Raw genomic sequence first — 56,797 nt, 5'->3', positions numbered from 1 at the left:
CCTAGTGGCAATCGCCGGTGGTCGCGCTGGCGCAGCAGTCGCTGGCATTTTTCCGCGTAGCCAACAGATTGACATTCACCCGGCTCCGCGCCCGACGCAGAAGACCCAGGACCACAACGTTAAACAGGACCACGGCCAGGATGCAGACCAGACTGTAGCGCGGGTGCTCGCTGTAGCTGGCAACCTGATAGAACACGGTCGACAGCGAGTAGGCGATGTTCAGGCCCCACAGAATGGAGAAACCCATCCAGCCACGGCTGGATTCACGGGCAATTGCCCCCATTACCGAGATGCACGGAACGTACAGCAGGACGAAAATCAGGTAGCTATAGGCCGCTGCCGCGCTGCCAAATTTCGCATCCATTACGCCCATTGCGCCGGTCGCCATTTCGCCGTCGCCTTTGCTGGCTTCGATAGGGTTCGCCAGCACGCTCAGGCTAAAGGTATCTTTCAGACTCTGCCAGGTTTCATCCAGCGCGCTCAGCAGTTCATTACCCAGATTAAATTCAGCCGGATTAAACGCCTCATCCTGAATATTTTCTGCGGTATAGAGCGTATTGAGCGTACCGACCACCACTTCTTTTGCCATCGCGCCCGTGAACAGCCCGACCGTTGCCTGCCAGTTGTCTTCGTGAACGCCAATAGGCTTGAAGATGGGCGTGATGACGCGGCTAACGGAGGCCAGCGCTGAATCGTTGATGTTATCGACAATCTTGCCGCTCAGCGAGAAGCTGTTAAACGCGCTCAGGAAGATGCTGACGATGACGATCACTTTACCCGCGCGCAGCACAAATCCTTTCAGGCGCTGCCAGGTCTGGATAATCAGACTCTTGATATGCGGGACGTGATAAACCGGAAGCTCCATGACAAACGGAGAGGCTTCGCCACGCATGATGGTGTGTTTGAGCATCAGACCGGTGAGTACCGCCATCACAATGCCCAGCACGTATAGCGAGAATACCGCCAGCGCGCCATTTTGCCCGAAGAAAGCCGCAGCAAACACGGCGAAAATCGCCAGTCGCGCACCACAGGACATAAACGGTGCCATCATGATTGTCATCAGACGCTCGCGTGGCGCATCCAGGGTGCGGGCACCCATCACCGACGGTACGTTGCAGCCAAAGCCGACAATCAGCGGGACGAACGATTTACCCGGCAGCCCCAACGCCTGCATCAGACGGTCCATCACAAACGCCGCCCGCGCCATGTAGCCGGAGTCTTCGAGGAACGAGAGGAACAGGTACATCATGCCGATCTGCGGGACCAGCGGCAGAACGGTATTAATCCCGCCGCCAAGCCCTTGTGCGAGGAAGATGGTCAGCCAGTCCGGGAAGTGAAGGGTATAGCCGATCCACTGAATGCCGTGAATAAAGATCGCCACAGAGCCGGCATCAAAAATCGGGGCTAACGCGCCGCCAATGTTAATGGCGAGCAGGAACATCAGGTACATCACAAACAGGAAGATCGGCAGACCCAGAAAACGGTTGAGGATGATTTTGTCCACTGCCGTCGTAAAGCGGCTGGGCTCTGCCGTCAGGGTGTTGCTCACCACGTCGCAGATCGCCGCAATGCATTGGTAACGCGCATCGGCGATGTGCAGCGCCGGGTCGTCCATCTCATCGCTCAGATGCGCCAGAGAAATCTCCAGCTGCGCCGCAGCGTCACCGGCGTATGCCCGGCTGTAGATATCCCCTTCCAGCATTTGCAGACCGAGCCAGCGACGCTGTTGTGCTGGCATCTCTTTTGCCATTGCGTTCGCCAGTTTATCGGCCTCACGCAACAGCGGCCGGGCGTAATGCACCAGTTCGACGTTTTCATTTTCACTGTGGCGGTCAATCGCTAGCTTCAGCGCTTCGATACCGCGTCCGCGAGTGGAAACCAGCGGGACGACCGGGCAGCCAAGACGGGCTGAAAGGGCGTCGATATCAATCCGGATTTGTTGTTTTTCCGCGATGTCGAGCATGTTGAGTGCGACAATGCAGGGAATGCCCAATTCAAGCAGTTGCAGCGTCAGATAAAGGTTACGCTCAAGGTTTGAGGCATCCACCACGTTAATTAACAGGTCAGCATCGCCGCTCAGAATGTAGTGGCAGGCAATCTGTTCATCCAGAGAGGTTTGCGAAGAGATGGTGGTGAGCGAATACGTGCCGGGCAGATCGACCAGCGTGACCTGATGATCCGTGGTTGAGAATTGTCCCTCTTTACGTTCCACGGTGACCCCGGCCCAGTTGCCTACGCGTTGTCGGGCGCCGGTCAGTTGGTTAAACAGAGTCGTCTTACCGGAATTTGGATTACCAATTAAACCAATGGTTAATTTTTTCATCGTTATAGACTCACTGTATTAACAGGAAACCGCTTCCACTTCTAATAATGCCAGGTCTTTTTTACGCAATACCAGGCTGACGCGACGCGTTTCAATATGAACAGGATCGCCTAAGGGGGCGACGCGGACCACGTTAAATGAGGAACCCGGAAGCATGCCGAGGGAAAGCAGTTTCTGACGGTATGCAGGACTTATTTCACGGGCAAAGCCGGTAATTTTCCACGCAGTATCTGGAGTAAATTGCATAAGAACCTACTTGTTTCTTGCTAACTGGATGTTTACCTCATGGGGCAAAGTGGTGCGGCATGAGACCAGATGATTAGTCAACGAAGGAAAGACTAAATATTCTACAATACAATGATAATGAGAATGGTTTTTATCTTCAACCGATTAAATGTGACGGAATGTTGGTTTGAATAATAATCTGCGCCATTTTTGATATGGCTCAAAAATAATAACCGCCAGGTGAAATGATTTGAATTCTTAATAAATTAACGTTGTTAATGTTTAATTAAGGTTTCATCTGTTAATGAGGTGAAAAATAGAGTGAGGTGGTGAGAGGGAACCGTGTAAATATGCCGGATACGGTGTTGCCACCGCCATCCGGCGCACAATTCAGACTTAACGTTTCTTACCCATTGCTGCCGCCAGCGCATCCATCATCGCGCTGTTGCCTGCGGGTTGCGCTTCACGACCACGCGGTTTTGCTGCTTTCGCTGCCGGACGGTCGTTTCCGCCGCCGCCACGACGGGCATTGGTTTCACCCGGCTGTTCGTCCAGGCGCATCGTCAGGGCAATACGCTTGCGCTGCAGGTCAACTTCCAGCACTTTCACCTTCACAATATCGCCTGCTTTCACCACGGTGTGCGGATCGTCGACGAACTTGTTCGACAGCGATGAGATGTGGACCAGACCATCCTGGTGAACGCCGATATCCACAAACGCGCCAAAGTTGGTGACGTTGGTGACTGCGCCTTCGAGAATCATCCCCGGCTGCAGATCGTTCATGGTTTCCACTCCATCGGCAAACTGCGCAGTTTTGAACTCCGGACGCGGATCGCGCCCCGGTTTCTCCAGCTCTTTGATGATGTCGCTGACGGTCGGGACGCCAAACTTGTCGTCAGTAAAATCGACGGCTTTCAGATTGCGCAGTTCGCTGCTGTTGCCCATCAGGTCTTTCAGGGCCTGTTGAGTTGCCGCCAGAATACGCTCCACGACCGGATACGCTTCCGGGTGAACCGTGGAAGCATCCAGCGGATTATCACCGTGGTTAATGCGCAAGAAGCCCGCACACTGTTCGAAGGCTTTCGGCCCCAGACGGCTGACTTTCAGCAGTTGCTGACGATTCTGGAACTGACCGTTCTCATCGCGCCAGGCCACAATATTCTGTGCCATCATGCGGGTCAGACCGGCCACGCGGGTTAACAGCGGAACCGATGCCGTGTTCAGGTCGACGCCGACGGCGTTTACACAGTCTTCCACCACCGCATCCAGCTTACGGGCTAGCTGCGTCTGGCTGACATCATGCTGATACTGACCAACCCCGATCGATTTCGGATCGATTTTCACCAGCTCGGCGAGTGGATCCTGCAGGCGACGCGCAATGGAAACCGCGCCGCGCAGCGAGACGTCGAGATCCGGGAACTCCTGGGCTGCCAGTTCAGACGCGGAATAGACTGACGCCCCGGCTTCGCTGACGATCACTTTCTGCGCCGTCACTTTCGGGAACTGTTTCTGTACGTCGAGGAAGAAGCGTTCGGTTTCGCGCGAGGCGGTGCCGTTACCAATCGCCACCAGTTCCACGTTGTATTTTTCGCATAGCGCCGCTACCACCACGGCCGCTTTCGCCGCCTGACCGGTATGGGGATAGATGGTATCGGTGGCGACCAGCTTACCGGTGCCATCCACCACCGCGACTTTCACGCCGGTTCGCAGACCCGGATCGAGGCCCATGGTGGCGCGCAGACCCGCCGGTGCCGCCATCAGCAGGTCGTGCAGATTACGGGCGAATACGTTGATCGCTTCGTCTTCCGCGCGTTCGCGGACGGTTCCCATCAGCTCAGTTTCGAGGTGCATTAACACCTTGATGCGCCACGTCCAGCTCACCACGCCTTTACGCCAGCTGTCTGCCGGCGCGTTGTTCAGACGCAGGCCGAGGTGATCCATAATGATCTGTTCGCAGTGGCTCTCTTTCGGCGGCTCATCAAACTGCGGATCGGCATTCAGCGAAAGCTGCAACACGCCTTCATTACGACCCCGGAACATCGCCAGCGCGCGGTGAGAAGGCACGGATGCGATCGGCTCGTGATGATCGAAGTAGTCGCGGAATTTCGCGCCTTCTTCTTCCTTGCCGCCGATCACGCTGGCAACCAGATGGGCATTTTTCCACAGATAGTCACGTACCTTCGCCAGCAACGCGGCGTCTTCGGCAAAGCGCTCCATCAGGATATAGCGCGCGCCATCGAGCGCGGCTTTGCTGTCAGCGACACCTTTTCCGGCATCGATATACTTCGCCGCTTCGGTTTCCGGATCGTGTGAGGGGTCGTTCCACAGCAGGTCGGCCAGCGGTTCCAGACCGGCTTCAATCGCTATCTGCCCACGGGTACGGCGTTTGGGTTTATACGGGAGATAAAGGTCTTCGAGTTCGGTCTTACTTAACGTGCCGTTGATGGCGTTGGCCAGCTCATCGGTCAGTTTGCCTTGCTCGGAAATGGACTTGAGAATAGCCTGACGGCGTTCTTCCAGTTCACGCAAATAGCCCAGTCGGGTCTCCAGATTACGCAGTTGCGTATCGTCCAGGCCGCCGGTGATTTCCTTACGGTAACGTGCGATAAACGGCACGGTGTTCCCTTCGTCAAGCAGGCGAACGGCTGCGGTGACCTGGTCGGCCCGGGCCTGAATTTCACCCGCAATAATGCGGCAGAAAGAATCATTCATCATGGATTGGCTTCATCTACTGAGTAAAAAATCAGGGAACAGTTATACGGATTGACGGGCAAAAACGCCAGTCATAGAGCGGGGCTTCGGATTGTTCCTGCTCATTTTACGTATTCGATCGCATTCACATACCAGCTCGCTTCCCCACCAGGCGTGTTGACCACCGCGAGATCGCCGACCTCTTTTTTCAGTAGCGCGCGCGCCATAGGTGAATCGATGGAGATATAATCTTTGCGACCGAAAATTTCATCGTAGCCGACAATCCGAAAGCGGCGGATGTCGCCATCGTCATTTTCGATCTCGACCCATGCGCCGAAAAACACTTTGCCTTCCTGCTGCGGGGAGTAATCGACAATCTTCAAATTCTCCATGCATTTGGTCAGATAGCGGACGCGCCTGTCGATCTCACGTAGCCGCTTTTTATTATACTGGTAGTCAGCATTCTCGCTGCGGTCACCCAGACTTGCCGCCCAGGTCACCTTCTTAGTGACTTCCGGGCGTTCTTCACGCCAGAGGTAATTGAGCTCGCTTTTGAGTTTTTCGTACCCTTCCCGGGTGATCAGAGGCGTTTTCATCTTATTGATTACCTTTAAGTCTGTGACGATGCGCACAATTCGTATTACGTCACCCTGCTAACAGAATAAATAATGTGCCGCGCGTTTCATTGTATACTTAAGCTGCTGTTAAATATGCTTTGTAACAATTTAGCCTGGAATTCATACCAGAATTTGCTGGTGGCGAACGTAAGCTTTTTTAAGAATACATATCTTCAATTGTTGCGAACCTTTGGGAGTACAAACAATGCAAGAGAACTATAAAATTCTGGTGGTCGATGACGACATGCGCCTGCGCGCGCTGCTGGAGCGTTATCTGACCGAGCAGGGCTTCCAGGTTCGAAGCGTCGCTAACGCCGAGCAAATGGATCGTCTGCTAACCCGTGAATCTTTCCACCTTATGGTACTGGATCTGATGCTGCCGGGTGAAGATGGGCTGTCTATTTGCCGCCGTCTGCGCAGCCAGAGTAACCCGATGCCGATCATCATGGTCACGGCGAAAGGGGAAGAAGTTGACCGCATTGTCGGCCTGGAAATCGGCGCTGATGACTATATCCCGAAACCGTTTAACCCACGTGAACTGCTGGCGCGTATTCGCGCGGTGCTGCGTCGTCAGGCGAACGAACTGCCGGGCGCACCTTCTCAGGAAGAGGCCGTCATTGCTTTTGGTAAGTTCAAACTGAACCTGGGTACTCGCGAAATGTTCCGCGAAGACGAGCCGATGCCGCTCACCAGCGGTGAGTTTGCCGTGCTGAAAGCGCTGGTAAGCCACCCACGTGAGCCGCTGTCCCGTGACAAGCTGATGAACCTGGCGCGTGGCCGCGAGTATTCCGCGATGGAACGTTCCATCGACGTACAGATTTCCCGTCTGCGCCGTATGGTCGAAGAAGATCCCGCGCATCCGCGTTACATTCAGACCGTATGGGGTCTGGGCTACGTCTTCGTACCGGACGGTTCTAAAGCATGAGGCGAATGCGCTTCTCGCCACGAAGTTCATTTGCCCGCACGCTGTTGCTCATCGTCACTTTGCTGTTTGTCAGCCTGGTGACGACCTATCTGGTGGTGCTGAACTTTGCGATTCTGCCGAGTCTCCAGCAGTTTAATAAGGTCCTGGCCTACGAAGTGCGTATGCTGATGACCGATAAACTGCAACTGGAGGACGGCACGCAACTGGTGGTGCCTCCCGCTTTTCGTCGGGAAATTTACCGTGAACTGGGGATTTCTCTCTATTCCAACGAAGCCGCTGAAGAGGCAGGACTGCGTTGGGCGCAACACTATGAATTCTTAAGCCATCAGATGGCGCAGCAGTTGGGCGGCCCGACGGAAGTGCGCGTAGAGGTCAACAAAAGCTCGCCGGTCGTCTGGCTGAAAACCTGGCTGTCACCCAATATCTGGGTACGCGTTCCGTTAACGGAAATTCATCAGGGCGACTTCTCCCCGCTGTTCCGCTATACGCTGGCTATCATGCTTCTGGCGATAGGGGGGGCGTGGCTGTTTATTCGTATACAAAACCGACCCCTTGTGGATCTTGAGCATGCTGCCCTACAGGTAGGGAAAGGCATTATTCCGCCGCCGCTGCGTGAGTATGGCGCGTCTGAGGTGCGCTCGGTGACCCGTGCCTTCAACCATATGGCGGCCGGAGTGAAGCAGCTAGCGGATGACCGAACGCTGCTGATGGCGGGGGTCAGTCACGATCTCCGCACGCCGCTGACGCGTATTCGTCTGGCGACGGAGATGATGGGCGAACAGGATGGTTATCTGGCGGAGTCCATCAACAAAGATATTGAAGAGTGCAACGCGATCATTGAGCAGTTCATCGACTATCTGCGTACCGGACAGGAGATGCCGATGGAGATGGCCGATCTCAACGCTGTGCTGGGTGAAGTGGTGGCGGCAGAAAGCGGCTATGAACGTGAAATTGATACGGCGCTACAGCCGGGCAGTATTCAGGTGAAAATGCACCCGCTGTCCATCAAGCGTGCGGTAGCCAACATGGTGGTTAACGCGGCGCGTTATGGCAACGGATGGATCAAAGTCAGCAGCGGGACAGAACCTCATCGGGCCTGGTTCCAGGTGGAAGATGACGGCCCCGGCATTAAGCCTGAGCAGCGTAAACACCTGTTCCAGCCGTTTGTGCGCGGCGACAGTGCGCGCAGCACCAGCGGTACCGGTTTAGGGCTGGCGATTGTGCAGCGTATCATTGATAACCATAACGGCATGCTGGAAATTGGTACCAGTGAGCGGGGCGGGCTCTCCATTCGCGCCTGGCTACCCGTTCCTGTGATCCGCGTCCAGGGGACGACAAAAGAGGCGTAAAAAAGGGAGGCGAAATGCCTCCCTTTGTTTTTCTGAATCGCCTGATGGCGCTGCGCTTATCAGGCCTACGTTTGTGTTGTGCCAGGCCTTATGCCGCCATCCGGCTCATTCGACTTACAGCTTCGGTCCGGCGCTTACCAGCGCTTCACCTGCTGGCGTATCCGTATATTTCTCGAAGTTCTCGATGAACAGTTTCGCCAGTGCGGTGGCTTTTTCCTGCCACTGTTCAGGAGACCCGTAGGTGTTACGCGGGTCGAGGATATGGGTATCCACACCCGGCAACTCGGTCGGGATCGCCAGATCAAACATCGGCAGATTGAAGGTTTCCGCATCGTCCAGAGAACCGTTCAGGATGGCATCGATAATGGCGCGGGTATCTTTGATGGAGATACGTTTGCCCGTACCGTTCCAGCCGGTGTTGACCAGGTAAGCCTGTGCGCCTGCGGCCTGCATGCGTTTCACCAGGACTTCAGCATACTGCGTTGGGTGCAGCGACAGGAATGCCGCGCCAAAGCAGGCGGAGAAGGTTGGCGTCGGCTCGGTGACACCGCGCTCAGTACCGGCCAGTTTGGCCGTGAAGCCAGACAGGAAGTGGTACTGCGTCTGGTTGGCTGTCAGGCGAGAAACCGGCGGCAGCACGCCAAAGGCATCAGCGGTCAGGAAGATCACCTTCGTGGCATGACCGGCTTTGGAAATCGGCTTAACGATGTTTTCGATGTGGTAGATCGGATAGGAAACGCGGGTATTCTCGGTTTTCGAACCGTCGTCAAAATCGATAGTCCCATCGTCGCGAACGGTGACGTTTTCTAACAGCGCATCACGGCGGATAGCGTTGTAGATTTCCGGTTCCGCTTCTTTCGACAACTTGATCGTTTTAGCGTAGCAGCCGCCTTCAAAGTTGAACACGCCGTCATCGTCCCAACCGTGCTCGTCATCGCCGATCAGACGACGTTTCGGGTCGGTGGAGAGGGTGGTTTTTCCGGTACCGGAAAGACCGAAGAACACGGCAACGTCGCCTTTCTCACCCACGTTGGCGGAACAGTGCATCGATGCAATGCCCTTCAACGGCAGCAGATAGTTCATCACCGAGAACATGCCTTTCTTCATTTCGCCGCCGTACCAGGTACCACCAATCAACTGGATACGTTCGGTCAGGTTGAAGGCGACAAAGTTCTCAGAGTTCAGACCCTGCTCTTTCCACTGTGGGTTTGTGCATTTCGCGCCGTTCATCACGATAAAGTCAGGTTCAAAACCTTCCAGTTCGTCATCGCTCGGGCGAATAAACATGTTCTTCACGAAATGAGCCTGCCACGCCACTTCAGTAATGAAGCGGACAGAAAGGCGGGTGTCGGCGTTTGCGCCACAGAAAGCATCAACGATAAACAGACGTTTACCGGAAAGTTGTTTGGTCACTAGCCCTTTCAGGTGCTGCCAGGTTTCCTGGGACAGCGGTTTGTTGTCGTTCTTGCCTTTTCCTTTGTCGGACCACCACAGCGTGTCACGCGTGGTATCATCACGAACAATGTACTTATCCTTCGGCGAACGTCCGGTGAAAATACCGGTATCAACTGCAACGGCACCCAGGTTCGTCAACACACCGCGCTCGTAACCTTCCAGGCTTGGGTCTAGCTCTTCCTGGTAAAGGGTTTCATAGCTTGGGTTGTAAACGATATCCTGAACGTCGCTGATACCATAAGCCTTGAGATCTTGCGGGGTTAATCGTTTCACGCGCATATCACTGCTCCTTAGCCAATATGTATTACCTGAAATAATAAGGTTTTTGTTGGGGTGTTAACCGCGACAAGGCTCATAGATTTACTTATCTGGACAAAATCACGATTGACTGAAAACGCTGTGACTCCAGTCACGAAGCGGGGCTTATTATGGCAGGAATGACTTTTTAGTTGTGTAAAATGTTCTTAAAAGGTTAAAAAATAGTATTTTTCACGGAGATGTTGTGAGTGTAATCGCATTCATGTGGAAAATTAACAAAACGCTTACATGTAGAATATCGATTCACCACGAAAGAAAATTTTAGCAAAAAGTGCGGAATATAGTGCGGACGGTCGGAGACGCATCGCGTCGTCCGACCGGTTCAGTATGTCGATCAGTGAACCTGCGGATCGGCAGGGGAGGCGTTATTGCGGATCTCGGCAATATCCATGGCGTTGAACAGGTAGTGGCTCCCGCAGTAGTCGCAATGCATATCGATTTCGCCTTCTTCCGCCAGAATGCTGTCTACCTCTTCGTCCGGCAGCGTTTTTAGCGCGCCGGCACAGCGCTCGCGTGAGCAGGTGCATTTGAACTCAACGTTCTGCGGATCGTAAAGGGTGACCTCTTCTTCGTGATACAGACGCCACAGCACCTCGTTGGCCGGCAGGGTCAGCAACTCTTCAGACTTGATGGTTTCAGTCAGCGTAGCCAGATGAGTAAAGTCATCCGCCTGCGCATCCTGCGCCGGCATTACCTGCAGCAGCATCCCGCCCGCAGCGGCTTTCCCGTCGACTTCGCCAGTGCGAATAAACAGACGGGTCGGCAACTGCTCAGAGCGCATGAAGTAATTTTCCAGACATGCCGCCAGCGTATCGCCTTCCAGTCCGACAACGCCCTGATAACGTTCGCCCTCTTCCGGCGTAATGGTAATCACCAGATAACCATTACCGACCAGGGTTTTCAGGTCTGCATCTTCCGGGATATCGCCCTGGACGCGCGCTACGCCGCGCATCTGCTGATTGTTGTTGCCGTTGATCACCGCAAGGCTCAACGGACCATCGCCCTGGAGCTGAACGGTAATGTCACCGGCGAACTTCAGCGTTGCCGTGAGCAGGCTGGTGGCGACCAGCAACTCAGCCAGCACAGTTTTCACTGGCTGCGGATACGTATGGTTTTCGAGGATCTGTTGCAGGGTTTCCGATACGGTTACCAGTTCGCCACGCACGGCAAAGTTTTCAAACAGATAGCGGTGTAATTGGTCATGTTGCGGCATAATCATCTCTCTTGCGGGTGACAGTTACTCACTGTCGCCGTGTTTAAAACGTAACAGGTCGCGGCGTTCTTTTTTGTCCGGTCGTCTGTCCGGGTGCGGCATGGTCAGGGCGTTAAGCTTACGTGCCAGCGCCATTTTTTCGCGTTTTGCTACGCTTTCCGCTGTCTCTTCATACAGAGTGACGGCTTCGCTGGCCGGGCGACGCTGCTCGGCGATCGCTTTGATCACCACCGTTCGCTCGTCATTGCCCTGACGCAGCGTTAACGTGGCGTTCAGTTCGACTATCTTGCTCGGCTTACTGCGCTGTCCGTTGTAGTGAACTTTCCCGCCGTCCACCATTTCGCGGGCCAGCGCGCGGGTTTTATAAAACCGCGCAGCCCACAGCCATTTATCCAGTCTGACCTCAACAGAGGGCTTTTCTTTCATGGCGTCTCCTTCACATCAGTGAGGGGATCAGTCGACGGTAGTCATTCAGTGACGGATGGCGCACATACTGTTTTTCCGCAACGCCAGAGTCGGGGTTAGTCACGCCGAGGCAATAACGAATACCAAACTTCGCGGCAGCGTCGAGAATGGGTTCGCTATCGTCAATAAACAGCGTTTTTTCTGCACTCATTCCCGTCTCATCCGCCACGGCGCGCCATAACCGCTGATCCTCTTTGGGATATCCAAATGTGTGGGTAGAAAGTAATAAATCAAGGTGTGAAGCCAGACCGGTATGCTCCAGCTTCACGGCCAGATTATGCGGATGCGCGTTAGTCAACAAAATCCGCCGTTTACCGCAGGCTTTCAGCGCATCTAAAAAGGGGACTGTATCATCACGCAACACGGCACGCGGCCCCATTGCGGTGGTCATCGCGCAGATATCCAGGCCCAGACGGTCGCTCCAGTAATCAAGACAGTACCAGTTTAGCGTATGCTGCACGGCATGATATTCCTGACGGATGCGTTCCTGCGCTTCCTGTGGCGAGATCCCGTTCTGTGCCCCATAGGTTTCAGGCACCAGTTTTTGCCAGAAGTAGTTATCAAACGCCAGGTCGAGCAGCGTGCCGTCCATGTCTAACAGAACGGTATCCACGTTCTGCCAGGCAATATCAATATGCATGGGAACTCTCCAGAATAAAACGCGATGCGGCACAGGGTAGCACACCCGGTGCCGCAGACATGTTATCAGATGAGGCTTTCCGGAGAGCTGATGAGCTTCGGATTCAGGCAGCTTTCATAGTACTGCTGAATCTCCATCAGGCGGGTGCGATGGCGCTGATAGCGGCGGAATGCCTGTACGCCATTATAGAGTGCGCAGGCCAGCATCGTCAGCATCAGCAGTGTGGTGCCGAGGTAACGCCACAAACCGGAACGATCGGGAATGCGATGCAGGCCGATATGCTGCGTGCCATTGGCGTCAGTATAAATATTGGTGACAATCCCTTCGGCGCTAAACGGCGTGTTCATCAGCATTTGCGCCAGTCGCTGGAAGGCACTCCACTGCTCCTGCGCCGGGTAGTCATACAGCGATACGGTCGGCCAGGGTTGATCGACCAGATCGCTGCCTTCATCGCTGACGATCAGGAATCCACCGGGGGCGGGGCTGTTCAACGACTGGGCGGCGCGGGCCGTTTCGCGGGTAATAAAGGGCGCGGTCGAGGTGGTGACCAGGTTGTCGAGCGATTCTGCGCTGACAGGACGCAACAGAACGTTAACGCCGTCCAGTTTGCCTGCGTTGGCTCGTTTCACCAGCGCGCTCCAGTCTTTGCTGTTTCCCAGGTTGACCAGCGCATTTTTGAGGCGCACGCATTCATCTTCTGCTGCGCACAAATCAGCGGTTTTCAGGACGATATCGCCAAAGTCATCTAACAACACCATGCCTGACTTCTGAATGGCGGAACGCAAGGCCGCACTGACGCGGGAGTCATCTTCCGGCTTTGGATGCAACTGACGGTTAACGGCCTGCGAGAGCGCGGTGGCTTTGTTCACCAGATCGGATTCCGGCAACGGCAGCGCGGGGGCGTCATTCCAGATGATTTGCGAGCAGTCAAACGGCATAAACGGTGAGTTGGTTTGTGCGCTCCAGGTGCCCTGCGCATGAATATTACACATGCCAGTACCGCGAAGGTTCAGGGTGTCGCCGACGCGCACACCTGATTGTTCGAGCTGTTTTACGCTGGTTGCTTCGATAGTCTGCGCACCCTTCATCCATGACAGCGTGAACTTAATCGGCATATCGAGCGGGATCCAGAACAGCAGCATGACAAGCACCAGCAGTGAACCACCGGCGATAATCGTGCTGCGCACCCAGTGTTGCAGCGGGAAGTTTCTCACCTCGTCATGCAGGGATAAAAATCGCCCCTGCCGCACGACGTGGCGATCGAGATAAATATCAATATCCGTTTGCTGACCGAGATCCTGCGCAATGTAAGGCTGCCAGTGAGTTGGATAAACCAGGTCGATAATCCCCAGCGAGATATTGTTTATCTGCTCCTGGTCATTTTCACCAAACAGTCCCCAGCGGCGCGGCGTTCCACGCAGACAGTGAATTTCGCGCAGCGCCGTTTTCGACGGCGGAGCGAATAGGCCCCACAATCCTGCCGCCAGCAACAGTACGGCTCCGCCCACCATCCACGGCACAAAGACGTCCGGCGTGACCAGACAGAAAAAGAACAACAGGAAGGCGGCGACTATCAGCAGCGCTTCGCGAAAACCGGCCGGGCGGCTGAGTGCGTACTCTTCATGCGTCTCCTGACGAATATTCAGCAGTTCAATCTGCTCGCTTTCTTCACCGCGAATCGACGCCTGTGTGGACGTGGTGGGCTGCAGCGCATAGCCGCGTGCTTCCTGCATATACTCTTGCAGGGAGTGACCATTCAGCGAGATAACCAGCGGCAGCGTGTCGGTGTGGATCAGTTCAACGTTGTTTTCATCGTTAATGTACTGTTCCCAGAAAGGCGGCAGGTGAACCTCAACGGAATCGAGGTAGTAGCGCCATTTATTGGGATCGTCCGTAGTGATGCCGTAGCGGGTGATCGAGTGGGTCAGAATGATGACGCTATTGCTTTCAGCATTCAGCGTCAGGGAAACAGGCGCTGCGCTGGCACCCGTTGGACCGGGTACCCGCTGGATTTGGCTCAGGCTATCAAGATAATTTTCAACGGCACTGCGTTCTTCAGGCGTAAGCTTGCGCGTCGCCGCCTCTGAGAAGGCATTCGTCCACGGCAGTTTTCGCCGCCTGGCCCGGACGTTAAGTCGCCACCAGGCCAGCAATGCGCAGGCCAGCAACGCCGCTAAAAAAATCAGAATGGTGCTCATGCTTTCCCCATCTTACTTAATCTGTCAGGCGTGGTCAGTCGCACCCTGTCACAATAAACGTGATTCCGTGGTTGGCTATCGGCAAGCATGGAGTTGAACTTGAGCATTTTTCAGCGCATCCCAGTGAGTGCTGATGATAGCAAAATCTGCAAAAACGGAATATCAGCAAATTCCTGGACCTATTTCAACCTATTGACTTTTAATTTGAAACAGGAATTATATTTTTATTAGGTTACATAAATGTAAATAACTGGCAATTCACATTGCCGAAACCGTGTTGCGTACCGCACAATAACAACAGATTTCACGGCATAGATTCTCACGATGAGCAAATCATTACAAAAACCCACCATTCTGAACGTCGAAACGGTTGCGCAGTCGCGGCTATTTAGCGTTGAAAGCGTGGACCTCGAATTCAGCAACGGTGTGCGTCGCGTTTATGAACGAATGCGTCCTTCTACCCGTGAAGCAGTAATGATTGTCCCGATTGTAGACGATCATATGATCCTGATTCGTGAATACGCAGTGGGGACGGAGTCCTATGAGCTGGGCTTTTCCAAAGGGTTGATTGACCCCGGTGAAAGCGTGTTTGAAGCGGCGAACCGGGAACTGAAAGAGGAGGTCGGTTTTGGGGCAAACGATCTGACCTTTTTGAAAAAACTCAGCATGGCGCCATCTTACTTCTCCAGCAAGATGAACATCGTGGTGGCGGAAGACCTTTATCCCGAGTCGCTGGAAGGCGATGAGCCAGAGCCGCTGCCACAGGTGCGCTGGCCGCTGGCGCATCTGATGGATCTGTTGGAAGACCCCGATTTCACCGAAGCGCGAAACGTGAGCGCATTGTTCCTCGTGCGCGAATGGTTGAAAGGGCAGGGGCGGTTGTAGGGCAAATAGCGGTGTAGGCCGGATAAGGCGTAGCCGCCATCCGGCGATAATACCAGCAGTAAAAAAGGCGCCTTAGCGCCTTTTTTATTTAGAACAACTCGTGTGTCTCACCACCGTCAGTGATGGTCGTCCCCACCTCATGCACCGCCTGCTGTGTCGGCTGCGTGCCTTCGATGAAATATTCTGCACGGCTGTTACCGCCGTTCGCCAGTTGCCCGGTACTGCGATCGATATTGACCGTGACGATACCTGGTGGTGGCGTCAGCGGCTCTTCAGGAACCCCTTCCAGCACCGCTTTCATGTAGGCATCCCATGCGGGTTGCGCACTCTTCGCGCCACCTTCGTAACCGGAGATCTGATCTTTGATCGCGCCAGAGGCGGTGGTGCGTCCCAGATCACGGCGGTGGTCGTCAAATCCAATCCACACGGAGGTGACCACCCCCGGGCCGTAGCCGGAGAACCAGGCGTCTTTCGAGCTGTTGGTCGTCCCGGTTTTACCGCCGATATCGTGGCGATTCAGATCGCGGCCCGCACGCCAACCGGTGCCCATCCAGCCTGGTTCGCCGAAGATGTTGGTGTTCAACGCACTCTTAATCAGGAAGGCCAGCGGCGTGTTGATCACATGCGGCGCATACTCTTGCGCCCCGGTCTGCGCCACTAACGCCTGATTTGCCTGCTCCAGCTTGGGCATTGGCACGGCGGCGTTTTGCTGTTCACCAGAGATAGCGACATCTTCCACATTGCTGTTTTCCAGCACGTTGGATTTCTGCGTATCACCGTAAATCACCGGAATATCGCATTCCGGACAAGCAATTTTCGGCTTCGCTTCGAAAATCACACCGTTCTGGTCCGTTTCAATCTTGCTGATGAAATACGGGTCGACCAGGAAGCCGCCGTTCGACATCACCGCATAACCGCGCGCCACCTGCAGCGGGGTAAAGGATGCAGAGCCCAGCGCCAGGGATTCGGTATGTACAATGTTTTGTGCCGGGAAGCCGAACCGTTGCAGATATTCCGCCGCGTAGTCCACGCCCATTGCTCGCATGGCGCGTACCATCACCACGTTTTTCGATTCACCCAGCCCCTGACGTAAACGAATCGGGCCTGCGTACTGCGGTGGTGAGTTCTTCGGACGCCAGTCGGAACCGGCACCAGCATCCCAGCGGGAGATAGGCACGTCGTTCAACATGCTCGCCAGCGTCAGACCTTTATCCATCGCGGCGGTGTAGAGGAACGGCTTAATGTTAGAGCCGACCTGACGCAGTGCCTGGGTGGCTCGGTTGAACTTGCTCTGGTTAAAGTCAAAGCCACCGACCAGCGCCAGCACGGCCCCGTTTTTCGGATTGATAGAGACCAGCGCGGAGTTCACATCCGGAACCTGCGCCAGCCACCAGGCTTCGCCCATCTTCCGCACCCAGATCTGCTGACCAGTCTGCACCGCGTCGGTTACTTTACGTGGCGTCGGCCCCTGCTGGGTATCTGAGCGATAAGGACGCGCCCAACGAATGCCATCCATCCGCAGAGAGACCGAGGTGCCATCTGCCAGAGTCGCCGTCGCTTCCTGCGGGTTTGCACTGGTGATCACCGCAGGCAGCAGCGGCCCGTAGGTTGGCAACGCTTTCAGCGTGTCGGTGATTTTCTTACTGTCCCACGCGGTTTCACCTACTTTCCACAGTACGTTGGCCGGGCCGCGATAGCCGTGGCGCATGTCGTAGTCCAGTACGTTATTGCGTACCGCCTGTTGCGCAGCCTGCTGTACCTTGCGGGTAATGGTGGTGTAAATGCGATAACCGTCTTCATAGGCGTTTTCGCCGTAACGGCTGTACATCTCCTGACGCACCATTTCTGACAGATACGGGGCGGAGAAGGCGATTTCTGGCGCATGATAGTTGGCGTCGATCGGCTCATTACGTGCCTGATCGTACTGCGCCTGGGTGATGTACCCTTCGCTCAGCATACGCGATAGCACCACGTTGCGGCGCGCGGTCGCGCGGTCCATCGAATAGAGCGGGTTAAAGGTGGAAGGCGCTTTCGGCAGACCGGCAATCACGGCGATTTCACTCAGATCAAGCTGGTCGACGGATTTACCGAAATAGACCTGCGCCGCCGCACCGACGCCATAGGCGCGGTAACCGAGATAGATCTTGTTCAGATAGAGTTCGAGGATCTCATCTTTGCTCAGCAGTTGCTCAATGCGGATTGCCAGGAACACTTCCTTAATCTTACGCATCAGCGTGCGTTCGGGGCTAAGGAAGAAGTTTCTCGCAAGCTGCTGGGTGATGGTACTCGCCCCCTGAGAGGCGTGGCCGGAGAACAGCGCGACGCTGGCCGCACGGAAAATCCCCACCGGGTCAACGCCGTGGTGCTCATAGAAGCGACTGTCTTCTGTGGCGATAAAGGCTTTGACCATTTCCGGCGGGATCTGACTGAGCGTCACCGGAATACGACGTTTCTCACCATATTGCGCGATGAGCTCGCCATCTGCGCTGTAAACCTGCATCGGGATCTGCAAACGCACATCTTTAAGCGTCGCGACGTCAGGTAACTGTGGCTCAATATAGCGATAGAGGCCATAAATCGAGCCTGCTCCCAGCAGGATGCAACATACTGCAAGGATCAATAAATACTTTACGAACTTCACCGGAGATTTCCCATTTAGTTTCATTTGGGCAGTTTATAAACAACCGCGCGGTAGTATAAAGGCAAGCCAGACGCATTGATATACCCGCGAGAGCGACGGGTGATAAGGAGATCATCAGCAATGGCTTTCAGATTCTGGCAAGTCGGCCTGCACATTCAGCCACATGAAGCCCTGGCGGTTGCCGTCGTTCGCGGCGCGTCGGGCTGGTATCTACAGCGCTGGTGGCGTCTGCCGCTGGCGCAACAGACGATCAACGACGGACATTTTCACGACGCCGAACAGCTTGTGGCGGTGTTACAACCGTGGAGTCGCGAACTGCCGCAGCGCCATCATATTCACCTCTCTTTTCCCGCAGGTCGGACGCGGCAAAAGCGTTTTCCCCGTCCGTCAATGTCACTTCGCGAGCGCGAACAAACCGCCTGGCTGACAGGGTCGATGGCGCGTGAACTGGATATGGAATCGGCTGCACTGCGATTTGATTATAGTGAAGATGCGCTCGTCCCGGCCTATACGGTCACCGCCGCTCAGGACAAAGAGATTTCAGGCTTGTTGACGCTGGCGAAAACGCTCGGCGTGAATGTCACCGCGATCACGCCGGATGCCTGCGCATTGCAGCGTCTGCTACCTTTTCTTTCCCCGGAACAGTCCTGCCTGGCATGGCGTGATGACACGCAGTGGTTGTGGGCGACGCGCGACGCCTGGGGACGAAAATCGCTGACAGAAATAAGCCATATTTGCGACCTGGCCGCTGCGCTTTCCCTCCAGCCCGAAGAGGTGGCGCTCTGCGCAAAAGAGGGATTTGACCCCTGGCAGGCGGTTTCAATCCGTCAACCTCCCGTGCCCGTGGAAGGTCATGCTTTCGCCGTCGCGCTGGGGCTGGCGTTAGGGGGAATGCGCTGATGCAATCCCCTGTCAATTTTTTGCCCTGGCGACAACAGCGGCGTAGTGCCTGTCTGCGTTTGTGGGGCGGGCTGTTCAGTGCATCAGCAGCGATTGTGTTGGCGTTAATGCTGAGCGGATACGCCGTTCGCAGCATGAGTGGGCGAGTGAATGTGGTCTTACTGCGGGCAGAGCAGCAGCTTGCAGCCGCTCTGGCGACAGTGAAACCCCGACTGGAGGCGCGTCAACGTCAGGCGCAGCAGGCCATTCAACGAGACAGATTGCGGGAGCAGACCCGTCGCTGGCAGTCGGCGCTGGAAAACCTTGCGTTGAGCATACCCGCGCAGGCCTGGCTGACCAACATGGACTACCAGCAAAGCACGCTGACGCTCAGCGGAAAAGCACTGACCTTTTCTGCGCTTAGCGCGCTGGAAACCGCTCTGCGCGACTTGCCGTTGTTTGAGATAAACCACACCGGCGCCACCCAGCGTGATGCGCAGGGATACTGGCAGTTTCAGTACCGGCTGAAATGGAGAGAAGCGCATGATCGTCCTCTTTGACGTCTGGTGTGCCTTTTCTCCTCGCATCCGCGTTGTCTGCTGGGCAAGTTGGGTGGCTGTGCTAAGTGCGCTCGCTATGTTTTTTCTGCACTTTCCGGGAAGGGGGGACGATGATGCGCTTAACCTGCAACGGGCGGCGAACCGCCAGCTCAGGCCAACGTTGTACCGCCTCTCCGGCGCACTGACAGAGTCGCAGGTTTCATCGACATCGCAAACGTCGCCATTTTCACCCCTCTCGCTTCAGGTGCCGAATGTGCAGTTGCTGCACTGGCAACCGTCGGCGCAAGGGGGGGAACTTGCGGTGAAGGCCCCGTGGGAGGCGGTGGTGTCATTATTTGGTTATCTGGCGACGCGAGGGATGTCCGTGAGTGGATTCTCGCTGAAGGCAGAAAACGACGAACGGGTGCTGACGCTCACTCTGGAGTCTTTTCATGAAGGGTAGGGACGGACTGCTGGTGGCCTTTTCATTGCTAATGCTGACCGGCATGCGCGATCCGTTCCGCCAACCAGACGATCGTTGTCATGGGGCAGAGCTGGCCCAATGGCGGTATCAGGGGATGGTGAGCCGGGGTGAGCGCAACATTGGCCTGGTGCAGGACGGCCTGCACCGCTGGCGGCGTGTCGAACCCCATGAAGTTCTGGATAACGGCTGGACAATCGTGCAACTCACCGCTCTGACGCTAACCGTGAGTACTGGTAAAGAGTGTGACCCGCCACAGTGGCAGTGGCAAAGACAAGGAGAGGTTAATGAAGCAATGGATACTGGTGCTATTGGTAGCCGCCATGCAGCCGGTTCTGGCCGGAAAAACTCAGAACGTGACGCTGGTGGTGGATGACGTTCCCGTCACGCAGGTACTCCAGGCGCTGGCTGAACAGGAACGGAAAAATCTTGTGGTATCGCCGGATGTCAGCGGCGTGGTGTCGCTGCATCTGACGGACGTCCCATGGAAACTGGCGCTCCAGACGGTGGTGAAGAGCGCCGGACTGGTGTTACGTCAGGAAGGACCGATTTTGCATGTGCATTCTGAAAGCTGGCAGAGCGAAGAAGCGGTGCGGCAGGAGGCGGAGATGGCGAGACGCCAGGCGAGTTTACCGCTGGAGAATCGGCACATTGCACTGCATTACGCCGATGCCACTGAACTGGCGAAAGCGGGAGGAAAACTGCTGAGTGCCAAAGGCAGTCTCACGGTGGATAAGCGCACCAACCGACTGCTGGTCAGGGACAACCCGCCGACGCTGGCGCTGGTGGAACAGTGGGTGGCGCAAATGGATCTGCCAATAGAACAGGTCGAGCTGGCGGCGCATATTGTGACCATCAATGAAAAAAGCCTGCGTGAGCTGGGGGTGAAATGGACGCTGGCAGAAGCAACGAAGGCTGGAGCCGTGGGACAAGTGACGACGATAGCCAGCGATCTCTCTGTCGCAAATGCTACCACTCGCATCGGATTTAATATTGGTCGTATTAATGGTCGGCTGCTGGATCTGGAACTGTCCGCGCTGGAGCAACAGCAGCAGCTCGATATTATCGCCAGTCCGCGTCTGTTAGCTTCCCATCTACAGCCTGCCAGCATCAAACAGGGGAGTGAGATCCCCTATCAGGTTTCCAGCGGCGAAAGCGGCGCAACGTCGGTTGAATTTAAAGAGGCCGTTCTCGGGATGGAAGTCACCCCTACGGTCTTACCTAAGGGGCGGATCCGCCTGAAGTTGCGCATCAGCCAGAATATGCCGGGGCAGGTGCTGCAACAGGCTGACGGTGAAGTGCTGGCTATCGATAAGCAGGAAATTGAAACGCAGGTCGAGGTGAAAAGCGGAGAGACGCTGGCGCTGGGCGGCATTTTTTCAAACAAGAATAAAACCGGTAAAGACAGTATTCCGTTGCTGGGTGACATTCCCTGGTTTGGACAACTCTTTCGTCATGACGGGAAAGAAAATGAACGTCGCGAGCTGGTGGTATTTATTACGCCCAGATTGGTCTCGACAGAATGATTTATGCATGAAACACCGTTGTTTTTGCACTTAACTCGTTTCAGGGATTTGACGTACGCAGCTATTTAGCATACAAGGAGTACCGATTTGAGAGTCGGTACTTCTCATCGCCGTCCGGCAATGCCGACTCGGATTGCCTACAATCTGGTTTGATGATTTATTCAGTTGCCAAACCTGCTTGAGTATTGAGATAATTTTCAGTCTGACTCTCGCAATATCTTATGAGGTTTCAGTTCATGTCCTGCTGCGCTCAGTGTCTGCGACGCGGGTTTATCATTAACGAATAGTCTTAGTAGTACCGAAAAAATGGCAGAGAAACGCAATATCTTTCTGGTTGGGCCTATGGGTGCCGGAAAAAGCACTATTGGGCGCCAGTTAGCTCAACAACTCAATATGGAATTTTACGATTCTGATCAAGAGATTGAGAAACGAACCGGAGCTGATGTGGGCTGGGTCTTCGACGTAGAAGGTGAAGACGGCTTCCGCGATCGTGAAGAGAAAGTCATCAACGAATTGACGGAAAAACAGGGTATTGTGCTGGCTACCGGCGGTGGCTCTGTAAAATCGCGTGAAACCCGTAATCGTCTTTCCGCACGTGGCGTCGTGGTTTATCTCGAAACGACCATCGAAAAACAACTTGCGCGTACACAGCGCGATAAAAAACGTCCGCTGTTGCAGGTTGAAGCGCCGCCTCGTGAAGTTCTGGAAGCGTTGGCCGACGAACGCAATCCGCTGTATGAAGAGATTGCCGACGTAACCATTCGTACCGATGATCAGAGCGCCAAAGTCGTTGCAAACCAGATTATTCATATGCTGGAAAGCAACTGATTCTGGCTTAATACACACTCGGTAAGCGGGTATAAGTCATTAAGGTGGATGTCGCGTCATGGAGAGGATTACCGTCACTCTCGGGGAACGTAGTTACCCTATCACCATCGCGGCTGGTTTGTTTAACGAACCAGCTTCATTCTTACCGCTGAAATCGGGCGATCAGGTTATGTTGGTCACCAACGAAACCCTGGCTCCCCTTTATCTTGATAAGATTCGCAGCGTACTTGAACAAGCGGGGGTGAATGTTGATAGCGTCATCCTGCCTGACGGCGAGCAGTACAAGAGCCTGACGGTGCTGGATACGGTATTCACCGCCTTACTGCAAAAACCACACGGTCGTGATACGACGCTGGTCGCACTTGGCGGCGGTGTCATTGGCGACCTGACCGGTTTTGCCGCAGCCAGCTATCAGCGCGGTGTTCGCTTCATCCAGGTCCCGACGACGCTTCTGTCGCAGGTCGACTCCTCCGTTGGCGGTAAAACCGCTGTAAACCATCCCCTCGGCAAAAACATGATTGGCGCGTTTTATCAGCCGGCCTCCGTGGTGGTGGATCTCGACTGTCTGAAAACGCTGCCTGCTCGCGAACTGGCGTCCGGTCTGGCGGAAGTGATCAAGTACGGCATTATTCTTGATGGCGAATTCTTTAGCTGGCTGGAAGAGAATCTGGATGCGCTATTGCGTCTGGACGGACCGGCAATGGCCTGGTGTATTCGTCGTTGTTGTGAGCTGAAAGCCGAAGTTGTCGCCGCAGACGAGCGCGAAACCGGCTTACGTGCTTTACTGAATCTTGGGCATACATACGGTCATGCCATTGAAGCTGAAATGGGTTATGGCAATTGGTTACATGGTGAGGCGGTCGCAGCAGGTATGGTAATGGCTGCGCGCACGTCGGAACGTCTGGGGCAGTTTGCGCCAGAAGATACGCAGCGCATCATCACGTTACTCAACCGTGCCGGTTTGCCGGTTCACGGACCACGCGAGATGTCCGCGCAGGCTTATCTGCCGCATATGTTGCGTGATAAAAAAGTGTTAGCGGGAGAAATGCGCTTAGTCCTTCCGCTGGCAATAGGGAAAAGTGAAGTACGCGGCGGTGTGTCGCACGAAGTCGTTCTTAACGCTATTGCTGATTGCCAGCAGGCGTAACAACAAGAAAGGTCGGACTGATACGGCTCACGTATCGGCCATTTAGATTCAGGTTAGTTGCAACGTCGTAAGCATTAGCCTTTGAGTGGGGTGTTAAATGGATGAATTCAAACCAGAAGACGAGCTGAAACCCGATCCCAGCGATCGTCGTACTGGTCGTTCTCGTCAATCTTCAGAACGCGGTGAACCGCAGATCAACTTTGATGATGTTGATCTGGATGCTGACGATCGCCGTCCTGCACGCGGGCGTAAAGAACGCCTTGATGAGCAAGAGAGGGAAGAAGATTACGATTCCGATGATGAAGCGTTCGTGGATGAAGAGCGCGTAGAGCGTCGTCCGCGTAAGCGTAAAAAAGCCGCCGGTAAACCTGCTTCCCGTCAGTACATGATGATGGGCGTGGGCGTGCTGGTTCTGCTGCTGTTGATCATCGGTATTGGCTCCGCGCTGAAAGCGCCTTCCACCCCGTCTTCAAACGCACAAACGGCGTCTGGCGAGAAGAGTATCGATCTCTCCGGCAATGCCGCTGACCAGGCAAACGGTGCCCAACCGGCTCCGGGAAGTACCTCCGCTGAACAGACTGCGGGCAACACGCCGCAGGATGTTTCTCTGCCGCCAATTTCCTCCACGCCGACGCAAGGACAAGCGCCTGCGACCGCAGAAGGCCAGCAGCGTGTAGAAGTGCAGGGCGATCTGAATAATGCTCTGACGCAACCGCAGGGTCAGGAACAGGTGAATAATGTGGTGGTGAACTCCACACTGCCTACTGAACCGGCGACCGTTGCACCAGTGCGTAATGGTAATGCGTCGAGCCAGACGGCTGCGGCACCTGGCAGCGAGCGCCCGGCCACCACGCGTCCGGAACGTAAGCAGGTTGTGATTGAGCCGAAGAAACCGCAGACAACCGCGAAAGCGACGCCAGCGGAACCGAAGCCGACGACCCAGCCTAAACGAGCGGAACCCGTAGCGCCTGCTGCCACCACAGCACCGAAAGCGACGGCCAACGCCGCACCGGCACAGACGGCTGCGCCAGCACAGACGGCAGCGCCTGTACAGACCGCGCCAGCGGCAACAAGTAGCGCGGCGGGAGGCAAAAGCGCCGGTAACGTCGGATCGCTGAAGTCAGCACCGTCCAGCCATTACACCCTGCAGCTCAGCAGCTCTTCTAACTACGACAACCTGAACGGTTGGGCGAAGAAAGAGAATCTGAAAAACTATGTGGTGTATCAGACGACGCGTAACGGTCAACCGTGGTATGTTCTGGTGTCTGGCGTGTACGCCTCGAAAGAAGATGCCAAACGCGCGGTTTCCACGCTGCCAGCCGATGTGCAGGCAAAAAATCCGTGGGCCAAACCGTTGCATCAGGTACAGGCCGATCTGAAATAATGTTAAAGCGCAGGATGCTGTCGGAGCTTTCTCCACAGCCGGAGAAGGTGTAATTAGTTAGTCAGCATGAAAAAAAATCGCGCTTTTCTGAAGTGGGCAGGGGGGAAATACCCCCTGCTTGATGACATCAAACGGCATTTACCTCAGGGTGAATGCCTGGTCGAACCCTTTGTGGGTGCAGGGTCGGTGTTTCTTAACACCGACTTTTCTCGTTATATTCTTGCCGACATCAACAGCGACCTCATCAGTCTCTATAAGATCGTGAAGACCCGTACCGACGAGTACGTGCAGGCTTCCCGTGAGCTGTTTAGCCCAGAGACCAATCAGGCTGAGGTTTACTACCAGTTCCGTGAAGAGTTCAACGCCAGTCAGGATCTTTTCCGTCGTGCGGTCTTGTTCCTGTATTTGAACCGATATGGATACAACGGTCTGTGCCGGTATAATCTGCGTGGCGAATTTAACGTGCCGTTTGGACGTTACAAAAAGCCTTACTTCCCGGAAGCTGAGTTGTATCACTTTGCGGAAAAAGCGCAGAATGCGGAGTTCCATTGCCTCTCATATGATGAGTGTATGGATCGTGCGGATTCAAACTCGGTTGTCTATTGCGATCCGCCCTACGCCCCGCTGTCAGCGACGGCGAATTTCACCGCGTATCATACCAACAGCTTCAGCCCGAAAGAGCAGGCCCATCTGGCGAAGATGGCCGAAAAGCTGGTCAGTAAGCGGATCCCAGTGTTAATTTCGAACCATGACACCCCGGATACGCGCGAATGGTATAAAGCGGCGGAACATTTTCAGGTCAAAGTGCGGCGCAGTATAAGCAGCAACGGCGGCACACGTAAAAAGGTGGACGAACTGCTGGCTCTGTACAAACCAGGAGTCGTTTCACCCGCGAATAAATAATTCTCAAGGAGAAGCGGATGAAACAGTATTTGATTGCCCCCTCAATCCTGTCGGCTGATTTTGCTCGCCTGGGTGAGGACACCGCGAAAGCACTGGCTGCCGGTGGCGACGTCGTGCATTTTGACGTCATGGACAACCACTATGTACCGAATCTGACCATGGGGCCGATGGTCCTGAAATCCCTGCGTAAATACGGTATTACGGCGCCCATCGATGTGCATCTGATGGTGAAACCGGTCGACCGAATCATCCCGGATTTCGCCGCCGCAGGCGCCAGCATCATCACCTTTCACCCGGAAGCCTCCGAACACGTTGACCGCTCGCTGCAACTGATTAAAGAGCACGGCTGTAAAGCCGGGCTGGTTTTTAATCCGGCGACGCCGTTGAGCTATCTGGACTACGTGATGGACAAGCTGGATGTGATCCTGCTGATGTCCGTCAACCCGGGCTTTGGCGGTCAGTCTTTCATTGCGCAAACGCTGGACAAACTGCGCGAAGTCCGTCGTCGCATTGACGCGTCGGGTTACGACATTCGCCTCGAAGTGGATGGCGGCGTGAAAGCGAGCAACATCGGTGAAATCGCCGCAGCCGGGGCTGACATGTTTGTCGCCGGTTCCGCTGTCTTCGATCAGCCAGACTACAAAAAAGTCATTGATGACATGCGCAGCGAACTGGCAAAGGTAAGTCATGGATAAATTGCAGGATATTCGGGGCGTCGCCTTCGACCTCGACGGTACGCTGGTGGATAGCGCGCCGGGATTGAGCGCCGCAGTGGACATGGCGCTGTATGCGCTTGAGCTGCCGGTTGCCGGTGAAGAGCGCGTCATTACCTGGATTGGTAACGGTGCTGATGTCTTGATGGAGCGTGCGTTAACCTGGTCTCGTCAGGAACGCGCGACATTGCGTAAGACGATGGGCAAACCGCCGGTCGATGATGATATTCCCGCCGAGGAGCAGGTCCGTATTCTGCGTAAGCTGTTTGACCGCTACTACGGGGATGTTGCTGAAGAGGGGACGTTCCTGTTCCCTGATGTCGCCGATACGCTGGGCGCGCTGCACGCCAAAGGGCTGCCGCTCGGTCTGGTGACTAACAAGCCGACACCGTTTGTTGCGCCATTGCTCGATGCGCTGGATATTGGCAAATATTTCAGCGTGGTCATCGGCGGTGACGACGTCCAGAACAAAAAACCTCATCCGGATCCACTGCTGTTGGTGGCAAGTAAGCTCGGCATTGCGCCAGAGCAATTGCTCTTCGTTGGGGATTCGCGTAATGATATTCAGGCGGCAAAAGCCGCTGGCTGCCCGTCCGTAGGCCTCACCTACGGCTACAACTACGGCGAACCGATCGCGCTGAGCCAGCCAGACATCATGTACGACCGCATTAGTGAATTACTGCCCGCTCTCGGGCTTCCGCATAGCGAAAATCAGGAATCGAAAAATGACTAAGCCCATCGTTTTTAGTGGCGCACAGCCCTCAGGTGAATTGACCATTGGCAACTACATGGGTGCACTGCGTCAGTGGGTGAACATGCAGGATGACTACCATTGCATCTATTGCATCGTTGACCAGCATGCCATCACCGTTCGTCAGGATGCCCAGCAACTGCGTAAAGCGACGCTGGATACGCTGGCGCTCTATCTTGCGTGCGGTATCGATCCTGAAAAAAGCACCATTTTCGTTCAGTCCCACGTGCCTGAACATGCGCAACTGAGCTGGGCGCTGAACTGCTACACCTACTTTGGCGAACTGAGCCGTATGACCCAGTTCAAAGATAAGTCAGCGCGTTACGCTGAGAACATCAACGCCGGTCTGTTTGACTATCCGGTACTGATGGCGGCAGATATCCTGCTGTATCAGACCAACCTGGTGCCGGTGGGTGAAGACCAGAAACAGCATCTGGAACTGAGCCGCGATATCGCCCAGCGTTTCAACGCGCTGTATGGTGAGATCTTCAAAGTTCCTGAACCGTTTATTCCTAAGTCAGGTGCCCGCGTGATGTCTCTGCTGGAGCCGACGAAAAAGATGTCCAAGTCGGACGATAACCGCAACAATGTGATTGGTCTGCTGGAAGATCCGAAATCGGTGGTTAAAAAACTTAAGCGAGCCATGACTGACTCGGAAGAGCCGCCGGTTGTGCGTTATGACGTTAAAGAGAAACCCGGCGTGTCTAACCTGCTGGATATTCTCTCTGCCGTGACCGGCAAGAGCATTCCTGAGCTGGAACAGAGCTTCGAAGGCAAAATGTACGGTCATCTGAAAGGTGAAGTCGCCGATGCGGTTTCCGGCATGCTGACCGAGCTGCAGGAGCGTTATCATCGTTTCCGCAACGACGAAGCCTTCCTGCAGCAGGTGATGAAAGACGGCGCGGAAAAAGCCAGCGCGCGCGCATCAGCTACGCTGAAAGCGGTCTACGAAGCGATTGGTTTTGTCGCTAAGCCGTAACGGCTGCGAAAAATAAAAAAGCCGGGAAAATTTTTCCCGGCTTTTTTGTCCGTCATATCGGTTGCTGATTAATGGTTTGAATACCAGTTCAGCTTGTCGCGCAGCCCGACCACCCGGCCAACAATGATCAGCGCCGGACTTGCCACCTTCGTTGCCAGTTCACCCAGTTGCGACAGTTCGCCGTTCACGACCCGCTGTTTCACCGAGGTGCCGTTCTCAACCAGTGCAACCGGCATATCGGCCTGCATACCAAATTCGATCAGTTTTTGCTGGATAGTGGCTGCCTGATTCAGCCCCATGTAGAACACCAGCGTCTGTTTCTCTGCCGCCAGGTTTTCCCAGTCCAGTTCGCCGCCGGTTTTCAGGTGTCCGGTAACCAGACGTACGCTCTGGGCGTAGTCCCGGTGGGTCAGCGGAATACCGGAGTAGGCGGAACAACCGGAAGCTGCCGTAATCCCCGGTACCACGGAGAATGGAATACCAGCGTGACACAGCGTTTCCAGCTCTTCACCACCACGACCAAAGATAAAGGGATCACCGCCTTTCAGACGAACGACGCGTTTGCCCTGTTGTGCTTCCCGCAGCAGAATTTGGTTAATTTCTTCCTGCGGAACACAGTGATAGCCCGCGCGTTTACCCACAAATACGCGGTCGGCGTCGCGACGCACAAGGTTCATGATATCGTCAGAAACCAGGCGGTCATAGACCACCACATCGGCCTGCTGGATCTGCTGCAGCCCTTTCAGCGTCAGAAGACCGGCATCACCAGGACCCGCGCCCACCAGCACGACTTCACCGCGATGATCCAACGGCTCGCGGAGCATCTGCTCAGTGGTTTCTTCCACCGCTTTGTGGTCGGCATTCGCCAGCGACTGCGCCAGTCTGTCGTTAACAAACAGCTTTTCCCAGAAGCGGCGACGTTCGCCCATCGTGGCAAACTGTTTTTTCACCCGGGAACGAAGTTGTCCGGCGAACTGCGCGACCTGGCCCAAATGTTGAGGTAATACGGATTCCAGCTTTTCACGCAGCAGACGGGCCAACACCGGTGAGGTGCCGCCGGAGGAGACCGCTACCATCAGCGGCGAGCGGTCGATAATCGATGGCATGATGAAACTGGCAGCCTTTGGCGCATCCACGACGTTACAGAAGATGCGACGGGATTGTGCGGCATCGCTGACGCGCTGATTCACCGCGTCATCATCGGTCGCGGCAATCGCCAGCCAGCACGGGTCGAGAAGGGTTTCATCAAACGGCCCTTCCACCAGCGTTAACATGTTTTCATTTGCCCATACGGTGAACTGCGGAATAAACGTCAGCGCATTAACCGTTAAACGAGCGCCCGCTTCCAGCAGTAACCGTGCTTTGCGTTCTGCGACATCACCACCGCCGACAATAAGACAGTCACGGTCACGTAGTTGACAAAATATAGGCAAATGATCCACGACATTACCCCTTAATTATTGGCAGCAGCCTCAGTTTGGTTGATTTTTGCCGGAGCAGGTCGCTCCGATTTCGGCGTAGCATACCAATAACCTAATCCCATGAACACGACACCGGACAAAGTATTGCCGAGTGTTACCCACAACAGATTATGACCAATCCCCGCCAGGGTATAGGCTTCGCTGTGGTGACCGAACCAGGAGAGGGCAAACAGCGTCATGTTGGCAACCGAGTGTTCATAGCCGGACGCGATAAACGCCAGCAGACACCACCAGATAGCGATAAATTTCGCGGCGCCTTCAGTACGGATTGCCATCCAGATTGCCAGACAAACCAGCCAGTTACACAGCGCGCCTTTGAAGAAAAGTACGGTTGCCGGTGCCGTGGTTTTCGCCAGCGCGACCGAATGTACGATGCTGGTATCGACCGGCAGCAGGCTGCCGCCGCCCCAACTGTACAGCAGCGCGACGAACACGGAACCGACCAGGTTACCCAACCAGGTCTGCGGCAAAATTGCCCACATTTGCCCCTGGCTGATGGTGCCCGCTTTGACGCCAAGCGTCAGGAACATCGTGTGACCGGTAAACAGTTCGGAACCGGCAATAATCACCAGCGTTAAGGCGATCCCAAAAGTTGCGCCCATCACCAGCGGACGCACGGACGGGTCGAGTAAATTTCCAAGGGTGAAAATCAGGATGATACCCAGGCCAACGTAAGCTCCAGCCATCGCTGAGCTGACCCAAAAGCCGAGCGGGTTATTTGCCGACAGGCGTGCGATGCGCGCAGCGTTAGCCGCACATTTGTTAATCGTATCTGTGAACATGATTATCCTTGAAATGAAAAAATAAAAACGTAACCGTAGGCCGGATAAGGCATTTATGCCGACATCCGGCAATGCGCTGATGCAATTTGCCGGATGGCGCTACGCTTATCAGTCCTGTGAAAAAAAGGTCTACCCATTACGTCAAAAAAGGGAGGCGTTGCGCCTCCCTATAATTCATTCGCTGCGCAACTGCACAATGCCGTCTTTCACCCGCGCCTCGTAGCACGCCACGGAATGACTTTCATCCTCCATGCACAGGCCGTCGCTCAGGCGGAAGCGCTGTTTTTTCAATGGGCTGGCGACCCACAATTCACCCTGATGTTCCGCAATCAGCCCACGGGACAGTACGCTGGACTCAAAGAACGGGTCGATGTTGCTGATCGCAAACACCTGGTCGCTGTGATACGGACGAAAGATGGCGACCTGTTCCTCACCTAACAACGCGCAGACGCCGGTTGCTGGCAGGATGTCATCAATGTGGCAGATGTTTGTCCACTGGCTCATGCGTTTTCCTCCACCAGAGTAACCGGAATGCGTTCGTACGGTGTGGCCGGACGATGCTGTTCACGTTCAGGTACCACCTGGACGTTCGGATCGCGTTTATCGCTGTTGATGAAGTGTCTGAAACGCGTCTGGGCAGACGGCGTGTTGACGGTTTCCGTCCACTCACAGACCACGGCTTCGCGCAGACGGGCCATCTCTTCTTCCAGATGGGCGTTCAGACCCAGCTTGTCGTCGATGATGACGGATCTCAGATACTCGATACCACCTTCCAGATTGTCTAACCACGGAGCGGTACGGGTCAGTTTGTCCGCCGTACGGATGTAGAACATCATGAAACGGTCGAGATATTTGAGCAGGGTTTCACTGTCGATATCCGCCGCCAGCAGATCGGCATGACGAGGTTTCATCCCGCCGTTACCGCAGACGTACAGGTTCCAGCCTTTTTCGGTCGCGATAATCCCCACATCTTTCCCCTGCGCTTCCGCACATTCACGGGTACAGCCGGAGACGCCGAACTTCATTTTGTGCGGGGTACGAATACCTTTGTAGCGGTTTTCCAGCTCAACGCCGAAGCCCACGCTGTCGCCTACGCCGTAACGGCACCAGGTGCTGCCCACGCAGGTTTTTGCCATTCGCAGCGCTTTGGCATAGGCATGACCGGTTTCAAAACCTGCTTCAATCAGTTGACGCCAGATTTCCGGCAGATCGTCTTTCTGCGCACCAAACAGGCCGATACGTTGAGAACCGGTGATTTTGGTGTACAGGTTAAATTCACGGGCGATACGCCCCACGGCGACCAGGCCTTCCGGGGTGATTTCACCACCGGCAGAGCGTGGGATGACGGAGTAGGTCCCGTCTTTCTGGATATTTGCCAGGAAGTTGTCGTTGGTATCCTGTAGCGGCGTGTGCTGCGGTTTCAGGATGTACTCATTCCAGCAGGAGGCCAGCAGAGAACCTACGGTCGGTTTACACACTTCGCAGCCGTAACCTTTACCGTGTTTCGCCAGCAGTTCCTCGAAGGTTTTGATGCCTTCCACGCGAATCAGGTGGAACAGTTCCTGACGTGAGTACGCAAAGTGCTCACACAGGTTGTTATTCACTTCAATACCCTGTTTCGCCAGTTCGGCGTTCAGCACCTGGGTGACCAGCGGGATACAGCCGCCGCAGCCGGTACCGGCTTTGGTTTCGGCCTTCAGCGCGGCAACGGTGTGGCAACCTTTGTTGATGGCGGCGACCAGCATGCCCTTGGTGACGTCGAAACAGGAGCAAATCTGCGCGCTGTCCGGTAGTTTATCCACGCCGATGGACGGTTTACCGCTGCCAGCATGGGCGGGCAGGATCAGTGAGTCCGGGTTTTCCGGCAGTTCGATGGCGTTCAGCACCAGTTGCAGTAGGTTGCCGTAATCGCTGGTATCCCCTACCAGTACAGCGCCAAGCAGCGTTTTGTTATCAGAGCTTACGATAAGGCGTTTGTAGACCTCTTTGCTTTCGTCGAGGTAAACGTAGCTACGGGCACCCGGCGTGCGGCCATGCGCGTCGCCAATACCGCCGACATCAACGCCCAGCAGTTTCAGCTTAGCGCTCAGATCCGCGCCTTCGAAGGCGTTTTCGTTTTCGAGGATATGGTCAACGGCGACCTGCGCCATTTTGTAGCCCGGTGCGACCAGACCGTACACCCGGTTATTCCAGCTGGCACATTCACCGATAGCGTAGATATCCGGGTCGGACGTCTGGCAGGCATCGTTGATCACGATCCCGCCGCGTGGTGCGACCTCAAGACCACACTGCGTCGCCAGCTTGTCGCGTGGGCGAATGCCGGTGGAGAAGACGATGAAATCCACTTCCAGCTCGCTACCGTCGGCAAAACGCATGGTTTTACGCGCTTCGGTGCCTTCCTGAACGATCTCCTGGGTGTTTTTGCTGGTGTGCACACGCACGCCCATGCTTTCAATCTTGCGACGCAGCTGTTCGCCGCCCATATGGTCAAGCTGTTCAGCCATCAACATCGGGGCGAATTCGATCACGTGCGTTTCCACACCGAGGTTTTTCAGCGCGCCTGCCGCTTCCAGACCTAACAGACCACCGCCGACGACTGCACCGCGACGGCTTCGACGGGCACAGGATTCAATCGCGTTGAGGTCTTCAATGGTGCGATAAACAAAGCAGTCCTGGGTTTCGGAACCTTTAATCGGCGGGATCCACGGATAGGAACCGGTCGCCATGATCAGCTTGTCGTAGTAAACCGTACGACCTGCGCTGGAGTGAATAACCTTTTCCTGGCGATTGATGGTAATTGCGCGTTCGCCGACCAGCACGTTAACGCCGTGCTTCTCGTAAAATCCTTCGCGGACCAGAGACAGTTCTTCGGCGGTGTGATGTGAGAAGTAGGATGAAAGGTGCACACGGTCGTATGCCTTGCGGGGTTCTTCGCAGAAAACAGTAATATCGAACAGGCTGGCATCGGATTTATCAAGAAGGTCCTCAATAAAGCGATGGCCGACCATACCATTACCGATAATAGCGAGTCTGACTTTGCTCATTTTTGCCTCGATTTCTTTTCTATTACTGCTTACCTTAACGATTCAGCAACCCCACTTATTGATGCAAATCAAATTCACCTTTATATACTCCTTAAGGGGTATATTGCTGATTTGTCTGCATTTTCTTAAGTTGTGGAAATATCAGACTTTTCGCGATTGTATGAATAACATACAAATTGAGGGGTTTTTAGCGTGGGAGGACTACCACTAGAGATTGGGTGGCCTACGCCGTTCGGGGAAGGGGAGACAAACGATAAAATGCCGGATGGCGGCTGCGCCTAGTCCGGCCGGCAAAAACGATCGCCCTGCGTAGGCCGGATAAGACGCAACGCGTTGTTATCCGGCTAATCACATTACTGTGCTGCTGGTATCCCATGCTGGCGATGACGAGTGACAAAGCCGAGGATGAAGCACATAACGAAGACAATGGCGTACAGGCCATTCGCGGTAAGCAGGGCAGCCTGAGGGCCGCTGTGCGCCACGATAGGACCGGTGACGACAAACGTCAGCATGGTGCCGATGGTGCCGCAGGTCAGTACGAAGTTAACCAGTTTTGGCGAAGCCACTTTGGTCTGCTGCGAACCCAGGGTGATGATGGTGGTATAGATGGCGCTCGAGAAGAAGCCCAGTGCCAGAATAAACCACGGCATATGCTCAGGCGTACCGGTGATGAACAGGTACATCAGCACGGTAGCCAGAGCGGCCAGCACCGTCAGAATGCGCTGCAAATCGAAAAAACGCAGAATGAAGCTGAAGGCCCACATCCCGAACATGTACGACATCCAGAAATCGCTGACCAGTGTGCCGGCGTCGTTCAGACTCATCCCCAGCCCTTTTGCGTACTCAGGTACCCAGGAGATGAAGCCCAACTGGCCCAGGATGTAACACAGCGCCGCAATGGACAGGAACAGGACGCCGATGCCCCATTTTTCTTTCACTGCCGGCGTGTCGCTCTGTGGCGCGTGTTTGCCCAGCGGCGGGAATTCGCAGCCAAAGGTCAGAAGGAAAATAACGACATAGACCAGTCCGATACAGGCGTACACCCAGTACCATTCGATGCTGCGCGCCAGCAGGAACGCGGCAACCATTGGGAAGATCATCCCAGCCATGCTGAAAAAGGAGTCGGTAAACAGCAGACGAGAGCCGCGCTGACGGCCTTCATACATCTGTGTAATCAGGAACGTACCAATCGACATCGTGATCCCGCTGACCAGCCCCAGTACAAACATCGCGGCGGAGAACAGGGCCAGGCTATGACTGAACATCAGTCCTGCTACGGCCAGCACCATCAGGATGAAGCCAAAACGCAGCTGCGTTTTCAACGGGATGATTTCCATCAGCCAGGCATTGAGGAAAATGGAGATCAAAATACCGGCGTTCAGGAAGGTGAAAGTGTTACTCATACTGGAAACCGGCAGATGGAAATACTCTGCGATGTTTCCCATCACCATCCCGGTGACAATCACCAACGCACCGGTAAGGGCGTAGGAGAGAAAGCTAATCCATGTGAGCTTGATACGATTGCTGTTAGTCATGACTGGCCTGTAAATGGAAGTAAAGCGCGTTGACAGCGCTGTGGGCGGGCAGATTTTAGGCGTTTTAGTGATGTATTTAAATGTTTATTGGCAACTTCTGGCTGTGTTGCAATTTTTAGCGTGATAAACATCACAATTCTTGGCCGACCTATCAAAGTTACAGATGTTTCTGGTACGTAAAATTAGGTAAAGGGATGGCCTTGTCCCTGAAGGCTCTTTAGAATCGAACCACTGGCTTTTGTTACCGCTCTCCTAAAGGAAATCTCATGCTCAAATCGACCCTGGCGGCTGTTGCAGCTGTTTTCGCCCTTTCTGCTCTCTCTCCCGCGGCGTTGGCAGCAAAAGGGGATCCGCACGTTTTGCTGACAACCTCTGCAGGTAATATTGAACTGGAACTGAATAGCCAAAAAGCGCCTGTTTCAGTGCAAAACTTTGTCGATTATGTGAACAACGGTTTCTATAACAACACCACGTTTCACCGCGTGATTCCGGGCTTCATGGTCCAGGGCGGTGGCTTCACTGAACAGATGCAGCAGAAGAAACCCAATCCTCCGATTAAAAACGAAGCCGACAACGGCCTGCGCAACACGCGCGGCACCATCGCGATGGCGCGTACTGCCGATAAAGACAGCGCGACCAGCCAGTTCTTTATCAACGTAGCCGATAACGCCTTCCTCGATCACGGCCAGCGTGACTTCGGTTATGCCGTATTTGGTAAAGTTGTGAAAGGGATGGACGTGGCTGATAAGATCTCCCAGGTTCCGACCCATGATGTCGGCCCTTACCAGAATGTGCCGTCAAAACCGGTTGTTATCCTGTCCGCAAAAGTTCTGCCGTAATCCTTTCCTGCGCGGGCATTGCTGGCCCGCGTCGTTTCATCCTCCCTGCGTAACTGTGTTTTGCTGCTTATACTTGTGGCAAACACGGATTAATCAGGGAGGCGTAAAGTGAAAAAACTCACCGACAGGCAAAAATCCCGGCTCTGGGAACAGCAGCGAAACGTGAATTTTCAGGCCAGTCGCCGTCTTGAGGGCGTCGAACATCCGCTAATCACGCTTAACGCCGCAGAGGCGCTGACGCGTCTGGAAGAACTCCGGAGGCACTATGAGCGCTAAAATCGGCGACGACCGCGATCCGTATCTCTACCCCGGACTGAACGTGATGCGTAACCGTCTGGGGATCCACCAGGTCGAACGTCTGGAACAGGCCGCTTATGAACTCACCGCGCTGCGTGCGGCGACCATCGAACTGGGACCGGCGAAGCGCGGGTTACCTCACCTGTGTGCGATTCATCGTCAGCTTTACCAGGACGTTTTCGACTGGGCAGGCCACCTGCGTGAAGTGGATATCTATCAGGGAGATACCCGTTTCTGCCACTTCGCCTACATCGAAAAAGAAGGCAATGCCCTGATGCAGGATCTGGAAGAAGAGGGCTACCTGATGGGACTGCCGGAAGAGAAATTCGTCAATCGTCTTGCGCATTATTACTGTGAGATCAATGTGCTGCATCCATTTCGTCTTGGCAGCGGCATGGCGCAGCGGATTTTCTTCGAACAACTGGCTATTCATGCCGGTTATCTTCTTCACTGGGGGGATGTTTCGGTGGCGGAGTGGAATCGGGCGAATCAGGAAGGGGCGATGGGCGACCTTAGTGCTTTACAGGCGATATTTCGTAAAGGGGTAAGCGAAGCCGAGGAAACTGAGTAGAATAGCGCGGTTTTCCTGGACCGGAGCCGTCATGATCCTGCTTATCGATAACTACGATTCTTTCACCTGGAACCTCTACCAGTATTTTTGCGAGCTGGGCGCTGACGTGCGGGTTAAGCGTAATGACGAGTTGACGCTGTCGCAGATAGATGTGCTGAATCCGCAAAAAATCGTCATCTCGCCCGGCCCCTGCACCCCGGATGATGCCGGAATTTCGCTGGACGTGATTCGCCACTATGCCGGTCGTTTGCCGATACTGGGTGTTTGTCTGGGGCATCAGGCGATGGCACAGGCATTTGGTGCGACTATCGTGCGCGCCGCAAAAGTGATGCACGGAAAAACGTCACCCATCCGCCACACGGGACAGGGCGTGTTTCAGGGGCTAACTAACCCCCTTACCGTCACCCGTTACCATTCGCTTCTTATCGATCCCGCCACGCTTCCCGACTGCTTTGAGGTGACCGCCTGGAGCGAAACGCAGGAGATTATGGGGATCCGCCATACGACGTGGGATCTGGAAGGCGTGCAGTTTCATCCGGAAAGTATTCTCAGCGAACAGGGTCATCAGCTGCTGGCCAATTTCCTCAGTCGGTGATTTGTGGTTGCTATCTGATGATTTTTTATGCATATTTTGTGATTATATTTTCACATTCATTTTTGCATAACTGGATGGTCATGAGATGGCAATTGAACAAACGGCAGTAACCCGGGCAACTTTTGATGAAGTCATTCTGCCAATTTATGCACCGGCGGAATTTATTCCGGTAAAAGGGAAAGGCAGCCGGGTCTGGGATCAGCAGGGCAAGGACTACGTTGATTTCGCGGGCGGGATTGCGGTGACTGCGCTGGGGCACTGCCATCCGGCGCTGGTGGAGGCCCTGAAAACCCAGGGCGAAACGCTCTGGCATACCAGTAACGTTTTCACCAACGAACCCGCACTGCGTCTGGGGCGAAAAATCATCGACGCCACCTTTGCCGAGCGCGTGCTGTTCATGAACTCCGGGACAGAAGCCAACGAAACGGCGTTCAAGCTGGCGCGTCATTACGCCTGTGTGCGCCATAGCCCGTTCAAAACCAAAATCATTGCCTTTCATAATGCGTTCCACGGCCGCTCGTTGTTTACCGTTACCGTGGGTGGACAGCCGAAGTATTCTGATGGCTTCGGTCCAAAACCGGCGGATATCGTCCACGTTCCGTTTAACGATCTCCACGCCGTGAAAGCGGTGATGGACGACCATACCTGCGCTGTCGTGGTTGAACCTGTACAGGGGGAGGGCGGCGTTCTGGCCGCAACGCCGGCGTTCCTGCAAGGTTTGCGTGACCTCTGCAGTCAGCATCAGGCGCTGCTGGTGTTTGATGAAGTGCAATGCGGAATGGGGCGCACCGGCGACCTCTTTGCCTATATGCACTACGGCGTGACGCCGGATATTCTTACCAGTGCGAAAGCCCTGGGCGGCGGCTTCCCGGTGAGTGCGGTATTGACGACTCAGGAGATTGCCTCAGCGTTTCACGTCGGCTCTCATGGATCAACCTACGGCGGCAACCCGCTAGCCTGCGCGGTAGCAGAGGCGGCGTTCGACATCATCAACACCCCGGATGTGCTGGGCGGCGTGGTGGCGAAACGGCAGAAATTTGTTCAACATCTGCAACAGATTGATGAGCAGTACCACGTGTTTAGCGACATTCGCGGCATGGGCCTGTTGATTGGTGCCGAGTTGCAACCGCAGTACAAAGGACGCGCGCGCGATTTCCTCTATGCGGCGGCGGATGCCGGCGTAATGGTGTTGAATGCGGGGCCGGACGTGATGCGCTTTGCGCCATCGCTGGTGGTGGAAGAGGCGGATATCGACGAAGGGATGCTGCGTTTTGCCGACGCTGTCGCAAAAATTGTCGGTTAACAGTTTGCCTGATGGCGCTGCGCTTATCAGGCCTGTTGTCGATAACACGCTCCGTGTAGGCCGGATAAGGCGTTACGCCGCCATCCGGTAATCAGTTAACTCTCTGCCTGATGGCGCTGCGCTTGTCAGGCTTGTTGTCGATAACACGCTCCGTGTAGGCCGGATAAGGCGTTACGCCGCCATCCGGCAATCAGTGTTAACCCCGCATATCCCGCAAGCGACGGCTGAGCCAGATTCCGTGGTGCGGCCGCTGACGCCATGCCACAGACGAGATGGTATGCATAGTGTTCAGGTGGCCGATAACACGCTGCAGATGCTGTTCCAGGGTACTTAACGGTCCGTGGGAAAGCATCTCTGGCGCTTCCAGAATATTCACATCCCCTGAGCTGCCAGGCCCGTCATACTCCAGTCGCTGCTGACAGCGTTGCAGCGCAATTTCACACGATTGCAGGTATCGTTGCGCCAGATCCGGCGTGAGCATCGTATGCTCGCGCGCTAGCGTGGTCATCGCATTGATGTGTTCGACGATAAACTGGCTGTGCGTCACCCACAGCTTCATATCTTCCAGATAATGGGTGTTGAAGCCGGGTTCCTGCATCGCCTGATTGAGCGAGTTGAACAACGTGTTGTGTGCCTGGTTGACCCGCATACGTTGCCAGGCGAGCGGCGTCGGTTGCGGATCGTTGCTTAGAATCAGGCGAATGGCCTCCTGATCGGCCTCCAGCGCGTCATGGGCGTTTTTACGCAACAGACCGCTCTGCCATTGCGGCCACAGCCAGACGGTACCCCCAAATGCAATCAGGCAGCCTATGACCGTATCGACAAATCGCGGGATAATGAACTGCTCGCCGTCCAGCGTCAGGAGTTGCAAGGTATACACCGCGGTGATGGTAAATCCTACCGTCGCCCAGCCGTAGTTTTTCCGGATGGTCAGATAGCTGACCAGGGTGATCGCCAGCATCAGTGCCAGCGTATACCCCTCAGGAATATGAAAGTGCAGCGTCACGCCTGCGATAATCAGCCCCACCAGCGTTCCCGCCGAACGGTGCAGAATACGCACGCGGGTGGCTCCGTAACCATTTTGCGTCACAAACAGAACGGTCATCAGGATCCAGTAAGGTTTCGGCAGATGTAACGCGGACCCCATCAGACTGGCAATGCTGAGCATTACGCTGATACGCCCGGCGTTACGCAGCGCCGGAGATTTCAACGAGAGGTAGTTTTTCAGCGCCGGCAGCAGCGGTAACCGACGCTGTTTGTCGGCCATCAGATCGCGGGCGTAGAGTGGGCGCTGAGTGCGAAGCACGCGGGCGATACGGCTGAAATGCCAGTAACAGAACTGCCCGACGGGGTTATCCGGATGCTGATTAGCAATTTTTTCCAGCGCGCCAATCTGCTTTTGCATGGTGAACCGCGTCGGCAGTCGGTGATAGAGAATGTCATCCGCCAGTACGCGCAGGCGAGCGGCGACCGTTTGCGCATTCCAGCGAATCACCTGTTCCGCATGGCTGCGTTCGACCAGCTTTTGCACTTCTTCCGGCTGATGCAGACTGACGGAGATATGCTCCTGCAGATCCAGTGCTTCCTGAAAGGCGCGCAGCATCCGCTTGTAGTCATTGTTGCGGTGCGCCGACAGCATGTGCATCTGCTGATAGCACTGGGTGATGAGGTCGACCGCTTTCTGCTGGCGCATCAGCAGTGGCGGCAGGGCTTTTTCCGGATCAGTATGCTGGGTCAGCATACTGTATTTGGCTTCGCAGTAATCCGCCAGTTCACGGTATAACAGGCTCAGCGACTCGCGAAGCGGCTGTTCGCGCCAGAGCCAAAACCAGAACCAGTTAAACAATCCGTACCATAGCGTGCCCAATGCGTAGATCAGCAGAGGCTCCCAGACCGGCATGTTCCCCGCGAGGCTCAGTGTGAAAATCGCTGCAATCAGCGAGGCTGGAAGCAGGCGGGCGTGAAGGGAGCTCAATTCCGCAGTGACGCCGAGCGTGAGCGTTAGTCCGGTCAGGATCAGGGGTAACGGTATCGCCTGCGCCAGCAGCAGTTGCATGATCAGGCTACAGCCGGCAAACAGCGACGCCCCGATAATCAGGCGTTTGAAAAAGCGTTTGTGCGGAGTATCAAGCCCGGCAATGTTGCAGCAGGCGGGAACGAGAGAGAAGAGCAGGCCAAGATGTAACTGCCCGATGAGCAGGCCGACGGCCACGGGCAAACAGAGCACCAGTGTTTGACGTAGTGCATAGTTGATTTCTGGGTGATAAATCAGTCTGCGCCACATTGGCAAAACAAAAATGACGCGCTATCGGGTAGCGCGTCATTTTCGATGAGATTAACGAGTGCCGTAAACGACGATCGTTTTACCGTGAGCGGAGATCAGGTTCTGATCTTCCAGCATCTTCAGAATACGACCAACGGTTTCGCGAGAGCAGCCAACGATCTGGCCAATCTCCTGGCGAGTGATTTTGATCTGCATACCGTCCGGGTGAGTCATCGCATCAGGCTGTTTCGCCAGATTCAGCAGCGTCTGGGCGATACGACCGGTCACATCGAGGAAGGCCAGGTTACCGACTTTCTCCGAAGTAACTTGCAGGCGGCGAGCCATTTGGGAAGACAGGCGCATCAGAATATCTGGGTTCACCTGGATCAACTGGCGGAATTTCTTGTAGGAAATTTCAGCCACTTCACACGCTGTTTTCGCTCGAACCCATGCGCTACGTTCCTGGCCTTCTTCAAACAGGCCCAGTTCGCCAATGAAATCACCCTGATTCAGATAAGAAAGGATCATTTCTTTCCCTTCCTCATCTTTAATCAACACTGCCACTGAGCCTTTAACGATGTAGTACAACGTTTCTGCTTTTTCACCCTGGTGAATCAGCGTGCTCTTGGACGGGTACTTATGAATGTGGCAATGAGACAAGAACCATTCAAGTGTCGGGTCTGTTTGCGGTTTGCCAAGCACCATGCGCGATTATCCTCTGTTATAAGCTGTCTCCAGAGCCAAAAAAATCCGCTGTCTCTGGGGTTGCAAAAATGTGCTTCCCTCGTCCTGGGAAGAGGCCGTCAAAAACGAACTGCAGCCTTTAATGTGAAGTCCTCTGCATACATGCAGTACATCAATGTATTACTGTAGCATCCTGACTGTTTTAGCATAGCTTTAGCCGTGTGTCTCCTGGTGTCTCGCTTCAGCATGACGGAGGTCGCCTTCCGTTGCGAGAATTGTTATGTACGCGTAATCTGTCAGGAAAATTGACGCACTGGAGTTAAAAAATATGCAAGCGCGTGTTAAATGGGTTGAAGGGTTAACCTTCCTGGGTGAGTCGGCTTCCGGTCACCAGATTTTGATGGACGGTAACTCCGGTGATAAAGCGCCGAGCCCGATGGAAATGGTGTTGATGGCGGCAGGGGGGTGCAGCGCGATTGACGTGGTTTCTATCCTGCAAAAAGGTCGTCAGGATGTGACGAACTGCGAAGTGAAACTGACGTCAGAACGTCGCGAAGAGGCACCCCGCCTGTTCACCCACATCAATCTGCATTTTATTGTCACGGGTCACGACCTGAAGGATGCCGCCGTTTCGCGTGCGGTCGATCTGTCGGCAGAAAAGTATTGCTCCGTGGCGTTAATGCTGGAAAAAGCGGTCAATATTACCCATTCGTATGAAGTGATTGCTGCCTGATGATCCTTGCCTGATGGCACTGCACTTATCAGGCCTACGACAGGAGTAGGCCGGATAACGCAACGCCGCCATCCGGCAAAATCTTACCTTACTCGATTTTTTTCCCTTCCATCAGTCGTTGTACCAGCGGCAACATAATGAGTTCCATTGCCAGCCCCATTTTGCCGCCAGGCACTACCAATGTATTGATATGGGAAATGAATGAACCTTGCAGCATTGCCAGCAGCCAGGGGAAATCGATCCCTTCCAGATTGCGGAAATGAATCACCACAAAGCTCTCATCCAGCGATGGAATACCTTTGGCTGCAAACGGGTTTGACGTGTCCACGGTGGGGACGCGCTGAAAGTTAATGTGGGTGCGGGAGAACTGCGGCGTAATGTAGTTGATGTAGTCGTCCATAGAACGCACCACGGAATCCATCACCGCTTCACGAGAATGACCCCGCTCGCTGGTATCACGGATCAGTTTCTGGATCCACTCCAGGTTAACGATGGGGACAACGCCGACCAGCAGGTCAACATGGCTTGCGACCTCATGCTGCGGTGTGACGACACCGCCGTGCAGGCCTTCATAGAACAGCACGTCTGTAGGTTCTGGCAGGGGTTGCCACGGGGTGAAGGTCCCTGGTACCTGGTTCCACGGGACCGCTTCATCGTAGGTATGCAGATATTTGCGCGACTGGCCTTTACCCGTCAGACCGTACTCAACAAACGTCTGTTCCAGCAGACCGAAGTCATTGGCGTCGGGGCCAAAATAGCTGATGTGGCGTCCGGCGTCGCGCGCTTTGCGGATCGCCATATCCATTTCCGGGCGGGTATAGCGATGAAAACTGTCGCCTTCCACCTCGGCGGCGCGCAGGTTGAGCTGCGCAAAAATTTTACGAAACGCGAGGCTGGTGGTGGTGGTCCCCGCGCCGCTGGATCCTGTTACCGCTATCACCGGATGTTTGGCAGACATGTTAACTCCATCAATAAATTGATTTTTTATTATAGTCGGCCGATAGCGTGCAGGTTATTCGCGAAATGGTTTGTGCGGCATGATGTTGACGGTTTCGTGCAACTCGGACCACACCAGTATCGCTTCTCCACACTGCAACTGGCGTTTAACGTCGGCGACTTTTTGCTCAAGGGTACGTTCATGTTCACCATAATCGGTGCCTTCGCGCAACACAAAGCTTTCGATCAGATTGTCCAGCGTCTCGGGGGAAAGGTCTTGCCAGGGGATCTGCATAATTATGCCTCCAGGTACGGTGTCAGCCAGTCAGGAATGCGCGACTCGAGCCACATTTCTGGCCGACGCAATGTCCCGCCGATAAACCCGACGTGACCGCCGTGTTCCGTTAACTGATATTCCACCTGCGGCGGTAAATCTTCCGCTTTGGGGATCACATGACTGTCCATAAACGGGTCGTCTTTCGCGTGGATGATCAGCGTCGGAATGGCGATGTCACTGAGCAAGGGCATTGCGCTACACTGACGATAGTAGTCGATAGCATCGGCGAAACCGTGAATTTTGGCGGTGATGAGATCGTCAAACTCACGGATACGGCGCAAGGATTTCAATTGCGCCAGGCTTACCGGTAGCGAACCGGGATAGGCCGCCAGCTTGCGTGACGCGTTAGCCTTCAGCAGGTTGAGCAGATAGCGCTGATAAACACGGGAAAAGCCTTTATCCATATGGTAGCTGCAGGCTTCCAGCACAAAGGGCGCTGAGACAATGACCGCCGCGTCGAGCGGGATGTTTTTTCCCTCTTTTGCCAGCAGACACGCCAGCACGTTTCCGCCAAGCGAATAGCCCACGGCGGCCGTTGGCGCATTGCCAAATTCCCGCTGTAACCAGCCTAAGAACCAGGTCCCGTCTTCGGTTTCGCCCGAGTGATAAATGCGATTCAGACGATTGGGCTCGCCGCTGCAGCCGCGAAAATGCATCACCACGCCAAGCCAGCCACGATTCTTTGCCGCTTCAATCAGGCCATGCGCGTACGGACTGTTCAGACTGCCTTCCAGACCATGAAACACCACCAGGCGCGGCTTATGCTTCGCCTGATGCGGATCTTCACTCCATGCCAGATCGACAAAGTCGCCGTCGGGTAATTCCAGACGCTGCCAGTGGGCGTCGAAATTCACTTTTCGCCGGATCAAACGCGGCAGCATGGTCTGCAAATGACAGTTACTGATACCGCGCATCGGGCGAAATTCGTCACTGCTGCCGTTCGGCATTTCAGGATCGTGAAGGATTACGTGTGTCATCGCCGTTACTCGCTCAGCATCTGCTCGAGTTGCTCCTGGGCGTCCAGCCAGGCCATTTCGCACTCTTCCAGTCCGGCTTTGGCGCTGGCCTGCTGTTGCAGACATTCCGTCAGCTCGGCTTTGCGGCTCTGGTCGTAAAGTTCGCTGTCGCCCAGCTTCTCTTCCGCCTGCGCCAACTGCGCGTTCAGTTTCTCCATCTCTTTTTCCAGACGGGCTATCTCCTTACGCAGCGGTTGGGTTTGCGTGCGCAGTTCGGCTTCACGACGCTTCTGATCTTTACGCGCCTGCGCGCTGTTGACGTTCTCTTTTGGGGCGTCGTCAGCCTGGTTTTCCTGCTTCTGCACGTCGCTCAGCCACTGCTGATAATCTTCCAGATCGCCATCGAACGGCTCGACCTTGCGGTCATGCACCAGATACAGATCGTCGGTCGTGGAGCGCAGCAAATGGCGGTCGTGCGAGACCACCACCAGTGCGCCTTCAAATTCAATCAACGCTTCGGTTAACGCCTGACGCATGTCGAGATCAAGGTGGTTGGTCGGTTCATCGAGCAGCAGCAGGTTCGGCCGCTGCCAGACGATCAGCGCCAGCACCAGTCGTGCCTTTTCGCCACCGGAGAAACGGCGTGTCTCTTCGCTGACTTTATCTCCCTGGAAGCCGAAACCGCCCAGATAATCGCGTAGCTTCTGTTCCAGCTCTTGTGGCGCCAGTCGCACCAGATGCTGCAACGGCGACTCATCCGCGCGCAAATACTCGAGCTGGTGCTGAGCGAAGTAACCGAGCTTGATGCCCTTCGCCAGCCCGATTTCACCGCTGACGGGAGTCAGTTCACCTGCCAGCAGTTTGATGAGCGTGGATTTACCCGCGCCGTTACGTCCCAGCAGGCCAATGCGCGAACCCGGCACCAGGTTCAGTTTGATCGAGTCCAGGATAATGCGTTCACCATAACCGGCGCTCACTTTCTCCATTTTCAGCAGCGGGTTCGGCAGGCTCTCCGGCGCGCGGAAGCTGAAATGGAACGGGTTGTCGACATGCGCCGGGGCAATCAGCTCCATGCGTTCCAGCATCTTGATACGGCTCTGCGCCTGCTTCGCTTTCGTGGCTTTGGCGCGGAAGCGATCAATGTAGCTTTGCAGATGCGCCACGCGCTCCTGTTGGCTTTCGTACATCGCCTGCTGCTGGGCCAGACGCGTTGCACGTTGAATTTCAAACGCGCTGTAGTTGCCGGTGTACTCGAACAGGGTTTGCTGTTCGATATGAATGATTTTATCCACCACCGGATCGAGGAAGTCGCGGTCGTGGGAGATCAGAATCAGAGTGCCCTGATAGCTCTTCAGCCATTTTTCCAGCCAGATAACTGCATCCAGATCGAGGTGGTTGGTCGGTTCATCGAGCAGGAGGAGATCGGAGCGACAAATTAACGCCTGGGCCAGGTTGAGACGCATACGCCAGCCGCCGGAAAAGTCGCTCACCGGACGTTCCAGTTGTTCATTAGAGAAGCCGAGACCATGCAACAGGCTGGCCGCGCGGGAACGCACGGTCCAGGCGTCGATGGCATCCAGCTTGCCGTGGACGGTGGCAATGGCGTGTCCATCGTTACGTTCGTTGGCGTCGTGCAACTGCGCTTCCAGTTGACGGTATTCGCGGTCGCCGTCAATGACATATTCCAGCGCGGGCTGGGGCAGTGCCGGTGTTTCCTGATTTACCCATGCCAGTTGCCAGCTTCCGGGGAAGGTAAAACCGCCGGCATCTGCGCTGATTTCATTTTTCAGCAATGCCAGCAGGGTAGATTTCCCGCAGCCGTTCTTACCCACCAGACCGACTTTCTGGCCCGGATTGATGGTGGCAGTGGCATTGTCCAGTAAGACGCGCACGCCGCGACGAATTTGTAACGAGGAGAAAACAATCATAAGGCGCCGTATGTTCAGACTATGTTAATTTATCATTATGATAATGTAAGGTGTGGGCCATTTTCCGCACCGGGCCGCAATGGTAGCCCAAAACGACGACTATACACAAAAACAGAAACAAAACCGGGAGGGGGATGATGTCTCAGCCAGCAAAGGTCTTGCTGCTGTATGCCCATCCGGAATCTCAGGACTCGGTGGCAAATCGGGTACTGCTTAAGCCGGCCACGCAGCTCAGCAACGTTACGGTGCACGATCTCTACGCGCACTATCCTGATTTTTTTATCGATATCCCGCATGAGCAGGCGTTACTGCGTGAGCATGACGTGATCGTGTTTCAGCATCCGCTGTACACCTATAGCTGTCCGGCACTGCTCAAAGAGTGGCTGGATCGCGTGTTGAGCCGTGGCTTTGCCAGCGGCCCCGGGGGAAATCAGCTTGCGGGAAAGTACTGGCGCAGCGTCATCACCACCGGTGAACCGGAGAGCGCCTATCGCTATGACGCGCTGAATCGCTATCCAATGAGCGATGTATTGCGGCCATTCGAACTGACGGCAGGAATGTGCCGAATGCACTGGCTGAGTCCCATTATTATCTACTGGGCCAGACGACAAAGCGCGCAGGAGCTGGAAAGCCATGCAAAAGCGTATGGCGACTGGCTTGCTCATCCCGTTCCTGTGGGAGGCCGCTGATGGAAGGTTCCGATTTATTGACCGCGGGAGTGCTGTTTCTCTTCGCGGCGGTGGCTGCGGTGCCTCTGGCATCGCGGCTGGGTATTGGCGCCGTGTTGGGCTATTTGCTGGCGGGGATTGCCATTGGTCCGTGGGGACTGGGGTTCATCAGCGACGTGGATGAAATTCTCCACTTCTCCGAGCTGGGCGTTGTGTTCCTGATGTTTATCATCGGACTGGAGCTGAATCCGTCGAAACTCTGGCAGCTTCGACGTTCTATCTTTGGCGTCGGAGCGGCGCAGGTTTTGCTCAGCGCGGCGCTGTTGGCCGGATTGCTGATGTTGACTGATTTCTCATGGCAGGCGGCGGTCGTCGGCGGGATAGGCCTCGCGATGTCGTCAACTGCGATGGCGCTGCAGCTGATGCGCGAAAAAGGGATGAACCGCAGCGAATCCGGGCAGTTGGGCTTTTCGGTTTTACTGTTCCAGGATCTGGCTGTGATCCCGGCATTAGCGCTGGTGCCGCTGTTAGCCGGGTCGGCGGATGAAAACTTTGACTGGATGAAGATCGGCATGAAGGTGCTGGCGTTTGCCGGCATGCTGATTGGCGGACGCTATTTGCTGCGCCCGGTATTCCGGTTTATTGCGGCGTCCGGCGTGCGAGAAGTGTTTACCGCCGCCACGCTGCTGCTGGTGCTGGGATCGGCACTGTTTATGGATGCGCTGGGGCTGTCGATGGCGCTCGGCACGTTTATCGCGGGGGTGCTGTTAGCGGAAAGCGAATACCGGCATGAGCTGGAAACCGCGATCGATCCGTTCAAGGGACTGCTGCTGGGCCTCTTTTTCATTTCGGTCGGGATGTCGCTCAATCTGGGCGTGCTGTACACCCATCTGTTGTGGGTCGTGGCAAGCGTGGTGGTGCTGGTGGCGGTTAAAACGCTGGTCCTTTATCTGCTGGCGCGACTGTACGGTCTGCGCAGTTCTGAAAGAATGCAGTTTGCTGGCGTGTTGAGTCAGGGGGGAGAGTTTGCCTTTGTGCTGTTCTCGACCGCGTCATCGCAGCGGCTGTTTCAGGGCGACCAGATGGCGCTTCTGCTGGTGACCGTCACGCTGTCGATGATGACTACGCCGATGCTGATGAAGCTTATCGACAAATGGCTTTCCCGCCAGCTTAACGGTCCGGATGAAGAAGATGAAATGCCGTGGGTCGAGGATGACAAGCCGCAGGTCATCGTGGTGGGTTTTGGTCGTTTTGGTCAGGTCATCGGTCGTTTGCTGATGGCAAATAAGATGCGCATTACCGTGCTGGAGCGGGACATCAGTGCGGTGAATCTGATGCGCAAATACGGCTATAAGGTTTATTACGGTGATGCGACGCAGGTGGACCTGCTGCGTTCTGCCGGTGCCGAGGCGGCGGAATCCATCGTCATTACCTGTAATGAGCCGGAAGATACGATGAAGCTGGTGGAGATTTGCCAACAGCATTTTCCGCATTTGCATATTCTTGCGCGAGCGCGCGGACGTGTCGAAGCACATGAGTTATTACAGGCGGGGGTCGTGCAGTTTTCCCGTGAGACCTTCTCCAGTGCACTGGAGCTGGGGCGCAAAACGCTGGTGTCATTGGGAATGCATCCCCATCAGGCGCAGCGGGCGCAACTACATTTCCGCCGGCTGGATATGCGGATGCTGAGGGAGCTCATCCCGATGCATACCGATACGCTACAAATCTCTCGCGCCAGAGAAGCCAGACGCGAGCTGGAGGAGATTTTCCAGCGCGAGATGCAACAAGAGCGACGCCAACTGGATGGCTGGGATGAATTCGAATAGAGGATAAGTATGGCAATCCGTAAACGTTTTATTGCAGGGGCGAAATGCCCTTCCTGCCAGGCGCAGGATTCTCTGGCGATGTGGCGCGAGAATAATATCGATATTGTTGAATGTGTTAAGTGCGGGCATCAGATGCGGGAAGCGGATAAAGAAGTCCGCGATCACGTGCGCAAAGAAGAGCAAGTGATCGGGATCTTTCATCCAGACTAGCGATATGGCCCGAGATTTTTTAAGCTAAGGGGTACACAGGTGCAGATTTCCGCTACAATCTGCGCCAGCAATTTTCCCACGCTCAGGAGATATCATGAAAGTAGCAAAAGACCTGGTGGTCAGCCTGGCCTATCAGGTACGTACAGAAGACGGTGTGTTGGTTGATGAGTCTCCGGTGAGTGCGCCGCTGGACTATCTGCATGGTCACGGTTCCCTGATCTCTGGCCTGGAAACAGCGCTGGAAGGTCACGATGTTGGCGACAAATTTGATGTTGCTGTAGGCGCGAACGACGCTTACGGTCAGTACGACGAAAACCTGGTGCAGCGCGTTCCTAAAGACGTCTTCATGGGCGTTGATGAACTGCAGGTTGGCATGCGTTTCCTGGCTGAAACTGACCAGGGTCCGGTACCGGTAGAAATTACCGAAGTGGAAGACGACCACGTTGTGGTTGATGGCAACCACATGCTTGCAGGTCAGAATCTGAAGTTCAACGTTGAAGTTGTGGCGATCCGCGAAGCGACCGAAGAAGAGCTGGCTCATGGCCACGTTCACGGTGCGCACGGTCACGACCATGACCACGATCACGACGGCTGCTGCGGCGGTCACGGCCATGACCACGGTCACGAGCACGGCGGCGAAGGCTGCTGCGGTGGTGGCGGTAAAGGCAACGGCGGCTGCGGTTGCCACTAAAAGGTCATAATGTCTGATGGCGCTACGCTTATCAGGCCTACGGGTTCATTGGGATGAGTAGGCCGGATAAGGCGCTTGCGCCGCCATCCGGCAATGAGCCACAAAAAAGCGGGATAAACCCGCTTTTTTTATGTCTCAATAATGAGGCGGTGGCGTCTCTTCGGCCTGAGAGGCGATATTGGAAGGCTGGCTCGCCTTGAGTTTCTCCGTCAGCAGTCGCAGATGATCGCGCAATTTGGCCATTTCCATCTCGTGAGCGGTTACCGTTACGTTGAGCTCTTCAATGGTGATTTCCTGAAAAGCCAGCCGACTTTCCAGCTCGGCCAGTCGGGTTTCCATCGTTGTATCCTGCATGATTCACCTCATCGATTGTCTCTGGTCGCGGCGGATTCTACTTAACTTTATCCGAATACACAGCCCTGATTCCTTCTCATCGAAACTAATTTAAACAAAAAGAGTCTCAAAAGAAGCGATTATCAGGTATGTCTGTATGTTGATTTGTTCAACAACGCTTTATAGTACGCTTCTCACATAAAAGTTAACCATGGGGTGAGATGCCCCGGCCCTGGAGATATGGATGAAATCACTGTTTAAAGTCACTCTGCTGGCGACCACGATGGCCGTTGCTCTGCACGCCCCGATCACCTTCGCAGCCGAAGCCGCAAAACCGGCCGCCGCTGCTGACAGCAAAGCCGCGTTCAAAAATGACGACCAGAAATCGGCTTATGCACTGGGCGCATCGCTGGGCCGCTATATGGAAAACTCCCTGAAAGAGCAGGAAAAACTGGGCATCAAACTGGACAAAGACCAACTGATCGCCGGCGTTCAGGATGCGTTTGCTGATAAGAGCAAACTGTCTGACCAGGAAATCGAACAGACTCTGCAAGCATTTGAAGCACGCGTGAAAGCCTCCGCTCAGGCGAAGATGGAAAAAGACGCGGCTGACAACGAAACCAAAGGCAAAGAGTTCCGCACCAAGTTTGCGAAAGAGAAAGATGTGAAGACCTCTTCAACGGGCCTGCTCTACAAAGTGGAGAAAGCCGGTACGGGCGAAGCGCCGAAAGACAGCGACACTGTGGTGGTGAACTACAAAGGGACGCTGATCGACGGTAAAGAGTTCGATAACTCCTATACCCGTGGCGAGCCGCTCTCTTTCCGTCTGGACGGTGTGATTCCTGGCTGGACTGAAGGTCTGAAGAACATTAAGAAAGGCGGGAAGATCAAGATGGTCATCCCACCAGAGCTGGCTTACGGTAAAACCGGCGTTCCGGGGATCCCAGCTAACTCCACGCTGGTATTCGACGTAGAACTGCTGGATATCAAGCCGGCACCGAAGGCGGATGACAAGCCAGAAGCAGCAGCAGAAGCTGATGCAAAAGCAGCAGATGCCGCTAAAAAATAAAAATTGAGAACCGCCGCCGAACAGAGCGGCGGTTTTTTTATGCAGGCCGGATACATACACAAAATCATTCAAGTTGCATCAAGGCGGTAAGGGAGTGAATCCCCTGGCGCGTACATAAGTACGTAACTGGGGCGAACGAGCGAAACCAACGCTGAGGCAGCCTGAAGGATGACGTGTATAATTAATAGTGGAAAGTGGAAGCCCCTCTGTATTAATTTAACCATCCACAAAATTAATGAGCCTGCCCTGAAAACATAACGACAGGCTCCTGAAAAGGAGTGTTTTTTTTCATGTCCAGGTCGCTTTTAACCAACGAAACCAGTGAGCTCGACTTACTGGATCAACGTCCTTTCGATCAGACCGACTTTGATATTTTGAAATCCTACGAAGCGGTGGTGGACGGGTTAGCGATGCTCATTGGTTCCCACTGTGAAATCGTATTGCACTCTTTGCAGGATTTGAAATGTTCCGCCATTCGTATTGCCAATGGTGAACACACGGGACGTAAAATCGGTTCACCGATTACTGACCTTGCGTTACGAATGCTGCACGATATGACCGGTGCAGATAGCAGCGTTTCCAAATGCTATTTTACCCGTGCGAAAAGCGGCGTTTTGATGAAGTCAGTGACGATTGCCATTCGCAATCGCGAGCATCGCGTGATTGGTCTGCTGTGCATCAACATGAACCTTGATGTCCCGTTCTCGCAGATCATGAATACCTTTATTCCGCCGGAGACCCCGGAAGTCGGATCGTCTGTTAACTTCGCCTCTTCTGTAGAAGATCTGGTGACGCAGACGCTGGAGTTCACCATTGAAGAGGTGAACGCCGATCGTAATGTCTCCAATAATGCCAAGAACCGCCAGATCGTTCTGAATCTGTATGAGAAAGGCATCTTCGATATTAAGGACGCGATCAACCAGGTTGCCGATCGTCTGAATATCTCCAAGCACACCGTGTACCTCTATATTCGCCAGTTCAAGAGCGGTGACTTCCAGGGGCAAGATAAGTAATGCGTTTTGCCATTGTGGTTACCGGTCCGGCATATGGTACCCAGCAGGCGAGCAGCGCACTGCAGTTTGCTCAGGCGCTGATTGAAGAAGGCCATACGTTAAGCAGCGTCTTTTTCTATCGGGAAGGCGTGTATAACGCCAACCAACTGACCTCTCCGGCCAGTGATGAATTTGATCTGGTCCGGGCCTGGCAACAAATGAATACACAGCATGGCGTTGAACTGAACATCTGTGTGGCGGCGGCACTGCGTCGCGGTGTGGTCGATGAAACAGAAGCGGGCAGGCTGGGGCTGGCGTCCGCCAATCTGCAGCCGGGTTTTACCCTCAGCGGACTGGGCGCGCTGGCACAAGCCTCACTGACCTGCGATCGCGTGGTACAGTTCTGATGAAACGTATTGCCTTTGTCTTTTCCACAATGCCGCACGGGAGTGCATCGGGTCGCGAAGGGCTGGATGCGCTGTTGGCCACCTCGGCATTAACCGAAGAGATCGGCGTCTTCTTTATTAGTGATGGCGTCTTTCAGATCCTGCAGGGACAAAAACCGGATGTCATTCTGGCCCGCGACTATATTGCGACCTTCAAACTGCTGGGACTGTACGATATCGAACAGTGCTGGTTATGTGCCGCCTCGCTGCGCGAGAGGGGACTCGGGGAAGGCGTAAGTTTTGTCGTTGATGCGACACCGCTGGAGCCAGAAGCGCTGCGTCGCGAACTGGGCAACTACGATGTCATCCTGAGGTTTTGAGGTTCTCATGCTGCATACTTTACACCGCTCCGCGTGGCACTCTGATTTCTCTGCTATTCAGCGCCTGATCGCAGAAGGCGATGAACTTTTATTGCTCCAGGATGGCGTCGTCGCCGCAGTAGAAGGCAGCCGCTTCCTTGAAAGCCTGCAAAATACCCCCATAACTGTTTACGCACTGAAAGAAGACATTGAAGCTCGCGGTTTGGGTGGTCAAATTTCAGACAGTGTCGTCAGGGTTGACTATACTGACTTCGTCAGACTTACGGTTAAGCACGCCAGCCAGATGGCCTGGTGATTGTGTGATCGTTGTATATTTCTTGACACCTTTTCGACACCGCCCTAAAATTCGGCGTCCTCATATTGTATGAGGTCGTTTTATTACGTGTTTACGAAGCAAAAGCTAAAACCAGGAGCTATTTAATGGCAACAGTTAACCAGCTGGTACGCAAACCACGCGCTCGCAAAGTTGCAAAAAGCAACGTGCCTGCGCTGGAAGCATGCCCGCAAAAACGTGGTGTATGTACTCGTGTATATACTACCACTCCTAAAAAACCGAACTCCGCACTGCGTAAAGTATGCCGTGTTCGTCTGACTAACGGTTTCGAAGTGACTTCCTACATCGGTGGTGAAGGTCACAACCTGCAGGAGCACTCCGTGATCCTGATCCGTGGCGGTCGTGTTAAAGACCTCCCGGGTGTTCGTTACCACACCGTACGCGGTGCGCTTGACTGCTCTGGCGTTAAAGACCGTAAGCAAGCTCGCTCCAAGTATGGCGTGAAGCGTCCTAAGGCTTAATGGTTCTCCGTTAAGTAAGGCCAAACGTTTTAACTTAAATGTCAAACTAAACTCGTAGAGTTTTGGACAATCCTGAATTAACAACGGAGTATTTCCATGCCACGTCGTCGCGTCATTGGTCAGCGTAAAATTCTGCCGGATCCGAAGTTCGGATCAGAACTGCTGGCTAAATTTGTAAATATCCTGATGGTAGATGGTAAAAAATCTACTGCCGAAACAATCGTATACAGCGCGCTGGAGACCCTGGCTCAGCGCTCTGGTAAATCTGAACTGGAAGCTTTCGAAGTAGCTCTCGAAAACGTGCGCCCGACTGTCGAAGTTAAGTCTCGCCGCGTTGGTGGTTCTACTTATCAGGTACCAGTTGAAGTCCGTCCGGTTCGTCGTAATGCCCTGGCAATGCGTTGGATCGTTGAAGCTGCTCGTAAACGCGGTGATAAATCCATGGCTCTGCGCCTGGCGAACGAACTTTCTGATGCTGCAGACAACAAAGGTACTGCAGTTAAGAAACGTGAAGACGTTCACCGTATGGCAGAAGCCAACAAGGCGTTCGCACACTACCGTTGGTAATCCCTTCGGAGTTTTAGTCACCAGGCGGGCGCTTCCAGTAAGCAGCCCGCTTTGGGCTACTTAAATTGAACGCCTAAAAGATAAACGAGGAATCAAATGGCTCGTACAACACCCATCGCACGCTACCGTAACATCGGTATCAGTGCGCACATCGACGCCGGTAAAACCACTACTACCGAACGTATTCTGTTCTACACCGGTGTAAACCATAAAATCGGTGAAGTTCATGACGGCGCGGCCACCATGGACTGGATGGAGCAGGAGCAGGAACGTGGTATTACTATCACTTCCGCAGCGACTACTGCATTCTGGTCTGGTATGGCTAAGCAGTATGAACCGCATCGTGTAAACATCATCGACACCCCGGGGCACGTTGACTTCACAATCGAAGTAGAACGTTCCATGCGTGTTCTTGATGGTGCGGTAATGGTTTACTGCGCAGTTGGTGGTGTTCAGCCGCAGTCTGAAACCGTATGGCGTCAGGCAAACAAATATAAAGTTCCGCGCATTGCGTTCGTTAACAAAATGGACCGTATGGGTGCGAACTTCCTGAAAGTTGTTGGTCAGATCAAAACCCGTCTGGGCGCGAACCCTGTTCCGCTGCAGCTGGCAATTGGCGCTGAAGAAGCGTTCACCGGTGTTGTTGACCTGGTGAAAATGAAAGCCATCAACTGGAACGAAGCAGATGCAGGCGTTACCTTCACTTATGAAGATATTCCGGCTGACATGCAGGAACTGGCTGAAGAATGGCACCAGAACCTGATCGAGTCCGCTGCGGAAGCTTCTGAAGAGCTGATGGAGAAATATCTGGGTGGTGAAGAACTGACTGAAGAAGAGATCAAAAAAGCTCTGCGTCAGCGTGTTCTGAACAACGAAATCATCCTGGTAACCTGTGGTTCTGCATTTAAGAACAAAGGTGTTCAGGCGATGCTGGATGCGGTAATTGATTACCTGCCATCCCCGGTTGACGTACCTGCGATCAACGGTATCCTGGACGACGGTAAAGATACGCCTGCTGAGCGTCACGCTAGCGACGAAGAGCCTTTCTCTGCACTGGCATTCAAAATCGCTACCGACCCGTTCGTGGGTAACCTGACCTTCTTCCGTGTGTACTCCGGTGTGGTTAACTCTGGTGATACCGTACTGAACTCCGTGAAATCTGCACGTGAGCGTTTCGGCCGTATCGTTCAGATGCACGCTAACAAACGTGAAGAGATCAAAGAAGTTCGCGCGGGCGACATCGCTGCTGCGATCGGTCTGAAAGACGTAACCACTGGTGACACCCTGTGTGACCCGGATGCGCCGATCATTCTGGAGCGTATGGAATTCCCTGAGCCGGTAATTTCCATCGCCGTAGAACCGAAAACCAAAGCTGACCAGGAAAAAATGGGTCTGGCTCTGGGTCGTCTGGCTAAAGAAGACCCGTCATTCCGCGTATGGACTGACGAAGAATCTAACCAGACCATTATCGCCGGTATGGGTGAACTGCACCTCGACATCATCGTTGACCGTATGAAGCGTGAATTCAACGTTGAAGCGAACGTCGGTAAACCTCAGGTTGCTTACCGCGAAGCGATTCGTGCGAAAGTTACCGATATCGAAGGTAAACACGCCAAGCAGTCTGGTGGTCGCGGTCAGTATGGTCATGTTGTTATCGACATGTACCCACTGGAGCCGGGTTCTAACCCGAAAGGCTACGAGTTCGTCAACGACATTAAAGGTGGTGTAATCCCTGGCGAATACATCCCGGCCGTTGATAAAGGTATCCAGGAGCAGCTGAAAGCCGGCCCGCTGGCAGGTTACCCGGTTGTTGATATGGGTGTTCGTCTGCACTTCGGTTCTTACCATGACGTTGACTCCTCTGAACTGGCGTTTAAACTGGCTGCGTCTATTGCCTTTAAAGAAGGCTTTAAGAAAGCTAAACCAGTTCTGCTTGAGCCAATCATGAAGGTTGAGGTAGAAACGCCGGAAGAAAACACCGGTGATGTTATCGGTGACTTGAGCCGTCGTCGCGGTATGCTGCGCGGTCAGGAATCCGAAGTCACTGGCGTTAAGATCCACGCTGAAGTTCCGCTGTCTGAAATGTTCGGATATGCAACTCAGCTGCGTTCTCTGACCAAAGGTCGCGCATCGTACACTATGGAATTCCTGAAGTATGATGATGCACCGAACAACGTTGCTCAGGCCGTAATCGAAGCCCGTGGTAAATAATCCACAGGATTAAAACCTAAGTCCCGTGCTCTCTCCACAAGGGGAGAGCGCTATAGTAAGGAATATAGCCGTGTCTAAAGAAAAATTTGAACGTACAAAACCGCACGTTAACGTCGGCACCATCGGCCACGTTGACCACGGTAAAACTACCCTGACTGCTGCCATCACTACCGTACTGGCTAAAACCTACGGCGGTGCTGCTCGCGCATTCGATCAGATCGATAACGCGCCGGAAGAAAAAGCTCGTGGTATCACCATCAACACCTCTCACGTTGAATATGACACCCCGACTCGCCACTACGCGCACGTA

General features: G+C 54.5%; 56 protein-coding genes. 34 read left to right on the top strand and 22 right to left on the bottom strand.

The genetic code is table 11. The annotated features are described in order from the left end of the window. Position 1 precedes the first annotated feature (1 nt). From feoB to greB, 4 genes are all read right to left on the bottom strand, one after another. Positions 2-2,323, bottom strand: a complete 2,322-nt coding sequence (feoB, locus tag QQZ17_RS11740; protein ID WP_152400294.1) for a Fe(2+) transporter permease subunit FeoB — start codon at positions 2,321-2,323, stop codon at positions 2-4. Between the two features lie 18 nt (positions 2,324-2,341). Beyond that, entirely contained in the window at positions 2,342-2,569 is a 228-nt protein-coding gene (gene feoA, locus QQZ17_RS11735; protein WP_012908346.1) for a ferrous iron transporter A, read from the bottom strand. A gap of 375 nt (positions 2,570-2,944) precedes the next feature. Then, positions 2,945-5,263, bottom strand: coding sequence for a Tex family protein (locus QQZ17_RS11730; RefSeq protein ID WP_152400291.1), 2,319 nt, complete (start codon positions 5,261-5,263; stop codon positions 2,945-2,947). A 98-nt stretch (positions 5,264-5,361) separates the two neighbouring features. Then, on the bottom strand, positions 5,362-5,835 hold the full coding sequence (gene greB / locus QQZ17_RS11725; protein ID WP_152400289.1) for a transcription elongation factor GreB: 474 nt from the start codon (positions 5,833-5,835) through the stop codon (positions 5,362-5,364). Positions 5,836-6,061: 226 nt separating this feature from the next. Between greB and ompR the strand changes: the two genes are divergently transcribed. Next, positions 6,062-6,781 (top strand): osmolarity response regulator transcription factor OmpR, encoded by a 720-nt coding sequence (ompR, locus tag QQZ17_RS11720; RefSeq protein ID WP_001157751.1) that lies wholly within the window; start codon positions 6,062-6,064, stop codon positions 6,779-6,781. Beyond that, on the top strand, positions 6,778-8,130 hold the full coding sequence (gene envZ / locus QQZ17_RS11715) for a two-component system sensor histidine kinase EnvZ (protein WP_152400287.1): 1,353 nt from the start codon (positions 6,778-6,780) through the stop codon (positions 8,128-8,130). Before ompR ends, envZ begins: the two co-directional genes overlap by 4 nt. Before the next feature lie 114 nt (positions 8,131-8,244). On the opposite strand, the gene pckA is transcribed toward envZ, so the two are convergent. The 5 genes from pckA to igaA form a co-directional block, all read right to left on the bottom strand. Beyond that, positions 8,245-9,864: a phosphoenolpyruvate carboxykinase (ATP) gene (pckA, locus tag QQZ17_RS11710; protein WP_152400285.1), complete on the bottom strand. Its 1,620-nt coding sequence runs from the start codon at positions 9,862-9,864 to the stop codon at positions 8,245-8,247. A gap of 373 nt (positions 9,865-10,237) precedes the next feature. Continuing rightward, positions 10,238-11,116 (bottom strand): Hsp33 family molecular chaperone HslO, encoded by an 879-nt coding sequence (hslO, locus tag QQZ17_RS11705; RefSeq protein ID WP_152400283.1) that lies wholly within the window; start codon positions 11,114-11,116, stop codon positions 10,238-10,240. 24 nt (positions 11,117-11,140) lie between these two features. Then, a complete protein-coding gene (gene hslR, locus QQZ17_RS11700; protein ID WP_152400281.1) occupies positions 11,141-11,542 on the bottom strand; it encodes a ribosome-associated heat shock protein Hsp15 in 402 nt (133 codons plus the stop codon). Between the two features lie 10 nt (positions 11,543-11,552). Next, positions 11,553-12,221: a GMP/IMP nucleotidase gene (gene yrfG, locus QQZ17_RS11695; protein ID WP_152400279.1), complete on the bottom strand. Its 669-nt coding sequence runs from the start codon at positions 12,219-12,221 to the stop codon at positions 11,553-11,555. A 65-nt stretch (positions 12,222-12,286) separates the two neighbouring features. Next, on the bottom strand, positions 12,287-14,419 hold the full coding sequence (gene igaA, locus QQZ17_RS11690) for an intracellular growth attenuator protein IgaA (protein WP_152400277.1): 2,133 nt from the start codon (positions 14,417-14,419) through the stop codon (positions 12,287-12,289). 324 nt (positions 14,420-14,743) lie between these two features. On the opposite strand from igaA, the gene nudE reads away from it, so the two are divergent. Continuing rightward, the gene (gene nudE, locus QQZ17_RS11685) at positions 14,744-15,304 is read left to right on the top strand and encodes an ADP compounds hydrolase NudE (protein ID WP_152400275.1); all 561 of its coding nucleotides are present in this window, start codon (positions 14,744-14,746) and stop codon (positions 15,302-15,304) included. A gap of 88 nt (positions 15,305-15,392) precedes the next feature. Here nudE and mrcA read toward each other — a convergent pair whose 3' ends face one another. Next, entirely contained in the window at positions 15,393-17,945 is a 2,553-nt protein-coding gene (gene mrcA / locus QQZ17_RS11680) for a peptidoglycan glycosyltransferase/peptidoglycan DD-transpeptidase MrcA (RefSeq protein ID WP_187697495.1), read from the bottom strand. Positions 17,946-18,065: 120 nt separating this feature from the next. Between mrcA and QQZ17_RS11675 the strand changes: the two genes are divergently transcribed. From QQZ17_RS11675 to trpS, 12 genes are all read left to right on the top strand, one after another. Then, positions 18,066-18,845 (top strand): DNA utilization protein HofM, encoded by a 780-nt coding sequence (locus QQZ17_RS11675; RefSeq protein WP_152400271.1) that lies wholly within the window; start codon positions 18,066-18,068, stop codon positions 18,843-18,845. Further along, positions 18,845-19,384, top strand: a complete 540-nt coding sequence (locus QQZ17_RS11670; protein ID WP_152400268.1) for a PilN domain-containing protein — start codon at positions 18,845-18,847, stop codon at positions 19,382-19,384. The genes QQZ17_RS11675 and QQZ17_RS11670 overlap by 1 nt, the downstream gene beginning before the upstream one ends. Further along, positions 19,368-19,826: a HofO family protein gene (locus QQZ17_RS11665; RefSeq protein ID WP_152400266.1), complete on the top strand. Its 459-nt coding sequence runs from the start codon at positions 19,368-19,370 to the stop codon at positions 19,824-19,826. The genes QQZ17_RS11670 and QQZ17_RS11665 overlap by 17 nt, the downstream gene beginning before the upstream one ends. After that, a complete protein-coding gene (locus QQZ17_RS11660) occupies positions 19,816-20,220 on the top strand; it encodes a HofP DNA utilization family protein (RefSeq protein WP_152400264.1) in 405 nt (134 codons plus the stop codon). The genes QQZ17_RS11665 and QQZ17_RS11660 overlap by 11 nt, the downstream gene beginning before the upstream one ends. Then, positions 20,132-21,370 carry a DNA uptake porin HofQ gene (hofQ, locus tag QQZ17_RS11655; RefSeq protein ID WP_152400261.1) on the top strand — a complete coding sequence of 413 codons (1,239 nt, stop codon included), beginning with the start codon at positions 20,132-20,134 and terminating at the stop codon, positions 21,368-21,370. Before QQZ17_RS11660 ends, hofQ begins: the two co-directional genes overlap by 89 nt. Before the next feature lie 306 nt (positions 21,371-21,676). Beyond that, positions 21,677-22,198, top strand: a complete 522-nt coding sequence (gene aroK / locus QQZ17_RS11650; RefSeq protein ID WP_042322869.1) for a shikimate kinase AroK — start codon at positions 21,677-21,679, stop codon at positions 22,196-22,198. Between the two features lie 58 nt (positions 22,199-22,256). Then, on the top strand, positions 22,257-23,345 hold the full coding sequence (aroB, locus tag QQZ17_RS11645) for a 3-dehydroquinate synthase (protein ID WP_152400259.1): 1,089 nt from the start codon (positions 22,257-22,259) through the stop codon (positions 23,343-23,345). 97 nt (positions 23,346-23,442) lie between these two features. Continuing rightward, positions 23,443-24,729, top strand: coding sequence for a cell division protein DamX (gene damX, locus QQZ17_RS11640; RefSeq protein WP_152400257.1), 1,287 nt, complete (start codon positions 23,443-23,445; stop codon positions 24,727-24,729). Positions 24,730-24,795: 66 nt separating this feature from the next. After that, positions 24,796-25,632: an adenine-specific DNA-methyltransferase gene (gene dam / locus QQZ17_RS11635; RefSeq protein ID WP_152400255.1), complete on the top strand. Its 837-nt coding sequence runs from the start codon at positions 24,796-24,798 to the stop codon at positions 25,630-25,632. A gap of 17 nt (positions 25,633-25,649) precedes the next feature. Next, positions 25,650-26,327, top strand: a complete 678-nt coding sequence (gene rpe / locus QQZ17_RS11630) for a ribulose-phosphate 3-epimerase (protein ID WP_152400253.1) — start codon at positions 25,650-25,652, stop codon at positions 26,325-26,327. Further along, positions 26,320-27,078, top strand: coding sequence for a phosphoglycolate phosphatase (gph, locus tag QQZ17_RS11625; RefSeq protein ID WP_152400251.1), 759 nt, complete (start codon positions 26,320-26,322; stop codon positions 27,076-27,078). Before rpe ends, gph begins: the two co-directional genes overlap by 8 nt. After that, on the top strand, positions 27,071-28,075 hold the full coding sequence (gene trpS, locus QQZ17_RS11620; protein WP_042322857.1) for a tryptophan--tRNA ligase: 1,005 nt from the start codon (positions 27,071-27,073) through the stop codon (positions 28,073-28,075). Before gph ends, trpS begins: the two co-directional genes overlap by 8 nt. 68 nt (positions 28,076-28,143) lie before the next feature. On the opposite strand, the gene cysG is transcribed toward trpS, so the two are convergent. From cysG to tsgA, 5 genes are all read right to left on the bottom strand, one after another. Then, positions 28,144-29,517 carry a siroheme synthase CysG gene (gene cysG / locus QQZ17_RS11615; RefSeq protein WP_152400249.1) on the bottom strand — a complete coding sequence of 458 codons (1,374 nt, stop codon included), beginning with the start codon at positions 29,515-29,517 and terminating at the stop codon, positions 28,144-28,146. Positions 29,518-29,528: 11 nt separating this feature from the next. Continuing rightward, positions 29,529-30,338 (bottom strand): nitrite transporter NirC, encoded by an 810-nt coding sequence (gene nirC, locus QQZ17_RS11610; protein ID WP_152400247.1) that lies wholly within the window; start codon positions 30,336-30,338, stop codon positions 29,529-29,531. A 174-nt stretch (positions 30,339-30,512) separates the two neighbouring features. Then, entirely contained in the window at positions 30,513-30,842 is a 330-nt protein-coding gene (gene nirD / locus QQZ17_RS11605; protein ID WP_152400245.1) for a nitrite reductase small subunit NirD, read from the bottom strand. After that, entirely contained in the window at positions 30,839-33,382 is a 2,544-nt protein-coding gene (gene nirB, locus QQZ17_RS11600; RefSeq protein ID WP_152400243.1) for an NADPH-nitrite reductase large subunit, read from the bottom strand. The genes nirD and nirB overlap by 4 nt, the downstream gene beginning before the upstream one ends. 353 nt (positions 33,383-33,735) lie before the next feature. Then, on the bottom strand, positions 33,736-34,917 hold the full coding sequence (tsgA, locus tag QQZ17_RS11595) for an MFS transporter TsgA (RefSeq protein WP_152400240.1): 1,182 nt from the start codon (positions 34,915-34,917) through the stop codon (positions 33,736-33,738). A gap of 266 nt (positions 34,918-35,183) precedes the next feature. Between tsgA and ppiA the strand changes: the two genes are divergently transcribed. The 5 genes from ppiA (at position 35,184) to argD (ending at position 38,522) form a co-directional block, all read left to right on the top strand. Then, complete coding sequence (gene ppiA, locus QQZ17_RS11590; RefSeq protein ID WP_042322832.1) at positions 35,184-35,756, top strand: peptidylprolyl isomerase A; 573 nt, start codon at positions 35,184-35,186, stop codon at positions 35,754-35,756. A gap of 108 nt (positions 35,757-35,864) precedes the next feature. Then, positions 35,865-36,032, top strand: a complete 168-nt coding sequence (locus tag QQZ17_RS11585) for a YhfG family protein (protein ID WP_152400238.1) — start codon at positions 35,865-35,867, stop codon at positions 36,030-36,032. Then, positions 36,022-36,624 carry a putative adenosine monophosphate-protein transferase Fic gene (locus QQZ17_RS11580; RefSeq protein WP_152400236.1) on the top strand — a complete coding sequence of 201 codons (603 nt, stop codon included), beginning with the start codon at positions 36,022-36,024 and terminating at the stop codon, positions 36,622-36,624. The genes QQZ17_RS11585 and QQZ17_RS11580 overlap by 11 nt, the downstream gene beginning before the upstream one ends. A gap of 31 nt (positions 36,625-36,655) precedes the next feature. Next, positions 36,656-37,219 (top strand): aminodeoxychorismate synthase component 2, encoded by a 564-nt coding sequence (pabA, locus tag QQZ17_RS11575; protein ID WP_152400234.1) that lies wholly within the window; start codon positions 36,656-36,658, stop codon positions 37,217-37,219. 85 nt (positions 37,220-37,304) lie between these two features. Then, positions 37,305-38,522, top strand: coding sequence for a bifunctional acetylornithine/succinyldiaminopimelate transaminase (gene argD, locus QQZ17_RS11570; protein WP_152400232.1), 1,218 nt, complete (start codon positions 37,305-37,307; stop codon positions 38,520-38,522). A 196-nt stretch (positions 38,523-38,718) separates the two neighbouring features. On the opposite strand, the gene QQZ17_RS11565 is transcribed toward argD, so the two are convergent. Both QQZ17_RS11565 and crp read right to left on the bottom strand, forming a co-directional pair. Continuing rightward, positions 38,719-40,806 (bottom strand): YccS/YhfK family putative transporter, encoded by a 2,088-nt coding sequence (locus tag QQZ17_RS11565; protein ID WP_152400230.1) that lies wholly within the window; start codon positions 40,804-40,806, stop codon positions 38,719-38,721. 51 nt (positions 40,807-40,857) lie between these two features. Then, positions 40,858-41,490 carry a cAMP-activated global transcriptional regulator CRP gene (gene crp, locus QQZ17_RS11560; protein ID WP_000242758.1) on the bottom strand — a complete coding sequence of 211 codons (633 nt, stop codon included), beginning with the start codon at positions 41,488-41,490 and terminating at the stop codon, positions 40,858-40,860. Between the two features lie 307 nt (positions 41,491-41,797). Between crp and QQZ17_RS11555 the strand changes: the two genes are divergently transcribed. Further along, a complete protein-coding gene (locus tag QQZ17_RS11555) occupies positions 41,798-42,202 on the top strand; it encodes an OsmC family protein (protein ID WP_152400228.1) in 405 nt (134 codons plus the stop codon). Positions 42,203-42,290: 88 nt separating this feature from the next. On the opposite strand, the gene QQZ17_RS11550 is transcribed toward QQZ17_RS11555, so the two are convergent. The 4 genes from QQZ17_RS11550 to QQZ17_RS11535 are packed head-to-tail and all read right to left on the bottom strand — an operon-like array spanning position 42,291 to position 46,359. Beyond that, complete coding sequence (locus tag QQZ17_RS11550) at positions 42,291-43,160, bottom strand: phosphoribulokinase (RefSeq protein ID WP_152400226.1); 870 nt, start codon at positions 43,158-43,160, stop codon at positions 42,291-42,293. A 54-nt stretch (positions 43,161-43,214) separates the two neighbouring features. Next, a complete protein-coding gene (locus QQZ17_RS11545; RefSeq protein ID WP_152400224.1) occupies positions 43,215-43,433 on the bottom strand; it encodes a YheU family protein in 219 nt (72 codons plus the stop codon). Positions 43,434-43,435: 2 nt separating this feature from the next. Then, positions 43,436-44,452: a hydrolase gene (locus QQZ17_RS11540; RefSeq protein ID WP_235922448.1), complete on the bottom strand. Its 1,017-nt coding sequence runs from the start codon at positions 44,450-44,452 to the stop codon at positions 43,436-43,438. 5 nt (positions 44,453-44,457) lie between these two features. Continuing rightward, positions 44,458-46,359 carry an ABC transporter ATP-binding protein gene (locus tag QQZ17_RS11535; RefSeq protein WP_152400222.1) on the bottom strand — a complete coding sequence of 634 codons (1,902 nt, stop codon included), beginning with the start codon at positions 46,357-46,359 and terminating at the stop codon, positions 44,458-44,460. Between the two features lie 137 nt (positions 46,360-46,496). Here QQZ17_RS11535 and kefG point away from each other — a divergent pair, with 137 nt between their 5' ends. The 4 genes from kefG (at position 46,497) to slyD (ending at position 49,754) form a co-directional block, all read left to right on the top strand. After that, a complete protein-coding gene (gene kefG, locus QQZ17_RS11530) occupies positions 46,497-47,048 on the top strand; it encodes a glutathione-regulated potassium-efflux system ancillary protein KefG (protein ID WP_042322810.1) in 552 nt (183 codons plus the stop codon). Continuing rightward, positions 47,048-48,853, top strand: a complete 1,806-nt coding sequence (gene kefB / locus QQZ17_RS11525) for a glutathione-regulated potassium-efflux system protein KefB (RefSeq protein ID WP_152400220.1) — start codon at positions 47,048-47,050, stop codon at positions 48,851-48,853. Before kefG ends, kefB begins: the two co-directional genes overlap by 1 nt. Before the next feature lie 9 nt (positions 48,854-48,862). Beyond that, entirely contained in the window at positions 48,863-49,063 is a 201-nt protein-coding gene (locus QQZ17_RS11520; RefSeq protein WP_042998388.1) for a YheV family putative zinc ribbon protein, read from the top strand. 94 nt (positions 49,064-49,157) lie between these two features. Next, positions 49,158-49,754: a peptidylprolyl isomerase gene (gene slyD, locus QQZ17_RS11515; protein ID WP_042322804.1), complete on the top strand. Its 597-nt coding sequence runs from the start codon at positions 49,158-49,160 to the stop codon at positions 49,752-49,754. A gap of 135 nt (positions 49,755-49,889) precedes the next feature. Here slyD and QQZ17_RS11510 read toward each other — a convergent pair whose 3' ends face one another. Beyond that, positions 49,890-50,108 (bottom strand): protein SlyX, encoded by a 219-nt coding sequence (locus tag QQZ17_RS11510; RefSeq protein WP_042322802.1) that lies wholly within the window; start codon positions 50,106-50,108, stop codon positions 49,890-49,892. A 223-nt stretch (positions 50,109-50,331) separates the two neighbouring features. Here QQZ17_RS11510 and fkpA point away from each other — a divergent pair, with 223 nt between their 5' ends. The 9 genes from fkpA to QQZ17_RS11465 all read left to right on the top strand — a co-directional run. Further along, positions 50,332-51,156 (top strand): FKBP-type peptidyl-prolyl cis-trans isomerase, encoded by an 825-nt coding sequence (gene fkpA / locus QQZ17_RS11505; RefSeq protein ID WP_152400218.1) that lies wholly within the window; start codon positions 50,332-50,334, stop codon positions 51,154-51,156. 290 nt (positions 51,157-51,446) lie between these two features. After that, on the top strand, positions 51,447-52,169 hold the full coding sequence (locus QQZ17_RS11500) for a helix-turn-helix transcriptional regulator (protein ID WP_042286247.1): 723 nt from the start codon (positions 51,447-51,449) through the stop codon (positions 52,167-52,169). Next, entirely contained in the window at positions 52,169-52,555 is a 387-nt protein-coding gene (gene tusD, locus QQZ17_RS11495; protein ID WP_102602913.1) for a sulfurtransferase complex subunit TusD, read from the top strand. Before QQZ17_RS11500 ends, tusD begins: the two co-directional genes overlap by 1 nt. Next, positions 52,555-52,914 carry a sulfurtransferase complex subunit TusC gene (gene tusC / locus QQZ17_RS11490; RefSeq protein WP_046491231.1) on the top strand — a complete coding sequence of 120 codons (360 nt, stop codon included), beginning with the start codon at positions 52,555-52,557 and terminating at the stop codon, positions 52,912-52,914. Before tusD ends, tusC begins: the two co-directional genes overlap by 1 nt. 7 nt (positions 52,915-52,921) lie before the next feature. Continuing rightward, on the top strand, positions 52,922-53,209 hold the full coding sequence (gene tusB, locus QQZ17_RS11485; protein ID WP_152400216.1) for a sulfurtransferase complex subunit TusB: 288 nt from the start codon (positions 52,922-52,924) through the stop codon (positions 53,207-53,209). A gap of 125 nt (positions 53,210-53,334) precedes the next feature. Next, a complete protein-coding gene (gene rpsL, locus QQZ17_RS11480; RefSeq protein WP_000246815.1) occupies positions 53,335-53,709 on the top strand; it encodes a 30S ribosomal protein S12 in 375 nt (124 codons plus the stop codon). A gap of 96 nt (positions 53,710-53,805) precedes the next feature. Further along, positions 53,806-54,276: a 30S ribosomal protein S7 gene (gene rpsG / locus QQZ17_RS11475; protein WP_042322792.1), complete on the top strand. Its 471-nt coding sequence runs from the start codon at positions 53,806-53,808 to the stop codon at positions 54,274-54,276. A gap of 96 nt (positions 54,277-54,372) precedes the next feature. After that, complete coding sequence (fusA, locus tag QQZ17_RS11470) at positions 54,373-56,487, top strand: elongation factor G (RefSeq protein WP_046491016.1); 2,115 nt, start codon at positions 54,373-54,375, stop codon at positions 56,485-56,487. Positions 56,488-56,557: 70 nt separating this feature from the next. Further along, positions 56,558-56,797, top strand: a 240-nt coding sequence (locus tag QQZ17_RS11465; protein WP_000031669.1) for a GTP-binding protein, incomplete at its 3' end; no start/stop codon positions are given.

Source organism: Citrobacter sp. T1.2D-1 (assembly GCF_950098555.1).
Taxonomy (GTDB): domain Bacteria; phylum Pseudomonadota; class Gammaproteobacteria; order Enterobacterales; family Enterobacteriaceae; genus Citrobacter_A; species Citrobacter_A telavivensis.
This window is presented reverse-complemented; position numbering and strand designations above follow the sequence as displayed.

Bases quoted from the DNA above. Each gene is read 5' to 3' on its own strand.
- feoB (WP_152400294.1), bottom strand. From the start codon at position 2,323: ATGAAAAAATTAACCATTGGTTTAATTGGTAATCCAAATTCCGGTAAG.
- feoA (WP_012908346.1), bottom strand. From the start codon at position 2,569: ATGCAATTTACTCCAGATACTGCGTGGAAAATTACCGGCTTTGCCCGT.
- QQZ17_RS11730 (WP_152400291.1), bottom strand. From the start codon at position 5,263: ATGATGAATGATTCTTTCTGCCGCATTATTGCGGGTGAAATTCAGGCC.
- greB (WP_152400289.1), bottom strand. From the start codon at position 5,835: ATGAAAACGCCTCTGATCACCCGGGAAGGGTACGAAAAACTCAAAAGC.
- ompR (WP_001157751.1), top strand. From the start codon at position 6,062: ATGCAAGAGAACTATAAAATTCTGGTGGTCGATGACGACATGCGCCTG.
- envZ (WP_152400287.1), top strand. From the start codon at position 6,778: ATGAGGCGAATGCGCTTCTCGCCACGAAGTTCATTTGCCCGCACGCTG.
- pckA (WP_152400285.1), bottom strand. From the start codon at position 9,864: ATGCGCGTGAAACGATTAACCCCGCAAGATCTCAAGGCTTATGGTATC.
- hslO (WP_152400283.1), bottom strand. From the start codon at position 11,116: ATGCCGCAACATGACCAATTACACCGCTATCTGTTTGAAAACTTTGCC.
- hslR (WP_152400281.1), bottom strand. From the start codon at position 11,542: ATGAAAGAAAAGCCCTCTGTTGAGGTCAGACTGGATAAATGGCTGTGG.
- yrfG (WP_152400279.1), bottom strand. From the start codon at position 12,221: ATGCATATTGATATTGCCTGGCAGAACGTGGATACCGTTCTGTTAGAC.
- igaA (WP_152400277.1), bottom strand. From the start codon at position 14,419: ATGAGCACCATTCTGATTTTTTTAGCGGCGTTGCTGGCCTGCGCATTG.
- nudE (WP_152400275.1), top strand. From the start codon at position 14,744: ATGAGCAAATCATTACAAAAACCCACCATTCTGAACGTCGAAACGGTT.
- QQZ17_RS11675 (WP_152400271.1), top strand. From the start codon at position 18,066: ATGGCTTTCAGATTCTGGCAAGTCGGCCTGCACATTCAGCCACATGAA.
- QQZ17_RS11670 (WP_152400268.1), top strand. From the start codon at position 18,845: ATGCAATCCCCTGTCAATTTTTTGCCCTGGCGACAACAGCGGCGTAGT.
- QQZ17_RS11665 (WP_152400266.1), top strand. From the start codon at position 19,368: ATGATCGTCCTCTTTGACGTCTGGTGTGCCTTTTCTCCTCGCATCCGC.
- QQZ17_RS11660 (WP_152400264.1), top strand. From the start codon at position 19,816: ATGAAGGGTAGGGACGGACTGCTGGTGGCCTTTTCATTGCTAATGCTG.
- hofQ (WP_152400261.1), top strand. From the start codon at position 20,132: ATGAAGCAATGGATACTGGTGCTATTGGTAGCCGCCATGCAGCCGGTT.
- aroK (WP_042322869.1), top strand. From the start codon at position 21,677: ATGGCAGAGAAACGCAATATCTTTCTGGTTGGGCCTATGGGTGCCGGA.
- aroB (WP_152400259.1), top strand. From the start codon at position 22,257: ATGGAGAGGATTACCGTCACTCTCGGGGAACGTAGTTACCCTATCACC.
- damX (WP_152400257.1), top strand. From the start codon at position 23,443: ATGGATGAATTCAAACCAGAAGACGAGCTGAAACCCGATCCCAGCGAT.
- dam (WP_152400255.1), top strand. From the start codon at position 24,796: ATGAAAAAAAATCGCGCTTTTCTGAAGTGGGCAGGGGGGAAATACCCC.
- rpe (WP_152400253.1), top strand. From the start codon at position 25,650: ATGAAACAGTATTTGATTGCCCCCTCAATCCTGTCGGCTGATTTTGCT.
- gph (WP_152400251.1), top strand. From the start codon at position 26,320: ATGGATAAATTGCAGGATATTCGGGGCGTCGCCTTCGACCTCGACGGT.
- trpS (WP_042322857.1), top strand. From the start codon at position 27,071: ATGACTAAGCCCATCGTTTTTAGTGGCGCACAGCCCTCAGGTGAATTG.
- nirC (WP_152400247.1), bottom strand. From the start codon at position 30,338: ATGTTCACAGATACGATTAACAAATGTGCGGCTAACGCTGCGCGCATC.
- nirD (WP_152400245.1), bottom strand. From the start codon at position 30,842: ATGAGCCAGTGGACAAACATCTGCCACATTGATGACATCCTGCCAGCA.
- nirB (WP_152400243.1), bottom strand. From the start codon at position 33,382: ATGAGCAAAGTCAGACTCGCTATTATCGGTAATGGTATGGTCGGCCAT.
- tsgA (WP_152400240.1), bottom strand. From the start codon at position 34,917: ATGACTAACAGCAATCGTATCAAGCTCACATGGATTAGCTTTCTCTCC.
- ppiA (WP_042322832.1), top strand. From the start codon at position 35,184: ATGCTCAAATCGACCCTGGCGGCTGTTGCAGCTGTTTTCGCCCTTTCT.
- QQZ17_RS11580 (WP_152400236.1), top strand. From the start codon at position 36,022: ATGAGCGCTAAAATCGGCGACGACCGCGATCCGTATCTCTACCCCGGA.
- pabA (WP_152400234.1), top strand. From the start codon at position 36,656: ATGATCCTGCTTATCGATAACTACGATTCTTTCACCTGGAACCTCTAC.
- argD (WP_152400232.1), top strand. From the start codon at position 37,305: ATGGCAATTGAACAAACGGCAGTAACCCGGGCAACTTTTGATGAAGTC.
- QQZ17_RS11565 (WP_152400230.1), bottom strand. From the start codon at position 40,806: ATGTGGCGCAGACTGATTTATCACCCAGAAATCAACTATGCACTACGT.
- crp (WP_000242758.1), bottom strand. From the start codon at position 41,490: ATGGTGCTTGGCAAACCGCAAACAGACCCGACACTTGAATGGTTCTTG.
- QQZ17_RS11555 (WP_152400228.1), top strand. From the start codon at position 41,798: ATGCAAGCGCGTGTTAAATGGGTTGAAGGGTTAACCTTCCTGGGTGAG.
- QQZ17_RS11550 (WP_152400226.1), bottom strand. From the start codon at position 43,160: ATGTCTGCCAAACATCCGGTGATAGCGGTAACAGGATCCAGCGGCGCG.
- QQZ17_RS11545 (WP_152400224.1), bottom strand. From the start codon at position 43,433: ATGCAGATCCCCTGGCAAGACCTTTCCCCCGAGACGCTGGACAATCTG.
- QQZ17_RS11540 (WP_235922448.1), bottom strand. From the start codon at position 44,452: ATGACACACGTAATCCTTCACGATCCTGAAATGCCGAACGGCAGCAGT.
- QQZ17_RS11535 (WP_152400222.1), bottom strand. From the start codon at position 46,359: ATGATTGTTTTCTCCTCGTTACAAATTCGTCGCGGCGTGCGCGTCTTA.
- kefG (WP_042322810.1), top strand. From the start codon at position 46,497: ATGTCTCAGCCAGCAAAGGTCTTGCTGCTGTATGCCCATCCGGAATCT.
- kefB (WP_152400220.1), top strand. From the start codon at position 47,048: ATGGAAGGTTCCGATTTATTGACCGCGGGAGTGCTGTTTCTCTTCGCG.
- QQZ17_RS11520 (WP_042998388.1), top strand. From the start codon at position 48,863: ATGGCAATCCGTAAACGTTTTATTGCAGGGGCGAAATGCCCTTCCTGC.
- slyD (WP_042322804.1), top strand. From the start codon at position 49,158: ATGAAAGTAGCAAAAGACCTGGTGGTCAGCCTGGCCTATCAGGTACGT.
- QQZ17_RS11510 (WP_042322802.1), bottom strand. From the start codon at position 50,108: ATGCAGGATACAACGATGGAAACCCGACTGGCCGAGCTGGAAAGTCGG.
- fkpA (WP_152400218.1), top strand. From the start codon at position 50,332: ATGAAATCACTGTTTAAAGTCACTCTGCTGGCGACCACGATGGCCGTT.
- QQZ17_RS11500 (WP_042286247.1), top strand. From the start codon at position 51,447: ATGTCCAGGTCGCTTTTAACCAACGAAACCAGTGAGCTCGACTTACTG.
- tusD (WP_102602913.1), top strand. From the start codon at position 52,169: ATGCGTTTTGCCATTGTGGTTACCGGTCCGGCATATGGTACCCAGCAG.
- tusC (WP_046491231.1), top strand. From the start codon at position 52,555: ATGAAACGTATTGCCTTTGTCTTTTCCACAATGCCGCACGGGAGTGCA.
- tusB (WP_152400216.1), top strand. From the start codon at position 52,922: ATGCTGCATACTTTACACCGCTCCGCGTGGCACTCTGATTTCTCTGCT.
- rpsL (WP_000246815.1), top strand. From the start codon at position 53,335: ATGGCAACAGTTAACCAGCTGGTACGCAAACCACGCGCTCGCAAAGTT.
- rpsG (WP_042322792.1), top strand. From the start codon at position 53,806: ATGCCACGTCGTCGCGTCATTGGTCAGCGTAAAATTCTGCCGGATCCG.
- fusA (WP_046491016.1), top strand. From the start codon at position 54,373: ATGGCTCGTACAACACCCATCGCACGCTACCGTAACATCGGTATCAGT.